We start from the raw sequence: 55,090 nt of genomic DNA on the forward strand, positions 1-55,090 counted from the left end.
GGATGAGCGTGTGCGTGCCGAAGAGCTGGAACAGTGGCGAGAGACTACGCTTTCCACGCACTTCCCCGACGCACAACTGCCCGCCGGGATGGACGGGCTGAAAAGGCGCAAATGAGCTGCCGGCGAAACGACCAGGAGAAGATGGGATGAAAGTGATTCTGTTCGGTGCCAGCGGCATGCTGGGGCAAGGTGTGCTGCGCGAAGCCTTGCGCGCCGATGACGTGTCGCAGGTGCTGGTAGTGGGGCGCACAGCGCTGCAGCAGGACGATCCGAAACTGCGCCAGTTGGTGCGCGCCGACCTGTTCGACTACAGCGGGCTCGAGGCGGACCTCAGTGGCTATGATGCCTGCCTGTTCTGCCTGGGCGTTTCGGCCAGCGAGATCGACGAGGCAGGTTACGTTCGCATCAACCATGACCTGCCACTGGCCGCCGCCAAGGTGCTGTCGCGGCTCAATCCGCAGATGGTGTTTGTCTACGTGTCCGGGGCGGGTACCGACAGCAGCGAGCAAGGCAGGGTGATGTGGGCACGGGTCAAAGGGCGCACCGAGAACGCGTTGCAGCGCCTGCCGTTCCGCGGCGTGTACCTGCTGCGGCCCGCAGCGATCCAGCCGATGCACGGCGAGCAGTCCAAGACCCGTAGTTATCGGCTGTTCTATCGCTGGCTGGGCTGGACCCTGCCGCTGTTGCGCAAGCTGTTCCCGCACCTGGTGCTGACCACCGAACAAATCGGGCGAGCCATGCTCGCCACGGTCCGCCGGGGTGCGCCTCGGCCGGTGCTGGAGGTGCGCGACATCGCCGAGCTAGGCCGTTGAGGTCACGGCTGTGAGGGCGCCAGGGCTGCGGTCTGCGAGGCGGCCAGGGCTTGGGCCTGGAATTCAGGGCGTACCCAATCGGCGAGCGGGAAGGCCTGGCGGATCAGGCGCAGGCGCTGGGCCACCGCGATGTCTGCTTGTAGGGTATCGAGAAACGGTGCGTCCAGGCGCGGCGAGTAGTGGTCGGCAAAATCTTCGTCGCCCAGGTCACGCTCCAGCAGCGCAGGCGGGTAGCCCGACCACTCGGAAGCCTTGACCAGGTAGGGCGCCTTGTTGTGTACATCGGCCAGCCACTCGTAGCCTTTCTGGTGGGCCTTGAGCAGGCGTACCACCACCTCGGGGTAGCGATCGATGAAGGCTTTTCTGCCAACCACCACTTCGTGGGTGGCGCCGACGTTGTTCAGGTCATGGGTCGTCAGTGCAACCTTGGCCAGCCCTCGTTGGTCGAGCGTGAGCAGGTTGTTGGCGCCCCACACCGCGTCGACCAGGCCCGCAACCAACGCCGCGGTGGAGGCGCTGGTGTCCATGCTGGTGATTTTCAGGTCGCGCTCGGACAACCCCTGGGCATCCAGGGCGCGGATCAGCGAGAGGTGGTAGGTGGTACCACGGAACACCGCCAGCTTTTTGCCTTTCAGATCGGCCAGGCTGTGGATCCCGGAGTTTGCCGTCACGCCCAGGTACGCCTTGCTGTTACGCCGGCTGGCGCTGATCAACTGAGTGTCCAGGCCATTGGCGCGGCCGACGATGGCCGGTAGGTCGCCATAGTAGGCGAAGTCCACCTGCTGGTTGGCCAGGGCCTCGTTGATGGCCGGGCCTGCGCCGCGCACATAGACCCATTCGATCTTGATGCCGTCCTTGGCGAATTCCTGCTCGAAGCGTTTCTGGTCGACCAGGATATCCACCATGCCACCGCTGTAGCGCTTGGCTGTGGTGCTGGTGTCGGGTACGGCGATACGGATTGCGCTGGGTAGCTCCTGAGCGGCGTGAGCGCCGCAGACCAAGCCGCAAAGTGCTGCCAGGCCAATGAGCCATTGGTTGAGACGTTTCATGTCAGATGCCCTTGATAAATTGGTAGCTTTCGTCGAGTGCGGCGGTCGAGCGCCGCCCCTTGCCCCAACCGAGCGCCTCGCGATACCCGCCGAGCAGGCCGCGTTCGGACAGTTGTCGTTCATCCACCTGGGCCTGTTCTTCGGCCAGCGGTGAAACGAACAGCGCATCCTCCGGGCAATAGACCTCGCACATGAAGCAGGTTTGGCAGTCGGCCTGCCGAGCGATCACCGGCGGTTGGCCCGGCACTGCCTTGAACACGTCGGTGGGGCAGACCAGTACGCAGATATCGCAGCCAGTGCAGCGCTCGGCACTTATCAATTCGATCATGCGGCTTTCTCCGGTAGCAGGCTGAGGTCGACGGGGCCGAGGCTTTCGCGTGTTGTCCAGAGTTCGTCGAGGCCGCCGCTGATCAAGCGGTGGCGCTGATTCGGGTCGAGGGCAGGGTGGTCTTCGCGCCGGTGCATGCCGCGCGTCTCGGTGCGGGCCAGCGCGCTGCGGTACATCCAGCGCGAGGTGGCCAGCATGGCGGCGGCCTCACGGGCCCGTAGCAATTGCTCCGGGTTGGCTGGCGCTGCCTGGCGTACCTGTTGCCACAGCGGGTCGAGGTGTGCCAACGAGTCTTCCAGCAGGCCGCCCTGGCGGAACCAGTTGCGCTCGTACGGGAACACTTGCGCCTGCACCGCGCGGATGACGGCCTCTGGGTCGAAAGCATGATTGCCCTTGCCCTGCAGGCCGACCGTGCCGGCCTGGATCAGGCGGCGTGACGTGTGGCCACGCTGGTCGCGGGCGAACTCGGCGGCACCGCCCCCGGCCCACAGCCCGGACGACAAGGCCCAGGCGGCATTGCGGCTGCCACCACCGGTAAAGGCACCGCAGATGAGCTCGCGGGTGGCCGCATCGCCTGCCGCATACAGCCCCGGTACCGAGGTGGCGCATTGGCTGTCGCAGATGCGTAGGCCGCCGGTGCCGCGCACCGTGCCTTCCAGACGCAGGGTGACCGGGAACATCTGGGTGAAAGGGTCCAGCCCCATGCGTTCAAAGGGCAGGAAGAAATTCGGTTGCGCCGACAGCATCCATTGCCGGGTGCGCGCATCGGCACGGTCCAGGCGGGCGAACACCGGCTCGCTCATCAAGGTCCTGGCGATCACGCCGCGCCCCCTGGCCGAGCCTGCACCCTCTATCGGGCGGCCATCGGCGTAGTAGAAGCTGGCCCAGGAGTACAGTGCGGACTTGGTCACCGAGGTGAACGCCGGGCCCAGGCCATACGCATTGGAAAATTCCATCCCGGAAAATGTCGCCCCCGCCTCGGCAGCCATCAGGTGGCCGTCGCCGGTCAGCACATTGCACCCTAGCGCCTTACTGAGGAAGGCCACCCCACCCGTCGCCAGCACCACCGCGCCTGCACGCACGCTCCAGCGCTGCTGCTTCTGCCGGCTGATGCCGGTGGCACCGCAGACCTGGCCATGCTCATCGACCAACAGCTCCAGGGCCGGGCTGTGATCAAGAATACGCCCACCGGCCTGCTTGACGCGTTTGCGCATCAGGCGCATGTACTCCGGCCCCTGCAGGGACACCCAGCGTTGCTGGCCCTGCTCGTCGACCGGGAACGGGTAGCCCCATTCGGCGAGCTGCTCAAGATTGCGCCAGGTCTGCTCCAGCACCCGATCCATCCATTGCGGCTCAGCCAGTTCGCCACCCATGGCGTAGCGGCTGGCCTTGGCTGTCTTACGCCCAGCCGCATCTGGCGCCACGCACCACACGGCGGTACCCGACGGCGCCGTGGCACCTGACGCACCGCAATAGCCCTTGTCCACCAGGATGACCTTGGCACCTTTTGCGGCGGCCCCAATGGCCGCCCATGCACCGGCCGGACCGCCCCCGATAACCAGCACGTCGGTGCTGTACTCGCGGTCGGTTCCTGAAGCTTCTTCTCTAGCATTGGTCATGGTTGCTGTCCTGCTGCGCCCGAACTCGCGGTGTCCTGGTGCGTGGTCGTTGGGTGGTTGGATGCATGGGATGCATGGGGCGAACCGGGGCGGTTCACGACGCTCATCCCCGGCGCATCCTTGAGCGCAATTCGGCACAACAGGTGCTTACCGGACGTGTGCACAGTGGTGGCCATGAATTGCGCCTCTTTATATTTCCAAAAAGAATAAAAATATAATTATTTGATGATTTTAGTTCTTTAAGACTAAGATTACCCACCCCGATATACAATTGCTTTTGGCAAAAGAGGTCATGCGTGAAATGCATTACGAGTTAAGAAACCTCCGGCACTTCGTCGCATTGATCAATCACCGCAGTTTTTCCCTTGCAGCAGAGGCGGTGAGCTTGTCGCAACCGGCCTTCAGCCGCAGCATCCAGGCCCTGGAACACCAGGCCGGATGCAAGCTGGTAGAGCGCGAGCAGAAAGGGCTGCCGCCAACACCCCAAGGGCAGTTGGTGCTGTCCTATGCGCTGGACATTCTGGGCAAGGCCCACGAGCTGAGTGAAAAGATCAGCCGCATCAACAGCGCCGACCGCGACATGCTGTATTTCGGCACCAGCCCGGCCCCAGCGGCGGGGTTGGTGCCCCGTACGGTGGCGCGGTTTCTTGAGGTTCAGCCACAGGTCAATGCCAACTTCGTGGTGGATACCCGGGAGAACCTGACCAAGCGGCTGATGGCCGAAGAGATCGAGTTCTTTATCGCCAGCTCGCAGAGTTTCGAGCTCGACCCCAATTACCGCATTCGCCAACTGCAGCCGCGCACCTGGTGCTTCTTCTGCCGCAGTGATCACCCTCTGGCCGCGCAGGAGAGCGTTACCCGCGAGCAGTTGTTCGCCTACCCGATGGTGTGTTCCTTTGGTGTCCGAAACCTGGTGCTGCAGTACTCCGGACGCAGGGACTACCTACCGGCGGTGGAGTGCGAAAACGGTCGGCCGTTGCTGGATATCGTCATGCAGTCCAATGCCATTGGCTGTTCTTCGCAACTGCAGGTGAGCCAGTGGGAGGGTGGCAAGGCACTTGGATTGCACCAACTCAGGCCGGCTGACATTTCGCCAGACCTTGAAGCCTTTCAGATCCGTGATGGGGTGGTGAGCCTGCGCCGCCATGCGCTTTCACCGCAGGCCGAGGCGTTCATCGAGTTGCTCCAGGCGATGGATCATGAACCTTCGCTGGTCGGGCGTGGGGTCGATACTATCGGTATCTGAACGGCGCACTGCGCAGGCGCCTGGGCCAGAAACGCGAAAGCCTCCGGTCATGGAGGCTTTCGTCAGTGCTTCACGCAGCGGGTCAGACGTTGAAGCGGAAGTGCATCACATCGCCGTCCTTGACGATGTAGTCTTTGCCTTCCAGGCGCCATTTGCCGGCTTCCTTGGCGCCGCCCTCACCCTTGAACTGGATGAAGTCGTCATAGGCCACCACTTCGGCGCGGATGAAGCCTTTTTCGAAGTCGGTATGGATCACCCCAGCGGCTTGCGGCGCGGTGGCGCCGACGCGGACGGTCCAGGCACGTACTTCCTGCACGCCGGCAGTGAAGTAGGTCTGCAGGTTGAGCAGTTCGTAACCGGCGCGGATCACGCGGTTCAAACCAGGTTCTTCAAGGCCCAGGGCCTCGAGGAACATGTCCTTTTCTTCGCCGTCGTCAAGTTCGGCGATTTCGGCTTCGATCTTGTTGCACACCGGCACCACCACCGCGCCTTCTTCCTCGGCGATGGCCTTGACCACGTCCAGGTGCGGGTTATTGTCGAAACCGTCTTCAGCGACGTTGGCAATGTACATCACCGGCTTGCTGGTCAGCAGGTGGAAGCCACGGATGACGGCCTTTTCGTCGTCCGCCATGTTCTTCATCAGGCTGCGTGCCGGCTTGCCTTCGGTGAAGTGCGGGATCAGCTTTTCCAGGATGGCCTTTTGCGCCAGGGCTTCCTTGTCGCCGCCCTTGGCGTTGCGGGTGACCTTCTGCAGTTGCTTCTCGCAGCTGTCGAGGTCGGCGAAGATCAGCTCGAGGTCGATGATCTCGATGTCGCGCTTGGGGTCGACGCTGTTGGAAACGTGAATCACGTTCTCGTCTTCGAAGCAGCGCACCACGTGGGCAATGGCGTCGGTCTCGCGGATGTTGGCGAGGAACTTGTTGCCCAGGCCTTCACCTTTCGAGGCACCGGCGACCAGGCCGGCGATGTCGACGAACTCCATGGTGGTCGGCAGGATGCGGTTAGGCTTGACGATCTCCGCCAGCGCAGCAAGGCGCGCGTCGGGCATCGGCACGATGCCGCTGTTCGGCTCGATGGTGCAGAAGGGGAAGTTCTCCGCCGCGATGCCAGACTTGGTCAGGGCGTTGAACAGGGTGGACTTGCCGACGTTGGGCAGGCCGACGATGCCGCAATTGAAACCCATGGGTATTCCCCTCTCTAGGAAATCAGGCCTTCTGGCTGTGCAGCTCGCGCATCGCTTTGGCGAAGTCGCCGGCAAGCACGTCCGGCAGCACGCCGAGGGCAAAATCGATGCTGGCGTCGAGCTTCTCCTGCTCGGCGCGCGGCGCGCGGCCCAGGACGAAGTTGGAAACCAGTTTGGCGTCACCCGGGTGGCCAATGCCAAGCCGCAGGCGGTGGAAATCGTTTTGGTTGCCGAGCTGCGCGATGATGTCGCGCAGGCCGTTGTGCCCACCATGGCCGCCACCACGTTTTAGCTTGGCGACGCCTGGGGGCAGGTCGAGTTCGTCATGCGCCACCAGGATTGCTTCCGGCTTGATCCGGAAGAAATTGGCCAAGGCCGCCACGGACTGGCCGCTACGGTTCATGTAGGTGGTGGGGATCAGCAGGCGAACATCGTTGCCCTGATAGCTGAATTTAGCCGTCAGGCCGAAATACTTGCGGTCAGCGGTCAGGGAGACGCGCTGGGCGCTGGCGATGCGTTCAACGAAAAGAGCCCCTGCGTTATGCCGGGTCTGTTCGTATTCGGGGCCGGGGTTACCCAGGCCGACGATCAACTGGATGGCGGTCACGTCAGGGGCTCTTCCTTGGAGTTGGTGGGTTACGGTGCGCGCGGCACTGTAACCCGATCAACACCGGCGCGCGAGTGGATTACTCGGCAGCGCCTTCTTCAGCAGCTTCGGCGGAAACGCGCGGAGCGTGAACGTTGGCAACCGCTTTGTCATCACCGTGGGCCAGAGCGACGAACTCTACGCCTTTCGGAGCTTTCAGGTCCGACAGGTGGATGATGGTGCCGATCTCAGCCTTGCCCAGGTCAACTTCGATGAACTCTGGCAGGTCTTTGGCTTCGCAGGAAACTTCGATCTCGGATTCAACGTGGGAGATCTCGCCGCCTTTCTTGACCGGGGCTTCTTCATTGATGAAGTGAACCGGTACTTTGGCGGTCAGCTTCTGGCCAGCAACAACGCGAACGAAGTCGGCGTGCATGATGAAGCCTTTGGCTGGGTGGCGCTGCAGGGCCTTGACCACGACGTCTTGCTTGGTGCCGTCGACGTTCAGTTGCAGAACGTGGCTGAAGGCAGCCTCGTCTTCGAACAGCTTGGTGATTTCCTTGGCCAGGATGGTCAGGGACTCGGCGTCCCTGTTACCACCGTAGACAACGGCTGGGATGTGGGCGGAGTGACGCAGGCGGCGGCTCGCACCTTTCCCCAGGTCAGTACGCGCTTGGGCGTTCAGAGTGAAGTCAGTCATTTTGTTTCTCCAAAATAGCCCCCCGAGGCGTTTGCGACCAGCGCCAACGGGGATGGCAAAAAAGCCCCGCCCCAACCAATGTTGGGGCGGGGCGCTTTTCGTCAACGCGTGTTCCGCTTAGCGGAACATCGCGCTGATCGATTCTTCGTTGCTGATGCGGCGCACCGCTTCAGCGACAACCGGTGCGATATCCAGCTGACGGATACGGTCACAGGCTTGAGCAGCGGCGGACAGCGGAACGGTGTTGGTCACCACCAGCTCGTCCAGTACCGACTTCTCGATGTTCTCGATCGCGCGGCCCGACAGAACAGGGTGCGTGCAGTAGGCGTAAACCTTGGCAGCGCCGTGTTCCTTCAGGGCTTTGGCCGCATGGCACAGGGTGCCGGCGGTATCGACCATGTCGTCTACCAGGATGCAAGTGCGCCCTTCGACGTCGCCGATGATGTGCATGACCTCGGAGTGGTTAGCCTTTTCACGGCGTTTGTCGATGATACCCAGGTCGACACCCAGGGACTTGGCGACGGCACGTGCGCGCACGACACCACCGATGTCCGGGGAGACGATCATCAGGTTCTCGAAACGCTGGTCTTCGATATCGTCGACCAGTACGGGCGAGCCGTAGATGTTGTCGACCGGGATATCGAAGAAACCCTGGATCTGGTCAGCGTGCAGGTCGACGGTGAGTACACGGTCGATACCTACGACAGTGAGCATGTCAGCGACGACTTTGGCGCTGATGGCTACACGTGCCGAACGCGGACGGCGGTCCTGGCGGGCGTATCCGAAGTAAGGAATCACGGCGGTGATTCGGGATGCTGAGGAGCGGCGGAAGGCGTCGGCCATCACTACCAGTTCCATCAGGTTATCGTTGGTCGGGGCACAGGTCGGCTGAATAATGAAGACGTCTTTACCGCGGACATTTTCATTGATCTCAGTACTGATCTCGCCGTCGGAGAACTTACCGACAGAGACGTCACCGAGAGGGATATGCAGCTGACGTACGACACGCCGAGCCAGATCGGGGTTAGCGTTCCCCGTAAAGACCATCATCTTGGACACGCGCAGTACCTGGAGGCTGAGGGTATACCTGGATGAGTATAAGGAAAATGGCAGGGGCGGCTGGATTCGAACCAACGCATGGCAGGATCAAAACCTGCTGCCTTACCGCTTGGCGACGCCCCTGTATCTGTTGCTGCGAGCGCTAGGCACTCGACTTCTTGACCAGACTTTGCAGCTTGCGATGCAACATCGAAACATTGCTTCCTTTCGCCACAAACCCTGTTTGGGTCGCTGAAAGAAGGGCCAGAACTTTATCAGCTTCGGCTTTGCTTGGGAAGGCCCCAAACACACAACTTCCAGTTCCGGTTAGCCGAGCTTCGGTGAATTTACCCAGTGAATTCAATGCGTTTCGAACTTCTGGATAACGTTGCTCAACTACCCGTTGGCAGTCATTTCGACTGTTTCCCTCGGGAACGGGGCGCATCTTAAGGGGGAGGGAATCACGTGTCAACTGCGGATGTGAAAAAATTTCTACTGTGCTGACAGACACTTGCGGCACCAGCACGACATACCACGGCTCGATCGGGTCAACCGGGGTCAGTTGCTCGCCCACACCTTGGGCGAACGCTGCATGGCCGCGGACGAACACCGGCACATCGGCGCCCAGGGTCAGGCCCAAGGCGGCCAGGCGATCTTCGTCCCAGCTCAGCTCCCACAAGTGCGCCAGCGCCAGCAGCGTAGTCGCCGCATCCGAACTGCCGCCACCGATACCGCCACCCATGGGCAGCACCTTGTTCAGCCAGATGTCAGCGCCCAGTGGTGTACCGGCCTGTTCCTGAAGTTTGCGCGCAGCCCGCACGATCAGGTTGCTGTCGTGGGGCACGGCGTCGATCTCGGTGTGCAGGCGGATCACCCCGTCTTCACGCCGGGCGAAGGTGAGCTCGTCACCGTGGTCGAGGAACTGGAACACGGTCTCCAGCTCATGGTATCCGTCCGGGCGGCGGCCGATGATGTGCAACCACAGGTTGAGCTTGGCCGGGGCGGGCAGGGTGAGCGTTTGCATCGATCAGTGCCCCAGCTGGCGTGGCTGCCAGTCCTTGACGACCAGGGTCACATCGAGGTCCTTGCCGTGCAGCTTCAGGCGCTCGGGCAACCAGTAACCGTTCTGTTCGGTGTAGCTCAGGTACTGTACCTGCCAGCCATCCTGGTCGAGGCTTGCCAGGCGGCTGTCGCCATCGAGCGTCAGCTTGCTTTTGCTGTCAGGGGCGGGCAGGCCACGCACCCACCAGACCAGGTGCGAGACGGGCAACTGCCAGCCCAGCTGCTCTTGCAGCAGCGCCTCGGGGCTGCTGGCCTCGTAGCGGCCCTGGTTGGCTACCTCCAATACCACTCCGCCAGGGCGGCCGGTCAGGCGTGCAGCGCCGCGACCCAGGGGCCCGGCCAGGCGGATGTCGAAGTAGTCCTGGCGCTGCAGCCAGAACAGTGTGCCGCTGCCGGAGTCACGTGGGGCGCGAATACCGACTTTGCCGTTGATCTGCCAGCCATCGAGGCTGCTCAGCTGTTCTTTATGGGCACGCCACTGCTGTGGGTCGCCGTGGCCCTGCAGGGCTTCGCGGCTACCGAAACCGGCGCAGCCGGCCAGCAGGGCAATGAGGGTGAAGGTGATGCAATGGCGCAAGAACATGGCGTTAAAGGGTCTCGGATCCGGTCAGGCGCAAGACGGTCTTGCGCAGGATAGGGCTGTCGGGCTGGGTCTCGAAGGCTTTGGCCCAGACCTGGCGGGCTTCACGACGCTTGCCGTTGGCCCACAGGACCTCGCCCAGGTGGGCGGCCACCTCATGGTCGGGGAAGCGCTCCAGCGCCTGGCGCAGGTAGCGTTCGGCTTCGTCGAGGTTGCCCTGGCGATAGGCCACCCAGCCGAGGCTGTCGAGGATGGCGGGGTCGTCCGGGGTCAGTTGGTGGGCCTTGTCGATCAGTGCCTTGGCTTCGGCATAGCGGGTGGTGCGGTCGGCCAGGGTGTAGCCCAGGGCGTTGAGGGCCATGGCGTTTTCCGGCTCGCGGGCGATGATCGCGCGCAGGTCTTTTTCCATCTGCGCCAGGTCGTCACGCTTCTCGGCCAGCATGGCGCGGGTGTAAAGCAGGTTGAGGTCGTCCGGGTAGCGCTGGATGGCCTGCTGCAGCACCTGGTTGGCCTGGGCGTCCTTGTTGTTGTTGCTGTAGCTTTCCGATTCGATCAGGTACAGCTGAATGGCGATATCTGGCTGCGCCTCGCGGGCCTCGGCGAGCTGGCGCGACGCTTCGGTGCCGCGGCCGTTGGCGATCAGGATGTCAGCTTGGCGCAGTTGTGCCGGCAGGTAATCCGGGCCGGGGCCGACCAAGGCGTATTCGCGCAGGGCGCCTGCGGGGTCGTGGCGCTCCTCGGCGATGCGGCCCAGGTTCAGGTGCGCGGCATCGACATTGCTGTCGCGGTCAATCAGCTCGCGCAGGTAGCTTTCGGCTTCGTCCCAGTCCTTGTTCTCCAGGCACACCAGGGCCAGGGAGTAGCGCAGTTCGTCGTCATCGGGGTACTGCTGGACGAGGCTGATGAATTCGCCTTTGGCGTCGGCGATGCGGTCCTGTTCGACCAGGGTGCGCGCGTAGGTCAGGCGCAGGCGCTTGTCGTCCGGGTTGTCGCGGATGGCGCCGCGCAGCAGTGGCAAGGCTTCCGGGCCGCGGTCCAGGGCCTGCAGCAGGCGTGCGCGCAGCAGGATCGGGGCGATCTCGCCATTTTGCGCAGGGTGCTCTTCCAGCAGGTTCAGGGCTTCTTCGGCCTTGCCGTCCTGGTTCAGCAGCAGGGCTTTGCCAAACACCAGCTGGCTGTTGTCCGGGTATTTGACCAGCAGGCGGTCGAAGCTTTGCATCAGGCCGTCGCGGGTGCTCTGGTCGGTCTCGGCAGCCGACAGGGCGAGGAAGTCGAAGTGAGTGTCTCCCTGGCCTTGCAGGACTTTCTCCATATAGGCCATGGAGTCGTCATAACGGCCAGCACGCGCCAGCTGGATGGCGGCAGCGCGCTGGGCGTCGAGGTTCTGCGGGTCGTTGCGGGCCCAGATCAGTGCGGTATCCAGGGCCGGCTCGTCCGCGCCCAGGTACTCGGCGATGCGGTAGGCACGCTCGGAAACAGCAGGGTCCTGGGTCTTCTCGGCCTGGTCGGCGTAGTTGGCCAGGGCGATGTCGAAACGGTTGCGCTGGCCGGCCAGCTCGGCCACCAGCAGGCTGTAGAGCGTGTCCTGTTTGAACGACCCATACACCACGGGCTTTTCGGCCTCACTTTTGCCGGCTTCGGCAACGGGAGACTCGGCCTTTTGCGGGGCCAGGCTCTGGCAGCCCTGGAGCAGGGCGAAGGCAAGCAGCAATGCGTAGGGTCTGTTCATATAAGGAGGCTTAAAAGGACTTACCGGCGGTCGGAGCATGATGACACAAGCGCGGGGGCAAACCCACCTGCGAAGGTCGTGGTGTACAGCGTGGGTGTTGCTAGGTGGGACAGTGGGGTGAAGTAGAGGTTCGCAAGCGTGTGCAGCAGTAGGGATCCGCATTTTTGGGCGTTCGGTCCCGTTGGAGGGTGGAGGGTGGAGGGCCCCGATTGGCCTCCCCTGGCATCCAGCACGTGTTCACCGGAATGTCAGGGAGCATTTGAAGCGGGCGATTGAAAAAAATCGCTGCGTCGGCGTGGAGGATTGTTCAGTTCGAGTGGAATGGCCTGATAGCCCCCTTTGGTGGTTGAGTTAGTTTACTGACTCACCTACAGAAGCCTCACGGAATACGCCTTGATGAATCATCTTCTGACTTCATGAGGCGTCTCCCGAAATACTAGAACTCAAGGAGATCGCCATGACAGTTCTTTCGAAATCGCTTGAAGATTTACTGACCAGCATTTATGCCGACGATAAGGTTTCCATGAAAGAATTCCTGACCCTGCAGGCGGATGCAGACAACCGCTGGGAAAGGGTGATTGCTGAGCTAGGGCCGAATACGACGCTACTGGCATTCCAGAAGGCGATGGATGTTGCAATGCACATGCTGCACTTGAGTGTCGAACATGTCAAAAGGCAAGAACTCACTGATCTTGGCGAAGCAGTAGTGAAAGATGCGGTGACTGCCCAGGTTGAATATGTAAGAGCAGGGTGCGCGCTGAGCCTGAGGGCTTTGAAAGTTGGCCCCAACTCCATTTGATCTGATAGCTATGCCTGTCTAGCAGGGGCAGGCGTGGCGCGTGAGTGCTCCGCGCTCACGTCTCACTCTAGAACTATCAGTGATAGAAGCGATAGTGTCATGGTATACCAGAAAACAGGAGCAGGCGTCTGGATATCTCGGGCATGCATTGGATGTCAATGGGGTCTGCCAAGTTGCGGCGTATGTGCATTGTGGTGCCAGCCCTGGCGTCGATTTTGCCAATGGCGGCTTGGCGGATTCTCGAGATTCAAATGAGATATCGGCACGCGTGAGTTAACAGTAATGCTAGAAATAAGGCGAGGTTGAAGATGACAAGTCTGCATAGTCGTTTTTTCATTCGTTCGGGTAGCCGATCAACCTCATCAATTTTTATCAGGCCCCTGCGTGCATACGCCTCTGGGAAAACTAACATCAGAGACAGCGCCCCAAACCGAATGATTTTGCCAGTCAGGCCAAATTCAGAATATAGCTTTCTATTGTCATTGATGATTTTGCAGCTGGGTAGCAGGGACTCTATATATTCGGTGTCGCGATGTGATAAATAAAATGTTAGAGGTAGAGAGATAAAAATCGCTGTAAAAATAATGCCATAGGCTGCGCCTAAAGCAAGTTGAATTGTGGTCACTTTATCACTCGCTCATACAAAATTTCGCCCAGATATTCTCCTCCTTCATTTCCGAGCTCCCCGCCTACGATTCCTCCCAAGGCTCCGCCCCCTACCCCACACGCGATCGCTCCAGGCCCGCCTGATGCTATTCCTAAGACCACGCTACAGGCTGCCATTCCAATGAGATTTCCACCGATTGAGCCAATTAGGCCTCCTCCCACGCTACCTGCAAGTGAACCACTCTCAACGATGGTAGCTCTTTTGCATTCTTCATCTCTCCCTTCTGCGCATGCTTTTTTGATTGATAAGCTTGTGCTTGCGACCTCCAACGCAATGCCGATATAGGCGCCTTTCTTGATCAGGTTCGCTGCTTTGCCAACCCCTGCAACCTTATCGGCATACCCTGCAATTTCCCCAGATGTTAAGGTTTTATTCGCAGGCGGGAGTGCTTGGCCCGGTCAGTGATTGGCAAGGCTAGGCGTCGAATTGAGAGGGAGCAATACCTAAGGCTTTGTTTCAGAAACGGGCTACAGACTTGTGGAATAAATCGTTTTGAATGTATCGAAAGTTGTCTTGGCACGCCTTGTTCTGTAAGAAATATACCCTGACCCGGCACGGACTTTGTGGCAGCCGGCTTGCCGGCGATCACCGGCGAAGCCGGCGCCACGACCGCGGTGTCAGCATCGCCGGCAAGCCGGCTCCCACAGGGCGCCTGGTGTGCTTGCCGGCTTTGTTACCAGCGCGAAAGCAGGTCGGGCGAGCAGGTGCTATCAGCTCAATAGCGAACGGTGGTTGTCCTGAAACCTGCGAAAGAGGACAATTATCGGCTTCCCGTCACAACCAGCGACCTTGCATGGCCTTTCTTGCACTTGGTATCAACCATAAGACTGCCTCGGTAGACGTACGCGAGCGCGTGGCGTTTACCCCCGAGCAGCTGGTCGACGCCCTGCAGCAGCTCTGCCGACTGACCGCCAGCCGCGAAGCGGCGATCCTGTCGACCTGCAACCGTAGCGAGCTCTATATAGAGCAGGATCAGCTGTCGGCCGACGCCGTTCTGCAGTGGCTGGCCGATTATCACCGCCTGAACGTGGATGAACTGCGCGCCAGCGCCTATATCCATGAAGAGCACGACGCGGTGAGGCACATGATGCGGGTGGCCTCCGGCCTGGACTCGCTCGTGCTCGGCGAACCGCAGATCCTCGGCCAGATGAAGTCGGCCTATGCTGTCGCGCGCGAGGCCGGTACCGTCGGCCCGCTGCTCGGGCGCCTGTTCCAGGCCACCTTCAGTGCAGCCAAGCAGGTGCGCACCGACACTGCAATCGGCGAAAACCCTGTGTCGGTGGCGTTTGCCGCGGTGAGCCTGGCGCGGCAGATCTTCAGCGACCTGGGACGCAGCCAGGCGTTGCTGATCGGCGCCGGTGAAACCATCACCCTGGTGGCCCGTCACCTGCATGAGCAGGGTGTGCGCCGTATCGTCGTGGCCAACCGTACCCTGGAACGGGCCAGCCTTCTTGCCGAGCAGTTCGGTGCCCATGCCGTGTTGCTGGCTGACATCCCCCAGGAACTGGCCAACAGCGACATCGTCATCAGCTCCACCGCCAGCCAGTTGCCGATCCTCGGCAAGGGTGCGGTGGAAAGCGCGCTGAAGCAGCGCCGCCACAAGCCGATCTTCATGGTCGACATTGCCGTACCGCGTGACATCGAGACGGAGGTCGGTGAACTCGACGACGTCTACCTGTACACCGTCGACGACCTGCACGAAGTGGTCGCAGAAAACCTCAAGAGCCGCCAAGGGGCGGCTCAGGCAGCTGAAGAGCTGGTTTCGGTGGGTGCTGAGGACTTCATGGTGCGCCTGCGCGAGCTGGGCGCCGTGGACGTACTGCGTGCCTACCGCCAGCAAAGCGAGCGCCTGCGCGACGAAGAATTGCAAAAAGCCCAGCGCCTGCTGGCCAACGGCGGCAACCCCGAGGAAGTATTGGCCCAACTGGCCCGGGGGCTGACCAACAAACTGCTGCATGCGCCTAGCGTGCAACTGAAAAAGCTCTCGGCCGAGGGCCGCCTCGATGCGCTGGCCATGGCCCAGGAACTCTTTGCCCTCAATGAGGGCTCCACGGACAAATCCCTGCAATGAAAGCGTCGCTGCTGAACAAACTGGACACGCTCCAGGACCGCTTCGAGGAACTCACCGCACTGCTGGGTGATGCCGAAGTCATTTCCGACCAGACCCGCTTTCGCGCTTACTCGCGCGAATATGCCGAAGTGGAGCCGGTGATCGCCGCCTATCAGGCGTGGCGCAAGGTGCAGGACGACCTCGAAGGCGCCCAGGCACTGCTCAAGGATGCTGACCCCGACATGCGCGAAATGGCCGTGGATGAGGTGCGTGAAGCCAAGGAGCAGCTGGCAGGCCTGGAGTCGCAGTTGCAGCGCATGCTGCTGCCCAAGGACCCCAACGACGGGCGCAACGTGTTCCTCGAAATCCGTGCCGGCACCGGGGGGGACGAAGCGGCAATCTTCTCTGGCGACCTGTTCCGCATGTATTCGCGTTACGCCGAGCGGCGTGGCTGGCGCCTGGAGATTCTCTCTGAGAACGAAGGCGAGCACGGCGGCTACAAAGAGATCATCGCGCGTGTCGAGGGCGACAGCGTGTACGGCAAGCTCAAGTTCGAATCAGGCGCGCACCGCGTGCAGCGGGTGCCGGAAACCGAGTCGCAGGGCCGGATCCACACCTCGGCGTGCACGGTGGCGGTGTTGCCTGAGCCCGATGAGCAGGTCGCCATCGAGATCAACCCGGCCGACTTGCGCGTGGATACCTACCGCGCCTCCGGTGCCGGTGGTCAGCACGTCAACAAGACCGACTCCGCTATCCGCATCACCCACTTGCCTACCGGGATCGTGGTCGAGTGCCAGGAAGAGCGTTCTCAGCATAAGAACCGCGCCCGCGCCATGTCCTGGCTGTCGGCCAAGCTCAACGACATGCAGACCAGCGCTGCGCAGAACGCCATCGCCAGCGAGCGCAAGCTGCTGGTGGGTTCGGGGGACCGCTCCGAGCGCATCCGTACCTACAACTACCCACAGGGACGGGTGACCGATCACCGTATCAACCTGACCTTGTATTCCCTCGACGACATCCTGGCCGGTGGCGTGGACGCCGTGATCGAACCGTTGCTGGCCGAATACCAGGCCGATCAATTGGCTGCTCTGGGGGACTGATGACCATTATTGCCAGCCTGCTGCGCAATGCGCAGCTGCCCGATTCGCCCTCGGAGCGCCTGGACGCCGAGTTACTGCTGGCTGCCGCCATTGGCAAGTCGCGCAGCTTCCTGCACACCTGGCCAGAGCGGATCGTCAGCAGCGAAGATGCCGAGACCTATGCCGGCTACCTGCAGCGTCGCCGGGCCGGCGAGCCGGTGGCCTACATTCTTGGGCAGCAGGGCTTCTGGAAGCTCGACCTGGAGGTCGCCCCGCATACACTGATCCCGCGGCCGGATACCGAGCTGCTGGTCGAGACTGCCCTGGCGTTGCAACCGGCTTCGCCGGCCAAGGTGCTCGACCTGGGCACCGGTACGGGTGCCATCGCCCTGGCCCTGGCCAGCGACTGCCCCGCCTGGCAGGTCACGGCGGTGGATCGGGTCGAGGAGGCAGTAGCGCTGGCCGAACGTAATCGCCAGCGCCTGGGCCTGGGCAATGTCCAGGTGCTGGCCAGCCATTGGTTCAGCAACCTGGCTGGCCAGCAATTTGACCTGATTCTCAGCAACCCGCCTTACATCGCCGCCGAAGACCCGCACCTGGTCGCCGGGGATGTGCGCTTCGAGCCCTGCAGCGCGCTGGTCGCCGGCGCCGATGGCCTGGATGACCTGCGGGCGATCGTCAGCCAGGCCCCGACGTACCTGTTGCCAGGTGGGTGGTTGTTGCTCGAACATGGCTACGACCAGGCTGTGGCAGTGCGCGCGCTGTTGGCTGCGCAAGGCTTCATCGAGATAGCCAGCCGCAGGGACCTGGGGGGTCATGAACGTATTTCCCTGGGGCGCATGCCATGTTGAGCGATCAGGAACTGTTGCGTTACAGCCGTCAGATTCTGCTGGCCCAGGTGGATATCGACGGCCAACTGCGTCTGAAGCGGAGCAAGGCGTTGATCGTCGGCCTGGGGGGGCTCGGCTCGCCCGTGGCGTTGTACCTTGCCGCTGCTGGCGTTGGGGAGCTGCACCTGGCCGACTTCGACACTGTCGACCTGACCAATCTCCAGCGCCAGGTCATTCATGACAGCAGCAATGTCGGGATGAGCAAGGTGGACTCGGCGCTGCAACGCCTGCAGGCGATCAACCCCGAGGTCACCCTGGTCGCTCATCACCAGGCACTGGACGAAGATTCCCTGGCTGCGGCAGTGGCAGCGGTCGACCTGGTGCTGGACTGCTCCGACAACTTTGCTACCCGTGAGGCCGTCAACGCTGCCTGCTTCGCCGTTGGCAAACCGCTGGTCAGTGGTGCTGCGATCCGCCTCGAAGGGCAGTTGTCTGTGTTCGACCCTCGGCGCGACTACAGCCCTTGCTACCACTGCCTGTATGGCCATGGCAGCGAGGATGAGCTGACCTGCAGTGAAGCGGGGGTGATCGGCCCGCTGGTCGGGTTGGTCGGCAGCCTGCAGGCACTGGAGGCCATGAAGCTGCTCGCCGGCTTCGGTGAGCCGCTGGTAGGCCGCCTGCTGCTGATCGACGCCTTGGGCACGCGCCTGCGTGAGCTGCGGGTCAAGCGTGATCCTGCCTGCAGTGTATGCGGCAAGCGCGATGGCTGAGCGCTCGGCCCCCGTCGGCGTGATGGACTCCGGGGTCGGCGGCTTGTCGGTCCTGGCCGAAATCCAGAGCCTTTTGCCCCACGAATCGCTGCTTTACGTGGCCGATTGTGGCCATGTGCCCTACGGCGAAAAAAGCCCGGATTATATCCGCCAGCGTTGCCGGCGAATTGCCGAGTTTTTCCAGGCACAGGGGGCCAAGGCGATGGTTCTGGCCTGTAACACGGCTACCGTGGCGGCCGTTGCCGATCTGCGCGAGCTTTACCCCGACTGGCCACTGGTAGGCATGGAGCCGGCGGTAAAACCCGCTGCTGCAGCCACCCGTTCCGGCGTGGTGGGCGTGCTGGCAACCACCGGCACATTGCAGAGCGCCAAGTTCGCGGCGTTGCTCGACCGCTTCGCCAACGATGTGCGGGTGGTCACCCAGCCTTGCCCCGGGTTGGTCGAACTGATCGAGACCGGTGACCTGGGCAGCCCGCAGTTGCGCCAGTTATTGCTCGGCTATGTGCAGCCGCTGCTGGCGGCCGGTTGTGACACATTGATATTGGGTTGTACCCACTATCCCTTCCTGCGGCCCCTGCTGGCCGAGATGGTGCCCGCCGATGTGGCCATCATCGATACCGGCGCTGCGGTGGCGCGGCAACTGCAGCGGCTGCTCGACGCACGTGGCCTACTGGCCGAAGGGCCGCCACGCGAAGCCGCGTTCTGGAGCAGCGCCGATCCGCAATCATTGAGCGCCATCCTGCCTGTGCTGTGGCATCGGTCGCACGGTGTTCAACGTTTTACAATGTAGACTCGGCCCTGCAGAGCAGGTTGCGGCTATTGGCGAGACAACGGCCACAAGCTGCTCGGGTCCAACGTCTCAAGCACCAGTTCAGGTTCACGTAACGGCAACCGTTGCAGCAGTTCTTCTGCCGCGTTCTGCGGCGTCCAGGGATCGGGCAGGGCTTGCGCCGAGGTCACCGGTGTCTTCAGGGATTGCGGTGCAACCACTGTCAAATCGATCCCCATCCCCTTCAACGGCTCGCGCTGTTCGCGCAACCACTGGGGGGTGTTGTTCCAGCCTGCGGTCGTTTGTGTGGGCGCATACAACTGCAAAGCCGAGTAACGGCTGAAAATCGCCATCACCTGCGGCATGTCCCCCCTGGCCAACAACGGCAGGGCGCTGGCCAGGCAATATTCACCCGCCACCCGATTCGTGCTGATGATTTTCTCGAAGAGATCGTTGTGCGCCACGGCGCCTTCCAGGTAATCGCTGGTGCCAGCATTGATGATCAGGCTGTCCAGTGACTTCCAGGCACGTGAGATCTCCCCGCTGGCGCGGGCTGCCTGATGCTCATGATGCAACTGCCAAGGCAGGCGCAGGAGCCTGTCGCCATGGTGTGTCGCCAATTCATCCAACGCTTGGCTGTCTTTCCCACTGGCGGCAACCCGGTGTCCTTGCTCAAGCAACTGCTCCACCAAGGCCAGGCCCAATCCATTGCTGGCCCCTGTAACCCAGAAACTACGCGAGTTGGTCAAGATGCTGCCCTCTGAATCACCGGCGCGGCAGGTTCTTGAATGCGTCCAGTGCGCGCTGGCGACTACTTCCGAGATCGACAATCGGACGGTGGTAGCAAGTATTAGCAAAAAGATCAGCAGACTTCACCGGTTGATGAATGTTTTTTTCATCCAGGTCCTTAAGTTCCGGTAGCCAGTGGCGGATAAAGGCCCCCTCTGGGTCAAAGCGCTGTGACTGCGAAATCGGGTTGAAAATGCGGAAGTAGGGCACCGCGTCGGTACCTGTGGAGGCGCTCCACTGCCAACCGCCATTGTTGGCCGCCAAGTCGCCGTCGATCAGGTGGTGCATGAAATGGCGCTCGCCCTCGCGCCAGTCGATCAGCAGGTTCTTGCTGAGGAACATAGCGACGATCATCCGCAGGCGGTTGTGCATCCAGCCGGTTTGCAGCAACTGACGCATGGCCGCATCGATGATCGGGAACCCAGTGCGCCCTTGTTTCCAGGCCAGGAGGTCTTCTGGCGCATCACGCCAGGGCAGGGCTTCGGTGTGGCTACGGAAAGCGCGATGGCGCGACACCTGTGGATAACCGGTGAGGATGTGCTTGTAGAACTCGCGCCAAAGCAGTTCGTTGATCCATGTCTGAATACCGCTGCTGCCGCTGTCGAACTCGCCGCGGTTGCTGGCCAGGGCGGCATGCAGGCATTGGCGCGGCGAGATAACACCGGCGGCCAGGTACGCCGACAGCTGGCTGGTGCCGGGTTGGGCTGGCAGATCGCGCAGGTGCTGGTAATCCTCGATGGTTTCGTCGACAAAGCGCGTGAGCCGTGCTTGGGCTTCGCCTTCACCCGCTGGCCAGTGGGCGACGAGCGAGGCGGTGGGTTTATCGAAGCCCTCCACCTGCGCGGGTACCGGGTCGCTGGGAATGCCCAGCGGTGCCTGGCATTTCACCCGCGGGGCAAGGGCTGGCAAGCTGCGGTGCAAGTGTTCAAGGCAAACCTTCTTGAATTGGCTGAACACTTGGAAGTAATCGCCGCTGCGCGTGAGGACAGTGCCGGGGCGAAACAGCAATTGGTCGAGGTAGTTATGGACCTGGATGCCCGATGCCGCCAACCGCTTGCGGGTGGCTTGGTCACGGTCGTTCTCGTTGATGCCGTATTCATCATTCCAGTGCACGGCTTCGACCTGGTGCTGGCGGCAAACCTCAAGCAGCGCGGATGCCGCTTCATCCCAGGTGTCGATCCTGCGGATCAGCAGTGGGATGTTGAGCTTGCCCAGTGACTGGCGCAGGTCGTGCAGGTTGCGTAGCCAGAAGTCGACCTTGCAGGCGGCATCGTCGTGCGCGTGCCACTGGCCTGGGCTGGCCAGCCATAATGCCAATGTGGGGCCCCGTTCGCAGGCAGCACTCAGGGCGGTGTTGTCGTCTATGCGCAGGTCGCTGCGTAGCCAGATCAGTTGCATGGTGTACTCATTCAGCAGGCCGGCGGTCATTGCCTTGCAGCGCGCGCAATGCCGCCTGCGGTGTATCGAACAGGTAAAGCTCAGGCAGGTTCATTGTCTGCAACTGGGCTTGGTGCAGCGCGACAGTGGCGCCGCCCAGCAGCTTTACCCCAGGGACCCCTTGCAGGGTACGCAGCAGGGCCTTGGCATCGATGCGCGGACCTAGCTGCAAGAGCAACGCGCGGGGCTGTAGCGCGATAACGGCACGTTGCAGTTGCGCGCCACTGACCGGCTGTTCAAGCACTTCGACCGGGATGCCGTTGCTGCTCAGTAGCCAGGCACACAGCCACAGGCCCAGGTCGAAGGCATGCTCTGCATCCACTGCCAGCAGCACGGCTGGCCCATGCAGCAGTTGGTTGTCGTGATAGACCCGCGCGCCCAGCTTGCTGCGTAGCCAGGTATGGAAAAAAACCTGCTCGAGCTGGGCATTGAAATAGTTGCGCCAGCGTTGGTTCAGGCTGTCCATCAGCGGTAGCAACAGTTGTTCGCACAAGGTGACGGCGGGGTACAACGCCATGGCCTGGTTGAGTTGCTGGTCGAGGGCACGTTGGGAGAGGTTGGCGATGGCCTCGATCAGTTGCTGCTGACGGGTTTGCCAGTCGCCTTGTGGCGCTACGGCTGAGGGCTTCTCGAGCAGTTCGCGTACCTGGCCCACTGACGCGCCGCGTGCCAGCCAGGCGAGAATGGCGTCGACCCGGTCGACCTGGTCTTGGCCATACAGGCGATGGCCTTTGGCGGTGCGTTGCGGTTTGAGCAGGCCATATCGCCGCTCCCAGGCCCGCAATGTCACCGGGTTCACTCCGGTACGCCGGGCCAGTTCGCCAATCGGCATCAGCATGTCAGACGGCATTGCGTAGCCCCAGGCTGTCGGGGTGAGGTTGCAGGTAGGCCTGCTGCAACAGGTAGGGGTCAGGGTGTTTGCGCAGATAGTGCTTGAGCAGGGTCAGCGGCACCACCAAGGGCACCACGCCTTGCTGGTACTGATCGATGATGTGCTGGAGTTCGGCCTTGTCCTGCGGGGTCATTGCCCCTTTGAAATAACCACTGAGGTGCTGCAGCACATTGCCATGGGTCCCTCGGCTGGCGCAGCGACGCAGGGCCTGCATCAGCTGGCTGAAGTAACGTGGCCCGATCTCCTGGGGGTCGTCGTCCCTGCTCATGCTCCCAAGCAGACGGCCCAGCTGGCGATAAGCCTGGGGGTTGTTGGCCATCAACAGGTATTTGTAGCGGGAGTGGAAGCGCACCAAGGCACCGCGGCTCAGGCCTTGGGCCAGCAGGTGCTGCCAATCGGCGTAGGCGTAGACACGGCTGATGAAGTTCTCGCGCAGCACCGGATCGTGCAGGCGGCCTTCTTCCTCCACGGGCAGGTCCGGGCGACAGGCGCAGAAGGCGGCAGCATAGGCACCTGTGCCGCCTTGAGGGGCGGGGTAGCCATTGTCCTGGTAGACCTTGACCCGCTCCAGGCCACAAGAGGGCGATTTCTGCATGAAGATGTAGCCGCAGATATCGTCGAGCTCGGCGGCCATTTGCTCGCCGTAGGTGCGCAACGGGCCGGTGAGGTCGTTGCCGGGATCGCGGGTGCCGACCACCGAAGGGTGCTCGGGGTCGCCGACCAGCCGGATCGGATCACGCGGTACACCCAGGCCAATCGCCACCTCGGGGCAGACCGGCAGCCAGTCGAAATGCGCTTCCAGCTGTGTACGGCAGAGGTCGGACGCCTTGTGCCCGCCGTTGTAGCGCACACTGTGGCCCGTCAGGCAGGCGCTGATGGCGATGCGAGGCTTACGTTCGGTGGATGGCTCGTGCATGGCTGTCTCCGAAAAACTTGTACATGAATATAAGCTTGTACAAGTTTATTCCAGCACAGCCAGGCCGTTCTGCAAACCCGTATTTTGCAGGATTTGGCATTACAGCTTATTCGAGGTGCTCCAGAAGCCGCCGTGCCGCCTCCTGGCCGCTGAGCCAGGCGCCCTCTACGCGGCCGGACAGGCACCAGTCGCCACAGGCATACAGGCCTTGGTCGGCATCGGCCAGCGCGCCCCATTCGTGGCTCCCCGCCGGCCGTGCGTACAGCCAGCGGTGCGCCAGGGCGAAGGAGGGGGCTGGCACCACGCAGCCAACCAGCTCGGCGAATTCGCCCCAGAGCTGTTCGATGACTTCTTCCTTGGCCAGGTCGAGGTGTTGTTTGCTCCAGTGGGATGTGGCATGCAGCACCCAGGTGTCGAGATGCTCGTCACGGCCTGGTTTGCTGCGATTGCGCGCCAGCCAGTCGAGTGGGTTGTCCTGCACGAAGCAGCCTTGCATGGGGGTGTCGAGGGGGGACTGGAAGGCCAGGGCAACGGCCCAGGTCGGTTCCATCACCACGCCGGCTGCCACGGCGGCGAGCTTGGGCGTGGCAGCCAGCAAAGGTGTGGCCTGGGGCGCGGGGACGGCAATCACCACGCGGCTGAACGGGCCATGGCTGCAGCCTTCGGTATCTTGCAGGTGCCAGTACTGCTTGCCCCGGAATACTTCAGCGATACGGCAGCCGAAGTTCACCGTCACGTCCTTGAGCAGGCCGCGGGTGATGGCGCTCATGCGCGGCACGCCCACCCAGCGCGTCTGTTCGTCAGGGGAGGGTGTGAGTTCGCCGTCACGGTAGTTGTACAGTTGCGGTTTCCACTGCGCGGCCCAGCCGGCAGCGACCCACTGTTGTACCTGTTCGACGAAACGCCGGTCGCGGGCAGTGAAGTACTGGGCGCCAAGGTCGAGCGCACCGGCCTCGCTGCGCTTGCTGGCCATACGCCCGCCACTGCCGTGGCCTTTGTCGAACAAGTGAACGGATTGCCCGGCCTTCTGCAGGGCCTGGGCGGCGGAAAGGCCGGCGATACCGGCACCGATGATGGCAATAGGTACTGTCATGATGGCCTCTTCAAACCTTGCTGTACGCAGACTACGCTGTCAGGCAAACCTGTACAATGCACAATGTTTGTATAAGGTTATTCCGCTTTAAAGAGCAGGTTGGCCTATGTTTATCCGAGAGCGTTTGGTTAAAAAAGTGCCTTGATCTTAAAAATAGACCATGGCCGCACTCTGCGAGGACACAGCCATGCATATATTGCTGACAGGCGGTACCGGCTTGATCGGCCAGCACTTGTGCCAGTTCTGGCGCGGCCAGGGCCATCGTCTTACCGTGTGGAGCCGGCGCCCCGAACAGGTGCCGCGGCTCTGTGGCACCGGCGTGCGGGGTATTGCACGCCTGGAAGACTTGGCAGCCGATGAGCCCGTGGACGCGGTAATCAACCTGGCCGGTGCGCCCATTGCCGATCGGCCGTGGACGGGGGCGCGACGTAACCTGTTATGGGCCAGCCGCATCACCCTCACCGAGCAGTTGCTGGCCTGGCTGGGCAGCCGCGAGCAGCGCCCTGAGGTGCTGATTTCGGGGTCGGCGGTGGGGTGGTACGGCGACGGTGGTGAACGCGAGCTGACCGAAGCCTCGCCACCGGTGCGGGAAGACTTTGCCAGCCAGTTGTGTATCGCCTGGGAAGAAACTGCCCTGCGTGCACAGAGCCTCGGTATCCGGGTGGTCCTGGTGCGCACCGGGCTGGTGCTGGCCAGCGATGGTGGCTTTTTGTCGCGCCTGCGTCTGCCTTTTAAAATGGGGCTGGGAGGGCCGTTGGGCAATGGACGACAGTGGATGCCCTGGGTCCATATAGAGGACCAGGTCGCCCTGATTGATTTTCTCTTGCAGCGCAAGGACGCCAGCGGTCCTTATAATGCCTGCGCGCCAGAGCCTGTACGCAACCGTGCATTCGCCAAGGCCCTGGGCCGGGCCATGCATCGTCCGGCCTTCATGCCCATGCCCGGGCTGCTGCTCAAGGCCGGGCTCGGTGAGCTTTCCACCTTGCTGCTCGGTGGCCAGCGGGCCCGCCCCGTTCGCTTGCTGGCAGCGGGTTTCACTTTCCGTTTCAACGATCTGCAATCGGCCCTGGACAACCTGTCCAGCCGCCTCTGACATAGGACGCTGCATGACCGATCACGCCTTGCTGTTGGTAAACCTGGGTTCCCCGGCTTCCACCTCGGTGGCCGATGTGCGCCGCTATCTCAACCAGTTCCTGATGGACCCTTACGTGATTGACCTGCCTTGGCCGGTGCGGCGGCTGCTGGTGTCGCTGATTCTGATCAAGCGCCCGGAGCAGTCGGCCCATGCCTACGCCTCGATCTGGTGGGACGAAGGTTCGCCGTTGGTGGTGCTGACCCGGCGCCTGCAAGCCGCGATGGTCGAACACTGGCCCCACGGCCCGGTGGAGGTTGCCATGCGTTATGGCGAGCCGGCGCTGCCGCAGGTGCTGGCGCGCCTGGCCGCCCAGGGCGTACGTAACGTTACCCTGGCACCGCTTTATCCACAGTTCGCCGACAGTACGGTGACAACGGTCGTGACGTTGGCCAAGCAGACCATCGCCGAACAGCAGTTGCCGCTGCAGTTGCGCGTGCTGCAACCGTTCTACGATGACCCGCAGTACATCCAGGCCCTCGCTGCCAGCGCCAGGCCCTACCTGCAGCAGGATTACGATCACCTGCTATTGAGCTTCCATGGCTTGCCGGAGCGGCATCTGAAAAAGCTCGACCCCACGGGCAAGCATGACTTCCAGGCGGCCGATTGCTGCAAGGACGCCAGCGCCGAGATGCGCGCGGTGTGCTACCGCGGGCAGTGCCTGGCCACCGCCAAGGCCTTTGCGACGGCGATGGGCATCCCCGACGGCAAATGGTCGGTGTCATTCCAGTCGCGGCTGGGGCGGGCCAAGTGGATCGAACCTTATACCGAGACGCGTCTGGATGAACTGGCCAAGGCGGGGGTCAAGAAGCTCCTGGTAATGTGCCCGGCATTCGTGGCCGATTGCATCGAGACGCTTGAAGAGATTGGCGACCGCGGCAAGGAGCAGTTCATCGAGGCGGGAGGGGAGGAACTGGTGCTGGTGCCGTGCCTGAACGATCACCCGGAGTGGGTGCGGGTGTTGGCCGGGATGTGTGAACAGGTGTGATGTCCAGGGCTGACCAGCCGGCTTCCACAGTGTCTATGGGAGCCGGCCGGCGGGCGACAGGGCCAGTGCAGCCCTGGCAAAACTGAAGGTCAGGAGATCAAGGCAACTGATCATCCAGCTTCTTGTGTTTCCAGCCATCATTGCCCGGCAGGATCAGGTTCAGGGCGATGGCCACAATGGCGCACAGGGCAATGCCCTTCAGGCCCCAATCGTCTGGCCCGTCACCGCTGCCTACCAAGACCCCGCCGATGCCGAACACCAGGGTGACCGAAACGATCACCAGGTTGCGCGCCTCGCTCAGGTCGATCTTGTGGCGGATCATGGTGTTCATGCCCACTGCCGCGATCGAGCCGAACAGCAGGCAGAGTATGCCGCCCATCACGGGCACCGGGATGCTTTGCAGCAACGCGCCGAACTTGCCGATGAAGGCCAGGGTAATGGCAAAGCCTGCCGCCCAGGTCATGATCTTCGGGTTGTAGTTCTTGGTCAGCATCACCGCGCCAGTGACTTCGGCATAGGTGGTGTTGGGCGGGCCGCCGAACAGGCCGGCGGCGGTGGTCGCCAGGCCGTCACCCAGCAGGGTGCGGTGCAGGCCCGGCTTTTTCAGGTAGTCGCGGCCGGTCACACTGCCTACCGCAATCACCCCGCCGATGTGCTCGATCGCCGGTGCCAGGGCAACCGGCACGATGAACAGGATGGCCTGCCAGTTGAATGCCGGTGCGGTGAAATTGGGCACCTCGAGCCACGGGGCGGCGGCGATCTTGGCGGTGTCGACCACACCAAAGGCAAACGACAGGGCAAAGCCGACCAGCACACCGGCAATGATCGGCACCAGGCGGAAAATGCCTTTGCCGAACACGGCGACAATCAGTGTGGTCAGCAGCGCCGGCATGGAAATCAGCATGGCGGTCTGGTATGGCAGCAGTACGCTGCCGTCGCCGGCTTTGCCCATCGCCATGTTGGCGGCGATCGGCGCCATGGCCAGGCCGATGGAGATGATCACCGGCCCAATCACCACCGGGGGCAGCATGCGGTCGATGAAACCAGTGCCCTTGATCTTCACCATCAGGCCCATGAAGGTGTACACGAAGCCTGCGGCCATCACCCCGCCCATGGTCTCGGCCAGGCCGAACTGGCCCTTGGCGAGAATGATCGGGGTGATGAAGGCAAAGCTCGATGCCAGGAATACGGGCACCTGACGGCCTGTGACCAGCTGGAACAGCAGGGTGCCGATGCCGGCGGTGAACAGGGCGACGTTCGGGTCGAGGCCGGTAATCAGCGGCATCAGCACCAGCGCGCCGAATGCCACGAAGAGCATCTGCGCGCCCGAGACGACCTGGCGCCAGAGCGGGTCGTTGAAGCCGTCCTGCATGTCAGGCGTCCTTCTGCTTGGTGCCGAAAATCTTGTCACCGGCGTCGCCCAGGCCGGGGACGATGTAGCCATGTTCGTTCAGGCGCTGGTCGATCGAGGCGGTGTAGATCTGTACATCCGGGTGGGCTTTTTCCACCACCTCGATACCTTCGGGTGCGGCGACCAGCACCATGGCGCGGATTTCCTTGCAGCCCGCTTTCTTCAGCAGTTCGATGGTGGCTACCATCGAGCCGCCGGTCGCCAGCATCGGGTCGATGATCAGCGCCAGGCGCTGGTTGATGTCCGGCGCGAGCTTTTCCAGGTAGGTGTGGGCTTCGAAAGTTTCCTCGTTGCGCGCGACACCCACGGCGCTGACCTTGGCGCCCGGGATAAGGCTGAGTACACCATCGAGCATGCCGATGCCGGCGCGCAGGATCGGCACCACGGTAATCTTCTTGCCGGCGATTTTTTCAACCTGCACCTTGCCACACCAGCCGTCGATCTCGTAGGTTTCGAGTGGGAGGTCCTTGGTGGCTTCATAGGTCAGGAGCGCGCCGACTTCCTGGGCGAGTTCGCGAAAATTCTTGGTGCTGATGTCGGCACGGCGCATCAGACCGAGCTTGTGGCGGATCAGCGGGTGGCGGATCTCACGAGTGGGCATAGGGGGCTCCGAAAGGCGGGCAAAAAAACCGCGCTAGATTAATCTATTCAGCCTTTGCTGTCGTGTAGTCCTTTTGCACGTTAGTCCATAAATGCTTGATCTGTGACGAGCGGATGCGTACCTTTGCCCGCTTTTCCAAATCGCCCCCCGGAGAGCGCCATGTCCGCCGATCTCGAGCACATCCGTCAAGTCATGCGCGAGGCAGACTGCCTGTACAACGAAGCCGAAGTGGAAGCGGCAATCGCCAAGGTCGGTGAACAGATCTGCAAAGACCTGCACGACAAGAACCCGGTCGTGTTCTGTGTAATGAACGGCGGCCTGATCTTCGCCGGCAAGCTGCTGACTCACCTGCAGTTCCCGCTGGAAGCCTCTTACCTGCATGCCACCCGGTACCGTAACCAGACCAGTGGTGGTGAGCTGTTCTGGAAGGCCAAGCCGGAGGTTTCGTTCATAGACCGCGACGTGCTGGTCGTGGACGATATCCTCGACGAAGGCCATACCCTCAGCGCCATCATCGAGTTCTGCAAGCACGCCGGTGCTCGCTCGGTGCACAGCGCCGTGCTGATCGACAAGGACCACGACCGCAAGGCCAGCCCTGATCTGAAGGCTAGCTATGTTGGCCTGTCCTGCGTCGATCGCTATATCTTTGGCTATGGCATGGACTATAAAGGTTACTGGCGAAACGCTAACGGTATATTCGCAGTAAAGGGGATGTGACATGCGCCAGCCTGCGTTCATCGACCAATCGCTGTTCGCCGGGCTGGTACAGAAAGCGGCCGATGCGCCCCGTGGTCGCTACCACTACAGCTTCCATGAAACCCTGGAGCCCTGCCACCGCCTGGCGGTTGGCATGCAGCCCTGCACCTATGTTGCACCGCATCGGCACCTGAGCGACGACAAGGCCGAGACCCTGTTGGCGCTCAAGGGGCGCTTGGGGATTCTGCTATTCGACGAGCACGGCGAGGTGATCGGCAAGCGTGTGCTGCAGGCCGGCGGAGACTGCATTGGCGTGGACATCCCGCCCAGGGTCTACCACAGCCTGGTCGTGCTGGAAGCCGACAGTATTCTGTTCGACTGCAAGGCGGGCCCCTATACGCCGCTGGGCGAGGGTGAGCATGCCCCTTGGGCACCACGCGAAGGCGAAGACGGGGTGGCGACCTATCACGCGTGGATGATCGCGCAGTTCGAGTGACAACGGCCATGGAGTAGCGTGCTAGAGTGCCCCCTCATGCCAAGGAGCCTCACATGCGTGCGATTGTTCCCCTGCTGCTGGCGGTAAGCCTGCCCCTGGCCGCTGCTCCCCTGCACAGCCAGTTTCTCCCGCCCGATGACCTGTCGTTGCGCCAGGAAGCGCCGACGGCTCAGCAGTTGCTGCAGGTAACCGATTATTCGGTGGTCGTGGGCGCCCAGCGCCAGTCCGACCAGCAACCCATCCCGATTACCGCCTCTTTGCAGATGCGCCTCAAAGGCAAGCCGCTGAGCAAGGGGGCGACCATCAGCCAAGTGCTGCTCACCTTCGACGGTGAAGCCGGCAAAAGCCTGAAAAAACCGGTGTACGACGACAAGACCCGTACACTGAGCCTCAACTACCCGGTGAGCGACTATCGCGTGGTCATGGACCTGCTGCGCAACGAGACGGTATATGTGCAGTTCCTGACGTATGCCAATGGCCATGTCTGGGCCGACCTGCACACCGGTACCGTACGTACGCGTTGAGGCGTGCGGCCTGCGGGGGGTAAACTGCCGGCCTTCGAAATTCCGTGATGGTCCAGTTGGAGCCGGCAATGCGCAAAGACAAGAAGCAGGTGATTGGTGACGAAATCAGCGACGACTACATCAAGTCGTTCCTACAGTTTGAACCGGCCGATGGCGTGACCTCGCCGTCGCTGCACAAGTTGGTCAAGGCCTACCGTGGCTTGCGCATCGACGACTTCGAGCGTTTTATCGGCTTCTTCGTCGAGGCGGGTTACGACCTTGATGGCAAGGACGAGCACGGCAAGACCTTCGTCGAGCAGATTGCAGACCAGCGCAATGCGTCTGAGTACATCGAGATCATCGCGCAAGCCCGCGGCTGATACGTTGGCCTGTGCTGGCCACAGCGCAGGCACAAAAAAACGCCCCGAGGGGCGTTTTTTCGTTTCAGCTGGCTCAGGCGTAATGCTTGGCCGGGCTGTCTTCCACCAGTTCCAGCGCCACGTCGTTGTCGGCGCTGATCTTGTTGTACAAGGCGGCGTCGGTGGCCAGGGTCTTCTCGCGAGCCGGGAAGATCTCCTTGAGCTTGGCAGCCCAGGCACCTTTGGCCTGCTCGGGGAAGCAGCGTTCGATCAACTCGAGCATGATCGACACTGTGACCGAAGCACCCGGCGAAGCGCCGAGCAGCGCGGCCAGGCTGCCGTCCTGGGCCGAAACCAGCTCGGTACCGAACTGCAGGATACCGCCTTTTTTCGGGTCTTTCTTGATGATCTGTACGCGCTGGCCGGCCACTTCCAGGCGCCAATCTTCGGCTTTGGCCTGCGGATAGAAGCGGCGCAACGATTCCAGGCGTTGTTCCATCGACTGCATCACTTCGCTGACCAGGTACTTGGTCAGGTCCATGTTGTCGCGGGCCACGGCCAGCATCGGGCCGATGTTGCCCATGCGTACCGATAGCGGCAGGTCCATGAACGAGCCGTGCTTGAGGAACTTGGTAGTAAAGCCTGCGTATGGGCCGAACAGCAGCGATTTCTTACCGTCCACCACGCGGGTGTCCAAGTGCGGCACCGACATCGGCGGCGCACCGACGGCGGCCTGGCTGTAGACCTTGGCCTGGTGCTGCTTGACGATTTCCGGGTTGTCGCAACGCAGCCACTGGCCGCTTACCGGGAAGCCGCCAAAGCCTTTGCTCTCCGGGATACCGGACAGTTGCAGCAACGGCAGGGCCGCGCCGCCGGCGCCGAGGAACACGAAGCGGGCGTCGACTTCACGGCTGCCGCCGCTGTTGACGTCCTTGATGCTGACCGTCCAGCCGGCACCGTTACGGCGCAAACCGACGACTTTCTTGCTGTACTTGACCTGCGCGTTCGGCGTGTCGCCCAGCAGCTTGAGCAGCTTGTTGGTCAGGGCGCCGAAGTTGACGTCGGTGCCTTTCATCACGCGGGTGGCGGCGATGTGCTGGTCGGCCGGGCGGCCTGGCATCATCAGCGGCATCCAGTCCTTCATCACGGCCTTGTCTTCGGTGTATTCCATCTCGGCGAAGGCGTGGTGCTGCTTGAGCAGCTCGAAGCGCTTCTTGAGGAAGGACACACCCTTGTCACCTTCGACATAGCTCAGGTGCGGGACCGGGTTGATGAAGGCACGGGCCGAGCCGAAGTTGCCTTTCTTGCTCAGGTAGGCCCAGAACTGGCGCGAAACCTCGAACTGGGTGTTGATGTGCACGGCCTTTTTGATGTCGATGCTGCCATCGGCGGCCTGGGGCGTGTAGTTCAGCTCGCACAGCCCGGCATGGCCGGTACCTGCGTTGTTCCAGGGGTTGGAGCTTTCCGCGGCCCCGGAGTCCATCGCCTCGACGACCTCCAGTTTGAGGGTCGGGTCGAGCTCCTTGAGCAGTACGGCCAGGGTGGCACTCATGATGCCCGCGCCTACCAGTACTACATCAACCGATTCGTTCTGCGCCATTTAACGCGTCTCCACAATCTACAGCTACCTAATTGACAGCACAGGACCCCAGGGGTGCCAGGATCGCCATGTCCGACTCTTCGCAGTTCTTGCAACTTCCGCGGACACCGCCAATCAGTCTTCGGGTTCGGGTATTGAACGCTGTTTGCCACAGGTGCGGCAATTCGACTTATGGTCAAGGTGTCGTGCGTGCGCTATGGAGCAGCCTCAGATGCTCATTGGAAATGAGCGTTTAAGCCGCCTGTTCAGGGCTGTTCGGGACACATCTGCCGCTTTTGCACATGCCAGACTGTTCATTTGCTCGCCACACTCTCGTGAAGTTGTGAAAAACCGTTTTTTCACGCTCTTTTGGAGACGTGAACCTCAAAAGGGGACTGCGCGATGGCAACCCACAGGTTCATGCAGTGCGAAGGGCCGGAAAAGCAGGCACGACAGCCGATGCAAGACCTGAGTGGAAGGCTCTCTGTGGGCTGGGCGTTGGAGGTGCCGGGGTCAAACGGCAAATTGCGGGGCCCGATCAGGAGACGTCCTTATAATCGGGGGAAGATTATAACGATGTCGCGGGCAGAAAGGTCGTTATTCGTGCATTTTATTGCGGCGTTTGTCAGGCTGGCACGGTGCATTGCTGCCAGTGATGGCTTGCGCGGGCGCAAATCCGGGCTTCGTCGGGCAGTTCCCGACCCAGCCAGGCAGGCTGGATTTCGCTGACCTGCAGCCAGCCGCCGCCGCTTGGCGCGTGGCTGCACGCTTTGAACGCCAGGCATTTGCCTTCGGCATCCAGGCGGGCGTAGCAGCGGTGGCGCGGGCGTTGAAAGAGCAGGGTCCAGAGCGAGGCCATGGCGGGGAGTCCTGTGCGTTGGGGCTTGGCGTAAGCATATCTGCAGGGCCATGAAACCATTGTGACAACCCTCGCTGGCGGCAACCTTCACGCCGCAGGGAAACAGGCAGCTGCACGGGACGCTTTTTTCTTGCCGTGTGTGGCTTGCCGCTTATCGCCTGCCGCTAGGTATACTGTCGACCTTTGCCGCATTTTCTGGAGAAACGCGCATGTTGCAACGTCTGTTGTTCGGTTTGCTTGCCGTGGCCAGCCTCAGCCTGGTTGGTTGTGCCCACAGCCCGCAACAACTCAGCCCGCAGCCCAAACTCAACGCCCAGCTTGCGCCAGTCGGCCATGGCCAGCCGGTGGTGGTCAAGGTGGTCGACGGCCGGCCTTCGCAGTCCTTGGGCACTCGCGGTGGCATGTACCCTGAAACCAGCACCATCAGTGTCAACGGCAATGACATCGTGCCCAAGTTGCAGGCCCAGGCCGAAGCGGCGGTGCGCCTGCTGGGCTTCACCCCTACGGCTAACGCCTACAATGCGCCACAGCTGACCGTGACCCTGGCCGAGCTGAAGTACCAATCGCCCAAGGACAACCTGTATGTGACCGAGGCCACGATCGGCGCGACCTTCCGTGCCGATGTGTCCAACGCCAACCGCCGCTACAGCGGCCGTTATGGGGCTTCGCTGGACCAGCGCTTTGGCATGGCGCCAAACCAGGAAACCAACACCAAGCTGGTGGGCGATGTGCTGAGCGACGCCCTGACTCGCCTGTTCAAGGACCCGACCATCGGGCAGGTGCTGAGCGAGTAAACGTCTCCCGAGGTAAAAAGAACCCGCCGCCTGCGTGCCAGGCCGCGGGTTCTTGTTTATCTGTCCTCAGGCCGCTTCGATATGGAAATTCAGCACACTCACGCCGGTGAGCACATCCACCTCAGGTAAATGCTCATGCACATGGCCGCCCAAGGCGCAATAAACCAGCCACTGACGGTCCTGGACATTGATCGCAAAGCCATCGATCAATGCCTGTTGCTCGTCGCTCTGGGTGACGAGATAGAGGCGGTCCTGGTTTTCGGCATGCAGCATCAACACGCTCCGGGTCGGGAAAGGGCCGTCAGGGTGGCCTGTTCTGATGACGAGCATGTGACAGATGAAATTTAGTGACACTTTGTCGCCCCGCCCAGGCGCCGGAGTGGGACTTCGGTAGAATGCCGGCCTGTCGTTCCAACCGAGGTTGCGTGATGTCCTTGCAAGTGCTTTGGGGGTTGCTGGCCACCCACCCGACCAAGCTGATCAATCTGCTGGCGCTGCTGATGACCTGCCCGGGCGGGTTGCTGCTGCACAGTGCGCGGCGTCGCGAAGCGATCACCCGCGAGCGCCTGGCGGTGGATGAGGGTGTGGTCGATGCATTCGGCCAGCGAGTGCCGCGTTACTACTACATCCTCGGCTTTTCCTGCCTGGCCATGGCGCTGCTGCTGTCCTGGCTCAGTACCTGGATCTGATCTGCGGGGCTGCCAGGCAACCCCGCCCGGTCAGGCTACCGGTGCTTGCTGCCTGACCTGGTACTGATTGCGCACCGGCGTTGCATACTGCAGCACCAGGTACGGCCGCTGCGCTTCAGGGCAGGCATCCAGGCGGCGCTGCCATTCTTCCCTGGCCTTGGCCAGCTCTTCGGGTGGGAACACCTGCTCTGCGCTCGGCACCTGCAGTGCCTCGTCTTTCTCGCCCCACATGGCATACGCCAGGTAGTGCACCGGGAACAACCGGTAGCCACCCAGAATCTGCCGATCGATCTCCACCGCCAACTGCTTGGTGTCTTCGTAGAACTCAGTCACCGGTGGGGCGAAGTTGATGTGCACGCGGCCCTTGTAGCCGGTGATGCCCTTGGCGATGCTGTTGTCGTCTTCCCCAGGCGCCTTCTTGTAGGTGCCGGTGGTGGCGCGGATGTACAGCTCGCGCGCCTTGGCCTGGTCACAAGGGTCATACTCGTAGCTGATCGAGACGGGGATCAGGTTCAGGCTCTGGATCACCGCGCCGAACGGCTCGTCCTTGCGGCTCATGTGGAACATCTTGAGGATCGCCGAGTCGGTGCGGTCGTCCCCATCCTTGGCGCGGCCTTCGGCCTGGGCAATCCAGATCGAGGTACCATCGTTGCGGATCGAATGGTTGATGTACGCCGAAAGCAACTGGTAGGCGGCCAGCTTCTCGCGACGACCGCTGAGCGATCGGTGGACGATGAAACTCTTGTTCAGGCGCATCATGTCGCTGACGAACGGCTTTTGCAGCAGGTTGTCGCCAATGGCGATACGCGGCGTTGGCAGGCCGGCGTGGTACACCGCATAGTTGACGAAGGCCGGGTCCATGACGATGTCACGGTGGTTGGCCAGGAACAGGTAGGCAGTGCCCGACTTGAGCTGCTCGACACCGGAATAGGTGACGCCGTCGGTGGCTCGCTCGATGGTCTGGTCGACGTAGTACTCGACCTTGTCCTGCAGGGTGGAGACGCCGGTGACGCCGGCGAATTCCTTGCGCAGGCGGCGGGCGATCAGCGGCTTGAGCAGCCAGCCGAAGGCGCCCGCGGCGCGGGGGAAGCGGAAGTGGGTGAGGATATCGAGGAATGCCGGGTCGCTGAGCAGGCGTGCCAGAACGGCAGGGACCTCAGCATCGTCGTACGGTCGGATGGCATCGAATTCGCCCATCATGCTCTCTTGTTGGAAACGGCTAGGGTAATAAGGTAGGGGCAGGCTCCGAAAAACGGCTCGGACGCACACAGGCCCTGTAAACAGACCGGCAATTATACGCATAAGTCACCGCGGAGGCCGCGATGCTGGAAACCGACTTCTATGATTGCCCCTATTGCGGCGAACGGGTGGAAACCACTGTGGATATCTCCGCTGGCGACCAGATCTACACTGAAGACTGTCAGGTGTGTTGCCAGCCTGTGGTGTTTATCCTGCAGGTGCACGGTGACGAATGGATGCTTGAAGTCAGACGCGAGGACGATGCCTGAATGCGGCGGATCTACGAACCGGAAAACCTGATGGAGGCGCAAATGTTGGTCGGCATGCTGGCCAGTGAAGGGATCGAGGTGCATCTGGTGGGCGGTGATCTGGTAGGCGGTGTCGGTGAACTGCCGTTGCAGGGGTTGCTTGGCCTCGCCGTGCCCGATGAGCAGGCCAGTTACGCACGGCAACTGATCGATGCGTACAATGGTGCTCAGCCGCTTGCCGGCGACGAACCGGATAGTTACCCCGGTACCTTGATCTGCTAGGTTTTGAATCGCCCATGTGTGGACGCTACGCCCTGTTTCGCTGGCCCCAGGCCCTTGCCAGCCTGCCGGGCTTCCCTGCCGGCCAGCCGGCGCAATGGAACATATCACCGGGCGCCTCGGTGCTCATCCAGCGCCAGGTTGATGGCCAGATGCAACTGGCCAAGGCCCGCTGGGGGCTGACGCCGGCCTGGCTCACTGACCTTTCCCGCACCCCTGCCCACGCCCGTGCCGAAACGCTGGCCGAGCAACCGATGTTCCGCGAAGCGTTGCGCCAGCGGCGTTGCCTGATGCCGGCCAACGGCTTCTACGAATGGCGCGGCACCGTGCGCAAGCGGCCGTACTGGCTGACGCCGGGGGAAGGCTCGGCGCTGTATTTTGCAGCTGTATGGGAGGCCTATCCTGTGCAAGACCAAGTCTGGTTGAGCTGCGCAGTGGTCACCCAGGCGGCAATGAACCAGCGCCGGCCGCTGATACTCGACGAGGCGGGGCAGGCGGCCTGGCTTGACCCGGATACGCCGGTTACCCGCTTGCACGAGTTGCTGGCCAGCCCGCCGGCAACGGTGCGGGAACGGGCCTTGGCCAATTTCGTCAATGATCCGAAACTGGATGCACCAGAATGTTTGACGCCGTTATGACCCTAGTTGGCATATACATACAACTAATAGTGCCTAGCATTTTTGCCAGTTGACGCTCCATGGAGCTGCCCTTACGGTAAAACTCACGTACCAGGGCAGCTTTTAAAGGGGTGCACGATGAATAATGATTTTATGTCGGATGAGGAAAATTCACGCGCCGCGATTTCCTCCGCGCTCACACATTTTAGAATCTTACCTTTTGCGGAGTCTGATGCCAGGCAGTATGTGCGTTGGTTTCACTATGCCGACTTTCAGCCCACAGGCATATTGATTGAGCCAGGGGGTGTAGTCGATTATCACCTAACATTACCTCCCGAGCTGTCAGTCAAGGCTCAATTCTTGGTCGGTACTCCCGGTTTCAATGCCGGTGGTGTCGATACAGAAGTCCCTCGGATCTACGAAGTAGACAACCCCGACGACTCGGTCACTGATTCTGAAGGCGGAGTATTATGGCTGCGGGTTGTTTCTGATACGCCGGGCGCGGATTCATTGTCTGCTACGTTTAAGGTCTCACGCTTGCATCTTGCTCATCGAATCGCAGTATTCATACAGGGCGAAACGTCCGCTGAGCAGTGGCCTTCGATTCTCTGCGGTGCACAGTTGAAGCGTCCACGAGCGCCAGTGCAGCTTATTGGCGAGAAGGTTGTGATAACCGCCTGGTGGATTACCGCCATGCGATATATGGATCACGATCCCTCGGCAGTGTTGGATGAATACAAAGATATTTTACGCATTGAAAACGAAATGGCCGCGATTGGCGACGGGGCTGAGCAGCATCCGCCAAGCCCGCTGCGAATATTGGTTTCGGAAAAGGAGGGCGGTAGCCCTAATGCCTCTCACTTTCGCATCAGCCTGCCGGATTATGGCAGCTCGTTATTGACCCCGGAGGGTGTGCGCGGCGACTGGGGCGTCTGGCATGAGTTGGGTCACATGCAGCACCAAATTTCATGGAGCGCAAATGCGTTGACTGAGAACTCCGTCAATATATTTTCTCTTGCGGTGCAGCGCGCGCAAAAAAAATACTCAAGGGTGGTGCCTTACGACCGTGAAGCGCATGCCTTTTTAAACAGTTCCGATCCGAATAAAAAGTTTGAAGACAATGACGAGTTTGTCCGCCTCATCATGTGGGAGCAACTACGGGCAGCTTACGGGGACGCGTTCTTTCATCGGCTCCATCGTGAAAGCCGTAGTCATGGCAACCCTGAACCTGGCCAGGGTGATGCTCAATACCGTCATTACTTCATGGTCACCAGCGCATGGGCTGCGCAGCACGATCTCACAACATTCTTCATTCGATGGGGTTGGCATCCAACCACGCGCACACTCGATGCGATCCGAGATTTGAGGCTGCCTATTCCTGAGCCGGACCCCTCCACCCTCCACGTGAAGGCCGAAACGCAGATCGACGCAGTTGAGCCGCATTCAGATGGTATCGAAATAAGGGGAGTTGCGCGCCCCGGGAGCCGCCTTAAAACCACCAATGATCCTGATATGGGTTGGTATGACCCAGAAGGCGGGATTACCTACGCCAGTGCCTCAGGCGATTTTCTAGTGGTCACCCGAAGGCTGGTCGATGGCAACGCAGTGGTCAAATCCTATGACCCACAAACGGGAGAGGCGCTGGGCGAGTCGAACCATGTGCCAGCGAACTTGCAGGGCGCGGCCGCCCAGTTCTCTTGCTGTACGGAACATGCAACCGGTGCCGATCATTGAGTTCCGGTCATAGTCGGTGACTGCGGCTATTGCCAGTCATCACGCCGGTGAACGGCCGGCGTGCGGCTGTACGCGACGAGTTGCTTGCATGGAATCGGATGTGGGCGAAGGTGTACACGGATGTGAAGAATCTTACTTACGGCTATAGCGGGCACTGGCGACTCGGCCTAGGATACGGCGCATGTAAAAAGGGAGTGTTTTCATGCGTAAGTCTTTTGTCGTCAGCCTGTTGAGTGCCGGCATCCTGCTGGCTGGTTGCCAGGCAGTGAATACCACCAGCGGCGGTGCTGTCGGCGTTGAGCGCAAGCAGTACATGTTCAGCATGCTCTCGACCGCTGAGGTCAACCAGATGTATGCCCAGTCGTATCAGCAAACCCTCGGCGAGGCTTCGAGCAAGGGCGCGCTGGACAAGTCCAGCGCCGATGCCAAGCGCGTTCAGGTTATCGCCGACCGGCTGATCGCCCAGGCGCCGAAGTTCCGCCCGGATGCTGCCCAGTGGCAATGGGAAGTCAACGTGATCAAGAGCGATGAGCTCAATGCCAACTGCGGGCCAGGCGGCAAGATCATCGTCTACACCGGGCTGATCGATCAGCTCAAGCTGACCGATGCCGAGATTGCCGCGGTGGTGGGTCACGAGATCGCCCACGCCCTGCGTGAGCACAGCCGCGAAGCCATGTCCAAGGCCTACGGTGTGGAAATGGCCCGCCAGGGTGCGGGTGCGCTGTTTGGTCTTGGCCAGAACAGCATCGCGCTGGCCGACCAGGTGGTGAACTACGCCATGACCCTGCCCAACAGCCGCGCCAACGAGAACGAAGCTGACCTGATCGGCCTGGAACTGTCGGCGCGTGCCGGTTACGACCCGAATGCCGCGATCACCTTGTGGAACAAGATGAGCAAGGCGTCGGAGGGCGCACCGCCTGAGTTCATGAGTACCCACCCGGCCTCCGAGAGCCGCATCGCTTCGCTGCAGGCGGCCATCCCGAAGGTGATGCCGTTGTACGAAGCGGCGCGCAAGTAACACGCAGCAGGGCCCAGGTTTCAAGCTGCAAGTAAGGCCGGTACACCTGGTACAGGCTTGGCCTGCAGCTTGCAGCCGCAGTTGTTACCCCACCCAGCCACTGGTCTTCATCGCCGAGTACACGGCCACGACCGCCAGTACGAAGAACGCGGCCGCTGCCAATCGACGAATCAGCGTCAAAGGCAGTTTCTCTGCTGCAAAGTTACCCGCCAGTACCACGGGCACGTTGGCAATCAGCATGCCCAGGGTGGTACCGATGATCACCATGATCAGGTGTGGGTACTGGGCTGCCAGCATCACCGTGGCGACCTGGGTCTTGTCACCAATCTCGGCCAGGAAGAACGCGATCAGCGTGGTGAGGAACGGCCCGAAGCGGCGTGCCGGGTTTTCGTCGTCATCCATCTTGTCCGGCACCAGGGTCCACAAGGCTGTGGCGGTAAAGCTCGCGGCGAGCACCCAGTGCAACATTGTCTCGGTAAAGAATCCGCTGACCCAGGCCCCCACGGCACCGGCCGCGGCATGGTTGGCCAGGGTAGCGGCGATGATGCCGGCGATGATCGGCCAAGGCTTGCGGAAGCGGGCGGCGAGAATGAGCGCGAGCAGTTGCGTCTTGTCGCCAATTTCGGCGAGGGCGACGATCGCGGTGGGGACGAGCAGAGATTCCAGCATCAGGTTTCCTACGGGGGCGGGTCGACACGGCTATGACACGTACAGCCTTCCCGCCCCGGGTAAGGTGTGCGTGTCATAGGTCTTGTCAAACCCTGGATCCGTCTGCGCGGATCGTGGGTCGCACGCGCCATGGCCTGTGGGCCAAGTGTGTTGACGCGTGCCGGGCGAGCAGGGTGCTCGCGGGAGACTACTCCCCTAGGACGGAGCGGATTCTGCCTAGCCGAAACGCTTTCGGCAAGCCCTGTTTTTAACCGCGTGTTGCCCGGTAGATGCGAAAGCCGTCAGCTTCGGCGCACGTCTGGCAGTTGCCCAGGGCACCTTCGATCAATGGCTGGTAGCGCAGGAAGCTGTTGGCAACCAAGCGCATTTCGCCACCTTTTCGAAGGTGTTGGCCTGATTTTCTCAGCAAGTTTTCTGACGCCTGATAATTGGTGTGTACGCCGGTATGGAATGGCGGGTTGCTCAGAATCAGGCTCAGGTCGGTCGGCGCTGCATCGATGCCGTCGCCACTGATAACTTCGCCTTCCAGGCCATTGGCGGCCAAGGTCAAGCGGCTGGCGGCCACGGCAAAGGCGTCCACATCGAGCATTGTGACCCGGTTTTGGGGGTAACGCCGCTTGACCGTGGCACCCAGCACGCCCGCGCCACAGCCAAAGTCCAGCACATGGCCCGACGGCAGGTCGTCCAGATGCTTGAGTAGCAGCGCGGTGCCGCGGTCGAGCCGGCCGTGGCTGAACACGCCGGGGAGGCTGACGACCTGCAACGGGCCGTCTTCCAGTTCGAGGGCAAAGCGCTCGGCCAGGCTCTCCAGGGGCTTGGCTTGAGGGGCATGGTCAACGGTCACTTGCCATAGCTGGCAATGCCGGGCGCTGTCCAGCTTGCGTGGCTTACCGAACGCTTGCAGCTGCTTGGCTGCCCCCTCGATGCCGCCACGTTTCTCGCCCACCAGGTACAGCTCGCGGCCGCCCAGGCGTGATGCCAGGGCGTTGAGCAGGTAGGCCGCCAGTTCGCGGGATTTGGGCAGGAACAACACGGCCCGCTCGAAAGCCACCGGCGGCACCTCGACGGCGTAATGGCTACGCCCGGGGTAGCGGCCGTCGAGCATGGCCTGGTCACCGGCATGCCAGGTCCAGCCATGGGCCTTGGGCAGTTGGCCGAGCAGGTCGTCGGCGGGGGCGCCGGCGATCAGCAGCGGCCCCTGGAACAGGTCCGCCTGGCGGAGCAACACTTCACTGCGCGGGTCCATGGACGACGCCTCCTGAAAAAAGTGGCGCAGTGTAGCAGAGGCCGGCTTTGCGCTCAGCTGACCACGCGGCGGGGCTGGCCGGCGAAGAAGGCCTGGGCGTTTTCACTGAGCTGGCCGACGATGCGTTGGCGGGACTCCACCGCGCCCCAGGCGCTGTGAGGGGTAATCAACAGGCGCGGGATGCCTTGTTCCAGCAGCGGGTTGCCATTGACTGGCGGCTCCACGCTCAGTACGTCGGTGGCGGCGCCACCCAGATGGCCGTTGCGCAGGGCGTTGGCCAGGGCCTGTTCATCGATCAGGCCGCCGCGGGCAGTATTGACCACCAGTGCGCCCGGCTTGAGCAGCGCCAGTTCGCGGGCACCGAGCATGTGCCGGGTGTGTTCGTTGAGCGGGCAGTGCAGGGTGAGGGCGTCCACCTGCGGCAGCAATTCATCCAGCGGCAGCCGATCGTCGCGCGCTGGGCGCCCGGGTATCTGCCCGCTCAGCACGCGCATGCCGAAGGCTTCGGCCAGCCGTGCGACGGCGCCGCCCAGTTCACCATGGCCCAGCAGGCCAAGGGTCTTGCCCTCCAGTTCGACGATCGGGAAATCCAGCAGGCAGAACTGGCTGGCCTTGGCCCATTGGCCATCGGCTACGGCCTGGTTGTAGTCACACAAGCGTGTGGCCAGCGCGAGCAGCAGGGCGAGTGTGTGCTGGGCGACCGAGGGTGTGCCGTAGCCTTGGCAATTGCACACGGTGATGCCCTGGGCGCGGGCGGCTGCCAGGTCGACGTTGTTGGTACCGGTGGCGGCGACCAGGATCAGCCTGAGCTGCGGATTGGCGGCCAGGGTGGCCGCGTCGAGCATGACCTTGTTGCTGATCACCGCGACAGCGCCCTGCAAGCGCTCGGCCACTTGTTCCGGGCGGGTGGCGGGAAACAGCTCGAGTTCATCGAAGAGGTTACGCAGGGGAGAAAGGTCAAGGTCCCCCAGATCAAGGGACTGATGATCGAGAAACACGGCGCGACGCGGGCTGGGCATCTGGAAAGGCTCCGGTGGCTAGGGCAGGGATTGATCCATCCACCGAACAATGCCACTCATACCTGCGCCAGCCAAATCATTCCTTCGGCTGATTTGACCGTCACCCTGGCGAACTACAGTAGATCCAGATTTGTTCGGCTCGCTTTCACGAAAAGGGATACCCATGTTGCAGACCCGCATCATCAAGCCCGCCGAGGGCGCCTACAGCTTCCCGCTGCTGATCAAACGCCTGCTGATGTCTGGCAGCCGTTACGAGAAGACCCGCGAAATCGTTTACCGCGATCAGCTGCGGCTGACGTACCCCCAGCTCAACGAGCGCATCGCCCGCTTGGCCAACGTATTGACCGCCGCCGGGGTCAAGGCGGGGGACACCGTGGCGGTCATGGACTGGGACAGCCATCGCTATCTGGAGTGCATGTTCGCCATTCCGATGATCGGCGCGGTGGTGCATACCATCAATGTGCGCCTGTCACCCGAGCAGATCCTCTACACCATGAACCACGCCGACGACCGCTTCGTGCTGGTCAATAGTGACTTCGTCGGCCTCTACCAGGCCATTGCCGGGCAACTGACGACGGTCGACAAGACCCTGCTGCTGACCGACGGCCCGGACAAGACCGCCGAGCTGCCGAACCTGGTCGGCGAATACGAGCAACTGCTCGCCGCTGCCAGCCCTCATTATGATTTCCCGGATTTCGACGAGAACTCGGTCGCCACCACCTTTTACACCACTGGCACCACCGGCAACCCTAAGGGGGTGTACTTCACCCACCGGCAACTCGTGCTGCATACCCTGGCCGAGGCCTCGGTAACAGGCAGTATCGACAGCGTGCGCCTGCTTGGCAGCAACGATGTGTACATGCCCATCACTCCGATGTTCCACGTGCACGCCTGGGGCATACCCTACGCGGCTACCATGCTGGGCATGAAACAGGTCTACCCCGGGCGCTACGAGCCTGACATGCTGATCAAGCTCTGGCGCGAAGAGAAGGTCACCTTCTCGCACTGCGTGCCGACCATTTTGCAGATGCTGCTCAATTGCCCGGGCTCACAGGGCCAGGATTTCGGTGGCTGGAAGATCATCATCGGCGGCAGCGCACTCAACCGCTCGCTTTATCAGGCTGCGCTGGCCCGCGGCATCCAGCTGACCGCAGCCTACGGCATGTCTGAAACCTGCCCGCTGATTGCTGCGGCGCACCTGAACGATGAGCTGCAGGCCGGTAGTGAGGATGAGCGCGTCACCTACCGGATCAAGGCGGGGGTACCGGTACCGCTGGTGGAGGCGGCCATCGTCGATGGGCAGGGCAATTTCCTTCCGGCTGACGGCGAAACCCAGGGTGAGCTGGTACTGCGTGCGCCCTGGCTGAGCATGGGGTATTTCAAGGAACCACAGAAGAGCGAAGAGCTGTGGCAGGGCGGATGGCTGCACACCGGGGACGTCGCCACGCTCGATGGCATGGGTTACATCGATATCCGTGATCGCATCAAGGACGTGATCAAGACCGGCGGCGAGTGGATTTCCTCGCTCGACCTTGAGGACCTCATCAGCCGTCACCCTGCTGTGCGCGAAGTGGCGGTGGTAGGCGTGGCCGACCCGCAATGGGGAGAGCGCCCCTTCGCCTTGCTGGTGGTGCGCGAGGGCCAGGCAATCGACGCGAAGCTGCTCAAGGAGCACCTCAAGCCTTATGTCGAGGAAGGGCACATCAACAAGTGGGCCATTCCCAGCCAGATCGCCATTGTTACAGAAATTCCCAAGACCAGTGTGGGCAAGCTCGACAAGAAGCGCATCCGCCAGGACATCGTCCAGTGGCAGGCCAGTAACAGTGCTTTCCTTTCAACGCTCTAAGTGCGGTGCGGGTCGTGCACGTCAGAACACGACCCGCATGCCAGAGCGGTTCGTGCCTTGCCAAACGGGAAATATGCGCCATGCTTGAGCACTGCCGATACGCAGCCTGGGATACACAGGGCGAATTGGCGGCTGGTGTGCAAATCACACTTTAGAGGGATCAAGCACCCTAGTCTGCTGGCTATAGTCGGGGCCAGGGGATTTTCAGGAATGGGGGAGGGCGATACGTGCAACACGTGTCGCCGCGGGTGCAAGCCCGCATACCGGTCGCTCGGGGCCGTTCTTGAAAGGACTCACTGCCATAACAAAAAAGTACATGGAGTAGCGTCGATGACATCTGCAAACACGTTCTGGCGCCGGGCCAAGTTGCCCTTGGCCGTCAGCCTTGCTTCCACGCTCGCAAGTCCTGCTTTTGCGGTCAGTTTCAACATCGGGGAAATCGAAGGCCAGTTCGATTCGTCGCTCTCAGTCGGGGCCAGCTGGTCGACTGCCAACCCTAACAAGAACCTGATCGGGGTCAACAATGGCGGCAAGGGGCTGTCGCAGACCTCCGACGATGGCCACCTGAACTTCAAGAAAGGCGAAACCTTCTCGAAGATATTCAAGGGCATCCATGACCTGGAGCTCAAGTACGGCGACACCGGCGTGTTCGTGCGTGGCAAGTACTGGTACGACTTCGAACTGAAGGACGAGGGCCGCGAGTTCAAGGACATCAGCGATTCCGGTCGCAAGGAAGGCGCCAAGTCTTCCGGCGCGCAGTTGCTCGACGCGTTCGTCTACCACAACTATTCGATCGGCGATCAGCCAGGCTCGGTGCGCTTCGGTAAGCAGGTGGTGAGCTGGGGTGAGAGTACCTTCATCGGCGGGGGCATCAACTCGATCAACCCGATCGACGTGGCCGCCTTCCGCCGCCCGGGTGCCGAGATCAAGGAAGGCCTGATCCCGGTCAACATGTTCTACATCTCGCAGAGCCTGACCGACAACCTCTCGGCCGAGGCGTTCTACCAGATCGAGTGGGACCAGACCGTCGTCGACAACTGCGGTACCTTCTTCTCCCAGCCTGACATCATCGCCGATGGTTGCAGCAACAACCTGCGCGTGCTCAACAGCAGCCGCACAGTGCCCGGCGCGGCGCAGCAGTTCCTCGCCACCCGTGGCGTGGATATCAACGAAGAAGGCGTGATGGTGGCCCGTGGCGCCGACCGGGACGCCCGCGACAGCGGCCAGTTCGGTGTGGCCATGCGCTACATGTTCGAGCCGCTCGATACCGAGTTCGGCGCCTACTTCATGAACTACCACAGCCGGGCGCCGATTTTCAGCGCCACCGGTGCCTCACCGTCGGTCTTCGCCGGCTTGAGCGCGCTGCCGGCGCAATTGCGCACGCTGGCGCCGCTGATCGTGGCGGGCAACTCCAAGTACTTCGTCGAGTACCCCGAGGACATCCGCCTGTATGGCCTGAGCTTCTCTACCACACTGCCCACTGGCACCGCCTGGAGCGGTGAGATCAGCTACCGGCCGAATGCACCAGTGCAGTTGAACACCACCGACATTCTGTTTGCCGGTGTACGTCCGATTGGCGGCGCACTGGCCAACGCCTCGCTGCTCAGCGGCACCCCGGGTGAAGACCTGCACGGTTACCGCCGCAAGGAAATCACCCAGTTCCAGACCACCCTGACGCATTTCTTCGACCAGGTGATGGGCGCCAGCCGCATGACGGTGGTCGGCGAACTGGGCGTTACCCACGTCGGTGGTCTGGAGAGTGCGCATGATGTCCGCTATGGCCGCGACCCGGTGTTCGGCCCCGGCCCGCTGCCGGCAACCGGTGGCGCCGATACCTGCCAGGCGCTGAACGCCAGCACCATCGCTGGCGCCGGCCCCGGCGCCTCGACCACCAACCTCAACCGCAAGTGCGAAAACGACGGCTACACCACCAGTACCTCCTGGGGTTATCGCGCCCGGGTCATCTGGGACTACAACGACGTGTTTGCCGGGGTCAACCTCAAGCCCAACGTGGCCTGGTCGCATGACGTGTCCGGTTACTCGCCAGGCCCTGGCGGCAACTTCGAGGAAGGCCGCAAGGCAATCAGCCTGGGCCTGGACGCCGAGTACCAGAACACCTACACCGCCAGCCTGTCGTACACCAACTTCTTCGACGGCAAGTACAGCACCGTGGATGATCGCGACTTTGTCGCCCTCAGCTTCGGCGTGAACTTCTAAGCACACAGATCCAGGACGACACGACATGAACAAGACCAGAAGTCTGCTGCAAGCCGGTGTGCTGGGCCTGTCCCTGCTGGCGACCAGCGTCATGGCTGCGGTTTCCGCCGACGAAGCGGCAAAGCTGGGCAGCACCCTGACGCCCATGGGCGCAGAAAAGGCCGGTAACGCCGATGGCTCCATCGGCCCATGGCAACCGCTGGCCAAGACCGCCGGCAGTGTAGATGCCAAGGGTTTCCTTTCCGACCCATACGGCAGCGACAAACCGTTGTTCACCATCACGGCGCAGAACGTCGAGCAGTACAAGGACAAGCTCTCGCCGGGCCAGGTGGCGATGTTCAAGCGCTACCCGGACACCTTCAAGATCCCGGTGTACAAGACCCACCGGGGTGCCACGGTGCCTGACGAGGTGTTCGCCGCCATCAAGAAAAATGCTACCGCTACCACGCTGGTCGAAGGCGGCAACGGCCTCAACAACTTCCTGACGGCCGTGCCGTTCCCGATCCCCAAAAGCGGCCTTGAAGTGATCTGGAACCACATAACCCGTTACCGCGGCGGCAGCGTGACCCGTCTGGTGACCCAGGCCACACCGCAGCAGAATGGCTCGTACAGCCTGGTGTATTTCCAGGACCAGTTCGTCTTCCGCGATCGGATGAAGGACTACGACGCTAACAACCCGGGCAACATCCTCTTCTACTTCAAGCAGGAAGTGACCGCGCCAGCGCGCTTGGCCGGTACCGTACTGCTGGTGCACGAGACGCTCGACCAGGTGAAGGAACCGCGCAAGGCGTGGATCTACAATGCCGGCCAGCGCCGCGTGCGCCAGGCGCCGCAGGTGTCGTATGACGGCCCCGGCACTGCGGCCGATGGCCTGCGGACTTCGGACAACCTGGACATGTACAACGGTGCGCCAGACCGTTACGACTGGAAGCTCGAAGGCAAGAAGGAGATGTACATTGCTTCCAACGCCTACAAGCTGGACGATCCGAAGCTCAAGTACGCCGATATCCTGAAGGCAGGGCACATCAATCAGGACCTGACCCGTTACGAGCTGCGCCGGGTGTGGCATGTGGTCGCCACGCTCAAGCCGGGCCAGCGGCACATCTACGCCAAGCGTGACTTCTACATCGACGAGGACACCTGGCAGGCTGCGGTGATCGACCAGTATGACGGCCGTGGCCAGCTGTGGCGCGTTTCCGAGGCGCATGCCCAGGACTACTACAACGTGCAGGTGCCGTGGTACACGCTGGAGGCTATCTACGACCTGCAATCGGGCCGTTACCTGGCCCTTGGCATGAAAAACGAAGAGAAAAAAGCCTACGACTTCGGTTTCAGCGCCAGCAAGGCTGACTTCCAGCCAGCGGCCCTGCGCCAATCGGGCATTCGTTAAGCGCTGTTCGCAACGCCTTGTCATCTCCCAGAACGCCCCGGCTTGCCGGGGCGTTTCTGTTCCGGCCCTGCCCAGGCCAATAAGGCCGGTGAATGCTTCGCCAAAGCCCCGTAGCAGCGCCTGTCTGTCAGCGATGTTGCTTTTTGTTGTAGTCTTTTTCGGGCCAATGGCGCCCATCATCTTCAAATGTGCGGCGTTACCCGCTAGTCTCGCAACAATCCGTACCGCCGTAGTCTTCCAATTAGAACGAGCCGGCCATGACAGATTTGTCCCGTACGCATGGATTCGCCAGCCAGGCCCTCGGCCTGCTGGACGGGCGTTTCTTCCGGCCACCGCTACCGGATGGCCACGTGCCGCGTGCGCGCTTGTGCCAGCGCCTGCAAGCCGGCCTCGCGGGGCGCCTGCTGCTAGTGAATGCCCCGGCGGGTTTCGGCAAGAGCTCCCTGGCTATCGAGTTTTCCGAGTCGCTGCCCGAGCATTGGCGCAGCCTCTGGCTGGGCCTCAGCCAGCGCGATGCCGACCCCGGTCGCTTTCTGGAGCGCCTGCTCGAAGGCCTGCAGCAATATTGCCCAGCCTTGGGTGGCCAGGCCATGGGCCTGCTGAAAATGCGCCAGCGCCATCAGCCGTTTGCCTATGAGGAATGGCTCGATGGCCTGCTCGATGAGCTGGCCCTGTACCTGCAGGCCGATACGCCTTTGCTGCTGGTGCTGGACGACTATCACCTGGCTCAGGGGCCGGTGCTCGATCGCTGCCTGCAGTTTTTCCTCAATCACCTGCCAAGCGGCCTAGTGCTGCTGATTACCAGCCGCCAGCGGCCGGGCTGGCACCTGGCGCGGCTGCGCCTGTCACGGCAATTGGTCGAGCTCAACGAACAGGATCTGCGCCTGACGCCCGATGAAGCGCTGGCAGTGCTCGGCCGCCAGCCTACAGGGCTGCGTGGCCAAGCGCTGGATAACCTGATCCAGCGCAGCGACGGTTGGGTGGCCGGGTTGCGCTTCTGGCAGCTGGCGGCCAGCGAGTCCGGCGATGAGCATACCTTGCCGCAGGCCTTGCATGGCGGTGAAGGCCTGATTCGCGATTACCTGCTCGAAGAGGTCATCGATATCCTCCCCGCAGAGGTACAGTCGTTCTTGTTCGAGACCGCGTGCCAGGAGCGTTTCTGCGCCGCATTGTGCGATGCGCTGCGTGAACGCACCGACAGCGCTGCCACGCTCAGCTACCTTCAGTCCCATCAAGTGTTTCTGGTGCCGCTGGACGAGCACGGCCACTGGTACCGCTACCACCATTTGTTCTCCGACCTATTGCGCAGCCGCCAGTCCAGCGTGCCGCAGGCACACCTGCACCTGCGCGCCTGCCGCTGGTTCCAGGCCCAGGGGTTGCTCGACGAAGCGGTAGAGCAGGCGCTGCGTGCTGGCCACCTCGATGTTGCCGCAGACCTGGTGCAGAGCCTGTCCGAAGAGCAACTGCTGGCGGAGCAGAACGTCGGCATGCTGCTGCGCTGGAAGATGGACCTGCCCGACAGCCTGCTGATCAGCACCCCACGCCTGATCGTGCTGTACAGCTGGGCACTGGGCCTGGCCTGCCAACTGGATGCGGCGCAGGAGCTGGCCAGCTACCTCAGCCGCTTCCTGCCTGCCCCCTCGGCAACGGCGCAAAAGTCCATGCTGGCGCAATGGCTCGCGCTGAGCGGGGTGATCGCCCGTGGCCGTGGCGATCGTGAGCGCACCTTGGCCTACTGCGAAGAGGCCCTGCAGAGCCTGCCAGGCAAGCGTTATGGTCAGCGCCTGGTGTGCCTGTCGACGTTGTCCAACCTGGCGATTGCCGATGCGGACTTCTGGCGAGCTCGCGGCTGGAACCGTGAGGCGTTGGAGCTGGCTCAGCGGGTGGGCAACCCCTTGTTCGAGGCCTTGGCTCACTACGATCGTGCCCGCGTGCTGCATGCCCGGGGCGAGGCGCTGCGTGCACTGAGCGAGGTGCGCCAGGGCCTGCAGCGGCTGCAGGGGCTTTCGGCGCAGCGCCTGTATGCCGTGCGTGCGCGGCTGACCCTGTACGAGGGCTACCTGCTGGTGGCACGTCTGCAACCTGCGCAAGGGCGCGCCCGCCTGCGGGCCGGGCTGGGTGAGGCACGTGCCTGTCGTGACATCAGTGTGCTGATCGGCCACTGCGTAATCGCTTCGCTCGATGGCCGTGAGGGCCATTATGCCGAAGCCTTCGCCGAGCTTGCCGAGGCGGAGCGGTTGATGCACATCTGGGATGTGCCGCCGGTGTTCTACCTGGCCATGATCACGCTGGTGAAGTGCGAGTTGTGGCTGAGCCAGGGGCGAATCGACCTGGCCGAGTCCTGGTTGCTACGCCTGGGCCAGACATACGGCGGCGAACAGCCAGCGGCGGCACCCGAGTTCCACCCGTTGCTGCCGCTGCATATCGAATTGCAGCAAGCCTTGCTCGAGCGCATTCAGGGCCGCACTGATGAGGCCGCCAGGCGTCTGCACGGCCTGGTCGAGCAGGGTCAGGCCAGCGGCGGCATGATGTTGGCCCTCAACGCCCTGTGCCAATGGATTGCCTTGGCGCTTGAGCAGGGGAAGGAGGCGCACGCCGCCGAGCTTCTGCCGGCGGCCATGGCGGCGGCGCAAGGTGGCGTGTTGCAGCCTTTTCAGCGCCTGGTCGAACTGCATCCCTTGTGGCTGCGGGAGCAGTTGCTTGCGCGTGTTGCCTGCAAGGTTCAGGTGGAGTTGCTGGCCCGTCTACCCGCCTTGGCCGTACCCGGTGGCAGCACCGGTGAGGCTTTGAGTGGCCGTGAGCTGGCCGTGCTCGAATTGATCGCTCAGGGTTGTTCGAACCAGCAGATCAGTGAGCGGCTGTTCATATCACTGCACACCGTCAAGACCCACGCCAGCCATATCAACAGCAAACTGGGGGTGGAGCGGCGTACCCAGGCCGTGGCGCGCGCCAAGTCGCTGGGCTTGCTGGCCTGATCGTAGCCACGGGCGTGATGGCTCGCTAAAATGATGGCTCAAAGCCATTATTGCGCGTTGCGCTCATCTTTCCAGACCGGTGGCCGATACAAGGGTCGGCGGTACGCATCGCCACGCACACTCCTCCCCATCATCCAAGACAGGTTGTGTTGATGCTGCAGTACGGGCAAAAGAGCTTTCTGATCGTCGACGACTTCACCGATTTCCGCACGTCGACGCGTTCCATGCTGCGCGAACTGGGCGTTCGTGACGTGGACACTGCCGACAGCGGTGAACAGGCCCTGCGCATGTGCGGGCAGAAGCGCTATGACTACATACTCCAGGACTTCCACCTTGGTGACGGCAAGAAAAACGGCCAGCAGGTGCTCGAGGACCTGATCCTCGACAAGCTGATCAGCCACGAGTGTGTCTTCATCATGGTGACTGCCGAGAGCAGCCAGGCCATCGTGCTCAGCGCCCTCGAACACGAGCCTGATGCGTACCTGACCAAGCCGTTCAACCGCGTCGGCCTGGCCCAGCGGCTGGAGAAACTGACGCAGCGCAAAACCTTGCTCAAGCCGATACTCCAGGCGCTGGACCGTGGCCGTCCTGCTGAAGTACTGGCCGCTTGCGCCGAGCTGTGCAAGAAAGACCCGCGTTTCGCACCGCTGTGCCTGCGCTACCGCGCCGATGCTCTGCGCGATCTCAACCGTTTCGATGAGTTGGAGAAGTTCCTCAAGGCCATCCTCGCCAGCCGCCCGCAACCATGGGTGTACTCGGCACTGGGCAGCCTGATGCACAAGCGCGGCCAGAATGCCCAGGCCCAGGGTGTCTACGAACAGGCGCTCAAGGCGTTCCCGATCATGCCCGGCCTGTACGATGGCATGGCCAACGTGCTGGTGGCCCAGGGTGAAACCAAGCGTGCGCAGCACATGCTCGAGGAGGCCGTGCGCCTTTCGCCTCTGGCCGTGCGCCGTCAGGCCGCACTGGGCAAGCTGGCGCTGGACAACGAAGATTTCGAGAGCGCGTCCAAGGCGTTTCGCCACGCGGTGAACCAGGGTCAGAGCTCGCGCTACAAAGATGCCGAGAGCAACCTCGGGCTGGTGCAGGCATTGATGAACAAGAACGCAGGCTTCGGCCTGGATGCGCGCACCCGCGTCGAAATCAACACCGTGCTCAGTGAGGTAGCCAAGGACAACGTCGAGGACCAGGGCCTGCAAGTGCGTGCGCGCCTGATGAAGGCCGCCAGCCTGCAGCAGGCAGGCGATGCGGAAACGGCGGCCAAACTGACCGAGCAGGCCATGCAGCGGCTGGACAAGATGGACCAGTTCTTCTCGGTCGAGGCCGCCCTGACAGTGGCCAAGCAACTGCAGGCGCTTGGCCAGGAAGCCGCTGGCAGTACCATCCTCAAGGGCTGCGTTGAAACCTACGGTGACGATCCCAGCGTGATGCAAAGCGTGGCCAGGCTGACTGACGACCCCGGTGTGCTCGGTGCCGTCACCGAGGCGGTCGACCTCAACCGTCAGGGAGTACGCAGCTACCAGGCCGGGCAGCTCAACGAGGCCTTGCAGATGTTCCGCAAGGCCTTGTCATTGCAGCCCAAGAACATCAGTATTGCCCTGAACACGGCCCAGGCGCTGCTGCGCATCGGTGGCGAAACCACGCCGCCGGCGATCTTGCAGGAGTGCCGCAACTGCCTGACCAGCGTGGCTGGAATACCTGCCAGCGACAGCCGCTATGACCGCTATCGCAAATTGCACATCAAGGTTTTCGGCGCATGAGCCAGGACAATCAGGGGCTGGATTTTTCCACGGTGATCGCCTCCACCGTGCACGACCTGAAAAACTCGCTGTCTGCGCTCATCCAGTCCCACGACCAGTGGCTGGCGCGCCTGCCCGAGGCGCTGCGTGGCGGCACCGAGCAAGGGGTGATCGAACACGAGTTCCGCCACCTCAACGGCATGCTGGTGCAGTTGCTGGGGTTGTACAAGCTGGGTGTCAACCAGTTGCCGGTGTGCCCGGACTACCATGAGCTGGACGATTTCATCGAAGCCCAGCTGGCTGCCCACCAGCAAGTGCTGGAGCATAACGACATCCTCGCCACCTGGCGGATCGACGGTGACAACCCATTGGGCTTTTTCGATCGTGAGCTGGTGGCGTCGGTGATTGCCAATGTGGTCACCAATGCCACCCGGTATGCCGGGCACGCGCTGCTGATCAGCATCGAGGAAGAAAACGAGCAGTTGGTGATCAGCGTCAACGATGACGGCCCTGGCTACCCAGCGCGAATGCTTGAGCGGCAGCAGGATTACGTTCAGGGCATCGATGCGCAAAGCGGCAGCACCGGGCTTGGCCTGTACTTCGCGGCGCGGATTGCGGCATTGCATGAGCGTAACGGTGTACGCGGGCGGATCGAGATTGCCAATGGCGGGACGCTTGGGGGTGGGTTGTTCAGGTTGTATCTACCCTGATTTTGCGGGGCTTGCGGCTCCAGCTGCGCTGGGACTGGATAATTGCCTCCCTGACATTGGCAGCGATAACATCCGGGCAGTCGTCAGGAGTTTCCCATGAGCGCTGCCCCAACCACCTTAATTCGTGAAACCTTCCCGGTAGGCCCTTTGCAGTGTAACTGCACCCTGATTGGCGACCCGCTGACCAGAAAAGCCATCGTCGTCGATCCCGGCGGCGACCCGGACAAGATCCTCGCCCGCCTGCAGGCCCACGGCCTGACACTGGTGAGCATCATCCACACCCACGCCCACTTCGATCACTTCCTCGCTTCGGGCCAGCTCAAGGCGCTCACCGGCGCCACGCTGCACCTGCACAAGGACGACCAGCCGCTGTGGGACAACCTGCAGATGCAGTGCCAGATGTTCGGGGTGCCCTACACGCCGGTACCGCCGCCTGACCGCTGGCTGGGCGACGACGAAGAGCTGGCCTGCGGCTGTGGTGTGGCGTTGCACACACCCGGGCACACGCCGGGGTCGATGAGTTTCTGGTTCGCTGACGCCAAACTGCTGATTGCCGGGGATACCCTGTTCCGCCGTGGTATCGGCCGTACCGATTTGTGGGGCGGCGATCAGCGGGCTATCGTTCGTTCGATCAAGGAGCGGCTGTACCGCCTGGATGAAGAGGCCATCGTGGTCACCGGCCATGGCCCGGATACCCGCCTGGGTGACGAGATGCGCGAGAACCCGTTCGTACGGGCCTGAGCCCGCATGAACAGTGTTTCATGGAATTATTTCGCCCACCTGCAATCCAAGCCTGGCATCGTTCCGTATGCGATCTGCCGCACATATGAATTTTTTGTAGGAGCTTGTCCATGTTCACCATGCGTCGTCTGATTATCGTCGCAACCGCCGCAGCCCTGATGACCGGCTGCGCCGGGCAGAACCCTTATGACAGCCAAGGCCAGGCGCAGGGCGATTCTACGGGGATGAGCAAGACCGCCAAGTACGGCGGCCTGGGCGCGTTGGCCGGTGCCATCGCCGGTGCCGCCATCGATCACAACCACCGTGGCAAAGGCGCGTTGATTGGCGCCGCCGCAGTGGGTGCCGCCGCCGCCGGTTACGGCTACTACGCCGACAAACAGGAAGCCGAGCTGCGCGCGCAGATGGCCAATACAGGCGTCGAGGTACAGCGCCAGGGTGACCAGATCAAGTTGATCATGCCGGGCAACATCACCTTCGCCACCGACTCGGCGAATATTGCACCGAGCTTCTATGCGCCACTGAACAACCTGGCCAGCTCGTTCAAACAGTTCAACCAGAACACCATTGAAGTGGTCGGTTTCACCGACAGCACCGGCAGCCGCCAGCACAACATGGACCTGTCGCAGCGCCGCGCGCAATCGGTCGGTACCTACCTGACGTCCCAAGGTGTGGACGCTTCGCGTGTGTCGATTCGCGGCATGGGCCCGGACCAGCCGATTGCGAGCAACGCCGATGCCAATGGCCGTGCGCAGAATCGTCGAGTCGAGGTCAACCTGAAGCCCATCCCGGGCCAGCAGTATGACCAGCAGGGTCAGGTTCAGCAGTACCCCTGATTGGCCTGCGGGGCTGCCAATGCAGCCCCGCAGCCTTTAACGCACGACGCTGGCCTGAATCGCGGTCAGGGCGATGGTATGAACGATATCGTCCACCTGTGCCCCCCGCGGCAAGTCGTTCACCGGCTTGCGCAGCCCCTGGAGCATCGGGCCCAGGCTGACCCCGTCGGTACTGCGCTGCACTGCCTTGTGGGTGGTGTTACCGGTATTGAGGTCGGGGAACACGAACACAGTGGCACGCCCGGCCACCGCGCTGTCCGGGGCCAGCTGGCGGGCAATGTCCGGGTTGGCGGCGGCGTCGTACTGCAGCGGGCCATCGATCAACAGGCCCGTTTGCGTTTCCTGGGCCAGGCGCGTCGCTTCGCGCACCTTCTCCACTTCCTCATCGCTCGCCGAATCGCTTGAATAGCTGATCATTGCCACCCGTGGCGCAATGCCGA

56 protein-coding genes, 1 tRNA gene and 1 riboswitch (2 of these 58 cut by a window edge) are annotated in these 55,090 nt (G+C 62.1%); of the genes, 30 read left to right on the plus strand and 27 right to left on the minus strand.

Translation table 11 applies throughout. From position 1 onward, the window contains the following. On the plus strand, positions 1-115 hold the 3' end of the coding sequence (locus APH34_RS08310) for an SDR family NAD(P)-dependent oxidoreductase (protein ID WP_054900695.1). It extends 761 nt beyond the left edge of the window; only the last 115 of its 876 coding nucleotides appear in the window; the start codon falls outside the window, past its left edge; it ends in the stop codon at positions 113-115. Positions 116-146: 31 nt separating this feature from the next. Beyond that, positions 147-812 (plus strand): NAD(P)H-binding protein, encoded by a 666-nt coding sequence (locus APH34_RS08315; protein WP_054900696.1) that lies wholly within the window; start codon positions 147-149, stop codon positions 810-812. A 2-nt stretch (positions 813-814) separates the two neighbouring features. On the opposite strand, the gene APH34_RS08320 is transcribed toward APH34_RS08315, so the two are convergent. Genes APH34_RS08320 through APH34_RS08330 form a run of 3 tightly spaced genes read right to left on the minus strand, consistent with a single transcriptional unit; the run spans position 815 to position 3,808 of the window. Next, the gene (locus APH34_RS08320; protein ID WP_054900697.1) at positions 815-1,861 is read right to left on the minus strand and encodes an ABC transporter substrate-binding protein; all 1,047 of its coding nucleotides are present in this window, start codon (positions 1,859-1,861) and stop codon (positions 815-817) included. Between the two features lies 1 nt (position 1,862). Then, positions 1,863-2,189 carry a ferredoxin family protein gene (locus APH34_RS08325; RefSeq protein ID WP_054900698.1) on the minus strand — a complete coding sequence of 109 codons (327 nt, stop codon included), beginning with the start codon at positions 2,187-2,189 and terminating at the stop codon, positions 1,863-1,865. Continuing rightward, positions 2,186-3,808, minus strand: a complete 1,623-nt coding sequence (locus APH34_RS08330) for an FAD-dependent oxidoreductase (protein WP_054900699.1) — start codon at positions 3,806-3,808, stop codon at positions 2,186-2,188. Before APH34_RS08330 ends, APH34_RS08325 begins: the two co-directional genes overlap by 4 nt. Positions 3,809-4,100: 292 nt before the next feature. On the opposite strand from APH34_RS08330, the gene APH34_RS08335 reads away from it, so the two are divergent. After that, entirely contained in the window at positions 4,101-5,054 is a 954-nt protein-coding gene (locus APH34_RS08335) for a LysR family transcriptional regulator (RefSeq protein WP_054900700.1), read from the plus strand. Between the two features lie 82 nt (positions 5,055-5,136). Here the strand turns inward: APH34_RS08335 and ychF are convergent, their stop codons facing one another. The 8 genes from ychF to APH34_RS08375 form a co-directional block, all read right to left on the minus strand. Continuing rightward, positions 5,137-6,237: a redox-regulated ATPase YchF gene (gene ychF, locus APH34_RS08340; protein WP_008099042.1), complete on the minus strand. Its 1,101-nt coding sequence runs from the start codon at positions 6,235-6,237 to the stop codon at positions 5,137-5,139. A 22-nt stretch (positions 6,238-6,259) separates the two neighbouring features. Continuing rightward, a complete protein-coding gene (gene pth / locus APH34_RS08345) occupies positions 6,260-6,844 on the minus strand; it encodes an aminoacyl-tRNA hydrolase (protein ID WP_054900701.1) in 585 nt (194 codons plus the stop codon). Between the two features lie 79 nt (positions 6,845-6,923). Continuing rightward, entirely contained in the window at positions 6,924-7,523 is a 600-nt protein-coding gene (locus APH34_RS08350; protein ID WP_054900702.1) for a 50S ribosomal protein L25/general stress protein Ctc, read from the minus strand. 117 nt (positions 7,524-7,640) lie between these two features. Next, a complete protein-coding gene (locus tag APH34_RS08355; RefSeq protein WP_003247410.1) occupies positions 7,641-8,582 on the minus strand; it encodes a ribose-phosphate pyrophosphokinase in 942 nt (313 codons plus the stop codon). 48 nt (positions 8,583-8,630) lie between these two features. Next, positions 8,631-8,705, minus strand: a tRNA-Gln gene (locus APH34_RS08360). A gap of 19 nt (positions 8,706-8,724) precedes the next feature. Beyond that, positions 8,725-9,585: a 4-(cytidine 5'-diphospho)-2-C-methyl-D-erythritol kinase gene (gene ispE / locus APH34_RS08365; RefSeq protein WP_054900703.1), complete on the minus strand. Its 861-nt coding sequence runs from the start codon at positions 9,583-9,585 to the stop codon at positions 8,725-8,727. Positions 9,586-9,588: 3 nt separating this feature from the next. Then, on the minus strand, positions 9,589-10,206 hold the full coding sequence (gene lolB / locus APH34_RS08370; RefSeq protein WP_054900704.1) for a lipoprotein insertase outer membrane protein LolB: 618 nt from the start codon (positions 10,204-10,206) through the stop codon (positions 9,589-9,591). Between the two features lie 4 nt (positions 10,207-10,210). Beyond that, the gene (locus APH34_RS08375) at positions 10,211-11,932 is read right to left on the minus strand and encodes a tetratricopeptide repeat protein (RefSeq protein WP_054900705.1); all 1,722 of its coding nucleotides are present in this window, start codon (positions 11,930-11,932) and stop codon (positions 10,211-10,213) included. A gap of 457 nt (positions 11,933-12,389) precedes the next feature. On the opposite strand from APH34_RS08375, the gene APH34_RS08380 reads away from it, so the two are divergent. Next, positions 12,390-12,731, plus strand: coding sequence for a hypothetical protein (locus APH34_RS08380; protein WP_054900706.1), 342 nt, complete (start codon positions 12,390-12,392; stop codon positions 12,729-12,731). A gap of 247 nt (positions 12,732-12,978) precedes the next feature. Here APH34_RS08380 and APH34_RS29210 read toward each other — a convergent pair whose 3' ends face one another. Beyond that, the gene (locus APH34_RS29210; RefSeq protein WP_156358070.1) at positions 12,979-13,356 is read right to left on the minus strand and encodes a hypothetical protein; all 378 of its coding nucleotides are present in this window, start codon (positions 13,354-13,356) and stop codon (positions 12,979-12,981) included. An 835-nt stretch (positions 13,357-14,191) separates the two neighbouring features. Here APH34_RS29210 and hemA point away from each other — a divergent pair. From hemA to murI, 5 genes are read left to right on the plus strand one after another with little or no spacing between them, the layout of a single operon-like run. Beyond that, positions 14,192-15,469, plus strand: a complete 1,278-nt coding sequence (hemA, locus tag APH34_RS08385; protein ID WP_054900707.1) for a glutamyl-tRNA reductase — start codon at positions 14,192-14,194, stop codon at positions 15,467-15,469. Beyond that, positions 15,466-16,548: a peptide chain release factor 1 gene (gene prfA / locus APH34_RS08390; protein ID WP_054900708.1), complete on the plus strand. Its 1,083-nt coding sequence runs from the start codon at positions 15,466-15,468 to the stop codon at positions 16,546-16,548. The genes hemA and prfA overlap by 4 nt, the downstream gene beginning before the upstream one ends. Next, entirely contained in the window at positions 16,548-17,378 is an 831-nt protein-coding gene (prmC, locus tag APH34_RS08395; protein ID WP_054900709.1) for a peptide chain release factor N(5)-glutamine methyltransferase, read from the plus strand. Before prfA ends, prmC begins: the two co-directional genes overlap by 1 nt. After that, positions 17,372-18,127: a molybdopterin-synthase adenylyltransferase MoeB gene (locus APH34_RS08400; protein ID WP_054900710.1), complete on the plus strand. Its 756-nt coding sequence runs from the start codon at positions 17,372-17,374 to the stop codon at positions 18,125-18,127. The genes prmC and APH34_RS08400 overlap by 7 nt, the downstream gene beginning before the upstream one ends. Continuing rightward, positions 18,120-18,917 carry a glutamate racemase gene (gene murI / locus APH34_RS08405; protein WP_054900711.1) on the plus strand — a complete coding sequence of 266 codons (798 nt, stop codon included), beginning with the start codon at positions 18,120-18,122 and terminating at the stop codon, positions 18,915-18,917. The genes APH34_RS08400 and murI overlap by 8 nt, the downstream gene beginning before the upstream one ends. Positions 18,918-18,943: 26 nt before the next feature. Here the strand turns inward: murI and APH34_RS08410 are convergent, their stop codons facing one another. From APH34_RS08410 to APH34_RS08430, 5 genes are all read right to left on the minus strand, one after another. Continuing rightward, a complete protein-coding gene (locus APH34_RS08410) occupies positions 18,944-19,645 on the minus strand; it encodes an SDR family oxidoreductase (RefSeq protein ID WP_054900712.1) in 702 nt (233 codons plus the stop codon). A gap of 16 nt (positions 19,646-19,661) precedes the next feature. After that, positions 19,662-21,083 carry a deoxyribodipyrimidine photo-lyase gene (gene phrB / locus APH34_RS08415; protein WP_054900785.1) on the minus strand — a complete coding sequence of 474 codons (1,422 nt, stop codon included), beginning with the start codon at positions 21,081-21,083 and terminating at the stop codon, positions 19,662-19,664. A 7-nt stretch (positions 21,084-21,090) separates the two neighbouring features. Then, on the minus strand, positions 21,091-21,972 hold the full coding sequence (locus tag APH34_RS08420) for a MerR family transcriptional regulator (RefSeq protein ID WP_054900713.1): 882 nt from the start codon (positions 21,970-21,972) through the stop codon (positions 21,091-21,093). Beyond that, on the minus strand, positions 21,962-22,930 hold the full coding sequence (locus tag APH34_RS08425; protein WP_054900714.1) for a DUF523 and DUF1722 domain-containing protein: 969 nt from the start codon (positions 22,928-22,930) through the stop codon (positions 21,962-21,964). Before APH34_RS08425 ends, APH34_RS08420 begins: the two co-directional genes overlap by 11 nt. A gap of 106 nt (positions 22,931-23,036) precedes the next feature. After that, the gene (locus tag APH34_RS08430) at positions 23,037-24,023 is read right to left on the minus strand and encodes an NAD(P)/FAD-dependent oxidoreductase (protein ID WP_054900715.1); all 987 of its coding nucleotides are present in this window, start codon (positions 24,021-24,023) and stop codon (positions 23,037-23,039) included. Positions 24,024-24,210: 187 nt separating this feature from the next. On the opposite strand from APH34_RS08430, the gene APH34_RS08435 reads away from it, so the two are divergent. After that, positions 24,211-25,116 carry a TIGR01777 family oxidoreductase gene (locus APH34_RS08435; protein ID WP_054900716.1) on the plus strand — a complete coding sequence of 302 codons (906 nt, stop codon included), beginning with the start codon at positions 24,211-24,213 and terminating at the stop codon, positions 25,114-25,116. A 13-nt stretch (positions 25,117-25,129) separates the two neighbouring features. After that, positions 25,130-26,143 (plus strand): ferrochelatase, encoded by a 1,014-nt coding sequence (hemH, locus tag APH34_RS08440; RefSeq protein WP_054900717.1) that lies wholly within the window; start codon positions 25,130-25,132, stop codon positions 26,141-26,143. 97 nt (positions 26,144-26,240) lie between these two features. Here hemH and APH34_RS08445 read toward each other — a convergent pair whose 3' ends face one another. Both APH34_RS08445 and upp read right to left on the minus strand, forming a co-directional pair. Then, the gene (locus APH34_RS08445; RefSeq protein ID WP_054900718.1) at positions 26,241-27,515 is read right to left on the minus strand and encodes a uracil-xanthine permease family protein; all 1,275 of its coding nucleotides are present in this window, start codon (positions 27,513-27,515) and stop codon (positions 26,241-26,243) included. 1 nt (position 27,516) lies between these two features. After that, positions 27,517-28,155 (minus strand): uracil phosphoribosyltransferase, encoded by a 639-nt coding sequence (upp, locus tag APH34_RS08450; RefSeq protein ID WP_054900719.1) that lies wholly within the window; start codon positions 28,153-28,155, stop codon positions 27,517-27,519. Between the two features lie 159 nt (positions 28,156-28,314). On the opposite strand from upp, the gene APH34_RS08455 reads away from it, so the two are divergent. The 4 genes from APH34_RS08455 to APH34_RS08470 all read left to right on the plus strand — a co-directional run bounded on the left by APH34_RS08455 (position 28,315) and on the right by APH34_RS08470 (position 30,230). Then, on the plus strand, positions 28,315-28,872 hold the full coding sequence (locus APH34_RS08455) for a hypoxanthine-guanine phosphoribosyltransferase (RefSeq protein ID WP_054900720.1): 558 nt from the start codon (positions 28,315-28,317) through the stop codon (positions 28,870-28,872). 1 nt (position 28,873) lies between these two features. Next, positions 28,874-29,347: a WbuC family cupin fold metalloprotein gene (locus APH34_RS08460; RefSeq protein ID WP_054900721.1), complete on the plus strand. Its 474-nt coding sequence runs from the start codon at positions 28,874-28,876 to the stop codon at positions 29,345-29,347. A gap of 53 nt (positions 29,348-29,400) precedes the next feature. Further along, positions 29,401-29,871 (plus strand): hypothetical protein, encoded by a 471-nt coding sequence (locus APH34_RS08465; protein ID WP_054900722.1) that lies wholly within the window; start codon positions 29,401-29,403, stop codon positions 29,869-29,871. Positions 29,872-29,939: 68 nt separating this feature from the next. After that, positions 29,940-30,230: a PA4642 family protein gene (locus APH34_RS08470; protein WP_054900723.1), complete on the plus strand. Its 291-nt coding sequence runs from the start codon at positions 29,940-29,942 to the stop codon at positions 30,228-30,230. 73 nt (positions 30,231-30,303) lie between these two features. On the opposite strand, the gene mqo is transcribed toward APH34_RS08470, so the two are convergent. Both mqo and APH34_RS08480 read right to left on the minus strand, forming a co-directional pair. Beyond that, the gene (mqo, locus tag APH34_RS08475) at positions 30,304-31,809 is read right to left on the minus strand and encodes a malate dehydrogenase (quinone) (protein ID WP_054900724.1); all 1,506 of its coding nucleotides are present in this window, start codon (positions 31,807-31,809) and stop codon (positions 30,304-30,306) included. 604 nt (positions 31,810-32,413) lie between these two features. Then, positions 32,414-32,647 (minus strand): hypothetical protein, encoded by a 234-nt coding sequence (locus APH34_RS08480; RefSeq protein ID WP_054900725.1) that lies wholly within the window; start codon positions 32,645-32,647, stop codon positions 32,414-32,416. 209 nt (positions 32,648-32,856) lie between these two features. Here APH34_RS08480 and APH34_RS08485 point away from each other — a divergent pair, with 209 nt between their 5' ends. Continuing rightward, positions 32,857-33,441, plus strand: coding sequence for a YajG family lipoprotein (locus tag APH34_RS08485; RefSeq protein ID WP_054900726.1), 585 nt, complete (start codon positions 32,857-32,859; stop codon positions 33,439-33,441). A gap of 66 nt (positions 33,442-33,507) precedes the next feature. On the opposite strand, the gene APH34_RS08490 is transcribed toward APH34_RS08485, so the two are convergent. Beyond that, positions 33,508-33,714 carry a hypothetical protein gene (locus tag APH34_RS08490; RefSeq protein WP_054900727.1) on the minus strand — a complete coding sequence of 69 codons (207 nt, stop codon included), beginning with the start codon at positions 33,712-33,714 and terminating at the stop codon, positions 33,508-33,510. Between the two features lie 155 nt (positions 33,715-33,869). Between APH34_RS08490 and APH34_RS08495 the strand changes: the two genes are divergently transcribed. Next, positions 33,870-34,130 carry a hypothetical protein gene (locus tag APH34_RS08495; RefSeq protein ID WP_054900728.1) on the plus strand — a complete coding sequence of 87 codons (261 nt, stop codon included), beginning with the start codon at positions 33,870-33,872 and terminating at the stop codon, positions 34,128-34,130. 30 nt (positions 34,131-34,160) lie between these two features. On the opposite strand, the gene APH34_RS08500 is transcribed toward APH34_RS08495, so the two are convergent. After that, a complete protein-coding gene (locus tag APH34_RS08500; RefSeq protein ID WP_054900729.1) occupies positions 34,161-35,330 on the minus strand; it encodes a 1-acyl-sn-glycerol-3-phosphate acyltransferase in 1,170 nt (389 codons plus the stop codon). 122 nt (positions 35,331-35,452) lie between these two features. On the opposite strand from APH34_RS08500, the gene APH34_RS08505 reads away from it, so the two are divergent. The 5 genes from APH34_RS08505 (at position 35,453) to APH34_RS08525 (ending at position 39,265) form a co-directional block, all read left to right on the plus strand. Next, positions 35,453-35,638, plus strand: coding sequence for a CPXCG motif-containing cysteine-rich protein (locus APH34_RS08505; protein ID WP_054900730.1), 186 nt, complete (start codon positions 35,453-35,455; stop codon positions 35,636-35,638). Next, on the plus strand, positions 35,639-35,899 hold the full coding sequence (locus APH34_RS08510; RefSeq protein ID WP_054900731.1) for a putative signal transducing protein: 261 nt from the start codon (positions 35,639-35,641) through the stop codon (positions 35,897-35,899). Positions 35,900-35,913: 14 nt separating this feature from the next. Next, positions 35,914-36,534 (plus strand): SOS response-associated peptidase, encoded by a 621-nt coding sequence (locus APH34_RS08515; protein ID WP_054900732.1) that lies wholly within the window; start codon positions 35,914-35,916, stop codon positions 36,532-36,534. A 117-nt stretch (positions 36,535-36,651) separates the two neighbouring features. Continuing rightward, positions 36,652-38,247 (plus strand): M60 family metallopeptidase, encoded by a 1,596-nt coding sequence (locus tag APH34_RS08520; protein WP_054900733.1) that lies wholly within the window; start codon positions 36,652-36,654, stop codon positions 38,245-38,247. A 202-nt stretch (positions 38,248-38,449) separates the two neighbouring features. Beyond that, complete coding sequence (locus APH34_RS08525) at positions 38,450-39,265, plus strand: M48 family metallopeptidase (RefSeq protein ID WP_054900734.1); 816 nt, start codon at positions 38,450-38,452, stop codon at positions 39,263-39,265. A gap of 84 nt (positions 39,266-39,349) precedes the next feature. On the opposite strand, the gene APH34_RS08530 is transcribed toward APH34_RS08525, so the two are convergent. The 3 genes from APH34_RS08530 to APH34_RS08540 form a co-directional block, all read right to left on the minus strand. Further along, the gene (locus APH34_RS08530) at positions 39,350-39,931 is read right to left on the minus strand and encodes a TMEM165/GDT1 family protein (RefSeq protein ID WP_177337017.1); all 582 of its coding nucleotides are present in this window, start codon (positions 39,929-39,931) and stop codon (positions 39,350-39,352) included. A 91-nt stretch (positions 39,932-40,022) separates the two neighbouring features. Then, positions 40,023-40,142, minus strand: a riboswitch (yybP-ykoY riboswitch). 39 nt (positions 40,143-40,181) lie between these two features. Continuing rightward, positions 40,182-41,180, minus strand: coding sequence for a class I SAM-dependent methyltransferase (locus tag APH34_RS08535; protein WP_054900736.1), 999 nt, complete (start codon positions 41,178-41,180; stop codon positions 40,182-40,184). 53 nt (positions 41,181-41,233) lie between these two features. Then, on the minus strand, positions 41,234-42,199 hold the full coding sequence (locus tag APH34_RS08540; protein WP_054900737.1) for a 2-hydroxyacid dehydrogenase: 966 nt from the start codon (positions 42,197-42,199) through the stop codon (positions 41,234-41,236). Positions 42,200-42,362: 163 nt separating this feature from the next. Here APH34_RS08540 and APH34_RS08545 point away from each other — a divergent pair, with 163 nt between their 5' ends. The 8 genes from APH34_RS08545 to APH34_RS08580 all read left to right on the plus strand — a co-directional run bounded on the left by APH34_RS08545 (position 42,363) and on the right by APH34_RS08580 (position 54,650). Further along, a complete protein-coding gene (locus tag APH34_RS08545) occupies positions 42,363-44,045 on the plus strand; it encodes a fatty acid--CoA ligase (protein ID WP_054900738.1) in 1,683 nt (560 codons plus the stop codon). A gap of 330 nt (positions 44,046-44,375) precedes the next feature. Beyond that, positions 44,376-46,262, plus strand: a complete 1,887-nt coding sequence (locus APH34_RS08550) for a DUF1302 domain-containing protein (RefSeq protein ID WP_054900739.1) — start codon at positions 44,376-44,378, stop codon at positions 46,260-46,262. Positions 46,263-46,287: 25 nt separating this feature from the next. After that, on the plus strand, positions 46,288-47,652 hold the full coding sequence (locus APH34_RS08555) for a DUF1329 domain-containing protein (RefSeq protein WP_054900740.1): 1,365 nt from the start codon (positions 46,288-46,290) through the stop codon (positions 47,650-47,652). A gap of 257 nt (positions 47,653-47,909) precedes the next feature. After that, positions 47,910-50,627 carry a LuxR C-terminal-related transcriptional regulator gene (locus APH34_RS08560; protein WP_054900741.1) on the plus strand — a complete coding sequence of 906 codons (2,718 nt, stop codon included), beginning with the start codon at positions 47,910-47,912 and terminating at the stop codon, positions 50,625-50,627. A gap of 152 nt (positions 50,628-50,779) precedes the next feature. After that, positions 50,780-52,387, plus strand: coding sequence for a tetratricopeptide repeat-containing response regulator (locus APH34_RS08565; protein ID WP_054900742.1), 1,608 nt, complete (start codon positions 50,780-50,782; stop codon positions 52,385-52,387). After that, complete coding sequence (locus tag APH34_RS08570; RefSeq protein ID WP_054900743.1) at positions 52,384-53,076, plus strand: sensor histidine kinase KdpD; 693 nt, start codon at positions 52,384-52,386, stop codon at positions 53,074-53,076. The genes APH34_RS08565 and APH34_RS08570 overlap by 4 nt, the downstream gene beginning before the upstream one ends. Positions 53,077-53,172: 96 nt before the next feature. Then, a complete protein-coding gene (locus APH34_RS08575; protein WP_054900744.1) occupies positions 53,173-53,817 on the plus strand; it encodes an MBL fold metallo-hydrolase in 645 nt (214 codons plus the stop codon). A gap of 110 nt (positions 53,818-53,927) precedes the next feature. Further along, on the plus strand, positions 53,928-54,650 hold the full coding sequence (locus tag APH34_RS08580) for an OmpA family protein (protein WP_054900745.1): 723 nt from the start codon (positions 53,928-53,930) through the stop codon (positions 54,648-54,650). A gap of 36 nt (positions 54,651-54,686) precedes the next feature. On the opposite strand, the gene pta is transcribed toward APH34_RS08580, so the two are convergent. Further along, on the minus strand, positions 54,687-55,090 hold the 3' portion of the coding sequence (gene pta / locus APH34_RS08585) for a phosphate acetyltransferase (protein WP_054900746.1). The gene runs 1,684 nt beyond the window's last position; only the last 404 of its 2,088 coding nucleotides appear in the window; the start codon falls outside the window, past its right edge — the gene reads right to left on this strand; the stop codon is at positions 54,687-54,689.

The sequence above is a fragment of the Pseudomonas sp. NBRC 111131 genome (assembly GCF_001320525.1).
GTDB lineage: Bacteria > Pseudomonadota > Gammaproteobacteria > Pseudomonadales > Pseudomonadaceae > Aquipseudomonas > Aquipseudomonas ceruminis.

What these genes read in the sequence shown, in the direction of transcription:
- APH34_RS08315 (WP_054900696.1), top strand. Translation starts at nt 147, where the DNA reads ATGAAAGTGATTCTGTTCGGTGCCAGCGGCATGCTGGGGCAAGGTGTG.
- APH34_RS08320 (WP_054900697.1), bottom strand. Translation starts at nt 1,861, where the DNA reads ATGAAACGTCTCAACCAATGGCTCATTGGCCTGGCAGCACTTTGCGGC.
- APH34_RS08325 (WP_054900698.1), bottom strand. Translation starts at nt 2,189, where the DNA reads ATGATCGAATTGATAAGTGCCGAGCGCTGCACTGGCTGCGATATCTGC.
- APH34_RS08330 (WP_054900699.1), bottom strand. Translation starts at nt 3,808, where the DNA reads ATGACCAATGCTAGAGAAGAAGCTTCAGGAACCGACCGCGAGTACAGC.
- APH34_RS08335 (WP_054900700.1), top strand. Translation starts at nt 4,101, where the DNA reads ATGCGTGAAATGCATTACGAGTTAAGAAACCTCCGGCACTTCGTCGCA.
- ychF (WP_008099042.1), bottom strand. Translation starts at nt 6,237, where the DNA reads ATGGGTTTCAATTGCGGCATCGTCGGCCTGCCCAACGTCGGCAAGTCC.
- APH34_RS08350 (WP_054900702.1), bottom strand. Translation starts at nt 7,523, where the DNA reads ATGACTGACTTCACTCTGAACGCCCAAGCGCGTACTGACCTGGGGAAA.
- ispE (WP_054900703.1), bottom strand. Translation starts at nt 9,585, where the DNA reads ATGCAAACGCTCACCCTGCCCGCCCCGGCCAAGCTCAACCTGTGGTTG.
- lolB (WP_054900704.1), bottom strand. Translation starts at nt 10,206, where the DNA reads ATGTTCTTGCGCCATTGCATCACCTTCACCCTCATTGCCCTGCTGGCC.
- APH34_RS08375 (WP_054900705.1), bottom strand. Translation starts at nt 11,932, where the DNA reads ATGAACAGACCCTACGCATTGCTGCTTGCCTTCGCCCTGCTCCAGGGC.
- APH34_RS08380 (WP_054900706.1), top strand. Translation starts at nt 12,390, where the DNA reads ATGACAGTTCTTTCGAAATCGCTTGAAGATTTACTGACCAGCATTTAT.
- hemA (WP_054900707.1), top strand. Translation starts at nt 14,192, where the DNA reads ATGGCCTTTCTTGCACTTGGTATCAACCATAAGACTGCCTCGGTAGAC.
- prfA (WP_054900708.1), top strand. Translation starts at nt 15,466, where the DNA reads ATGAAAGCGTCGCTGCTGAACAAACTGGACACGCTCCAGGACCGCTTC.
- prmC (WP_054900709.1), top strand. Translation starts at nt 16,548, where the DNA reads ATGACCATTATTGCCAGCCTGCTGCGCAATGCGCAGCTGCCCGATTCG.
- APH34_RS08400 (WP_054900710.1), top strand. Translation starts at nt 17,372, where the DNA reads ATGTTGAGCGATCAGGAACTGTTGCGTTACAGCCGTCAGATTCTGCTG.
- murI (WP_054900711.1), top strand. Translation starts at nt 18,120, where the DNA reads ATGGCTGAGCGCTCGGCCCCCGTCGGCGTGATGGACTCCGGGGTCGGC.
- phrB (WP_054900785.1), bottom strand. Translation starts at nt 21,083, where the DNA reads ATGCAACTGATCTGGCTACGCAGCGACCTGCGCATAGACGACAACACC.
- APH34_RS08420 (WP_054900713.1), bottom strand. Translation starts at nt 21,972, where the DNA reads ATGCCGTCTGACATGCTGATGCCGATTGGCGAACTGGCCCGGCGTACC.
- APH34_RS08425 (WP_054900714.1), bottom strand. Translation starts at nt 22,930, where the DNA reads ATGCACGAGCCATCCACCGAACGTAAGCCTCGCATCGCCATCAGCGCC.
- APH34_RS08430 (WP_054900715.1), bottom strand. Translation starts at nt 24,023, where the DNA reads ATGACAGTACCTATTGCCATCATCGGTGCCGGTATCGCCGGCCTTTCC.
- APH34_RS08435 (WP_054900716.1), top strand. Translation starts at nt 24,211, where the DNA reads ATGCATATATTGCTGACAGGCGGTACCGGCTTGATCGGCCAGCACTTG.
- hemH (WP_054900717.1), top strand. Translation starts at nt 25,130, where the DNA reads ATGACCGATCACGCCTTGCTGTTGGTAAACCTGGGTTCCCCGGCTTCC.
- APH34_RS08445 (WP_054900718.1), bottom strand. Translation starts at nt 27,515, where the DNA reads ATGCAGGACGGCTTCAACGACCCGCTCTGGCGCCAGGTCGTCTCGGGC.
- upp (WP_054900719.1), bottom strand. Translation starts at nt 28,155, where the DNA reads ATGCCCACTCGTGAGATCCGCCACCCGCTGATCCGCCACAAGCTCGGT.
- APH34_RS08455 (WP_054900720.1), top strand. Translation starts at nt 28,315, where the DNA reads ATGTCCGCCGATCTCGAGCACATCCGTCAAGTCATGCGCGAGGCAGAC.
- APH34_RS08460 (WP_054900721.1), top strand. Translation starts at nt 28,874, where the DNA reads ATGCGCCAGCCTGCGTTCATCGACCAATCGCTGTTCGCCGGGCTGGTA.
- APH34_RS08465 (WP_054900722.1), top strand. Translation starts at nt 29,401, where the DNA reads ATGCGTGCGATTGTTCCCCTGCTGCTGGCGGTAAGCCTGCCCCTGGCC.
- APH34_RS08470 (WP_054900723.1), top strand. Translation starts at nt 29,940, where the DNA reads ATGCGCAAAGACAAGAAGCAGGTGATTGGTGACGAAATCAGCGACGAC.
- mqo (WP_054900724.1), bottom strand. Translation starts at nt 31,809, where the DNA reads ATGGCGCAGAACGAATCGGTTGATGTAGTACTGGTAGGCGCGGGCATC.
- APH34_RS08480 (WP_054900725.1), bottom strand. Translation starts at nt 32,647, where the DNA reads ATGGCCTCGCTCTGGACCCTGCTCTTTCAACGCCCGCGCCACCGCTGC.
- APH34_RS08485 (WP_054900726.1), top strand. Translation starts at nt 32,857, where the DNA reads ATGTTGCAACGTCTGTTGTTCGGTTTGCTTGCCGTGGCCAGCCTCAGC.
- APH34_RS08490 (WP_054900727.1), bottom strand. Translation starts at nt 33,714, where the DNA reads ATGCTGCATGCCGAAAACCAGGACCGCCTCTATCTCGTCACCCAGAGC.
- APH34_RS08495 (WP_054900728.1), top strand. Translation starts at nt 33,870, where the DNA reads ATGTCCTTGCAAGTGCTTTGGGGGTTGCTGGCCACCCACCCGACCAAG.
- APH34_RS08500 (WP_054900729.1), bottom strand. Translation starts at nt 35,330, where the DNA reads ATGATGGGCGAATTCGATGCCATCCGACCGTACGACGATGCTGAGGTC.
- APH34_RS08505 (WP_054900730.1), top strand. Translation starts at nt 35,453, where the DNA reads ATGCTGGAAACCGACTTCTATGATTGCCCCTATTGCGGCGAACGGGTG.
- APH34_RS08510 (WP_054900731.1), top strand. Translation starts at nt 35,639, where the DNA reads ATGCGGCGGATCTACGAACCGGAAAACCTGATGGAGGCGCAAATGTTG.
- APH34_RS08515 (WP_054900732.1), top strand. Translation starts at nt 35,914, where the DNA reads ATGTGTGGACGCTACGCCCTGTTTCGCTGGCCCCAGGCCCTTGCCAGC.
- APH34_RS08520 (WP_054900733.1), top strand. Translation starts at nt 36,652, where the DNA reads ATGAATAATGATTTTATGTCGGATGAGGAAAATTCACGCGCCGCGATT.
- APH34_RS08525 (WP_054900734.1), top strand. Translation starts at nt 38,450, where the DNA reads ATGCGTAAGTCTTTTGTCGTCAGCCTGTTGAGTGCCGGCATCCTGCTG.
- APH34_RS08535 (WP_054900736.1), bottom strand. Translation starts at nt 41,180, where the DNA reads ATGGACCCGCGCAGTGAAGTGTTGCTCCGCCAGGCGGACCTGTTCCAG.
- APH34_RS08540 (WP_054900737.1), bottom strand. Translation starts at nt 42,199, where the DNA reads ATGCCCAGCCCGCGTCGCGCCGTGTTTCTCGATCATCAGTCCCTTGAT.
- APH34_RS08545 (WP_054900738.1), top strand. Translation starts at nt 42,363, where the DNA reads ATGTTGCAGACCCGCATCATCAAGCCCGCCGAGGGCGCCTACAGCTTC.
- APH34_RS08550 (WP_054900739.1), top strand. Translation starts at nt 44,376, where the DNA reads ATGACATCTGCAAACACGTTCTGGCGCCGGGCCAAGTTGCCCTTGGCC.
- APH34_RS08555 (WP_054900740.1), top strand. Translation starts at nt 46,288, where the DNA reads ATGAACAAGACCAGAAGTCTGCTGCAAGCCGGTGTGCTGGGCCTGTCC.
- APH34_RS08560 (WP_054900741.1), top strand. Translation starts at nt 47,910, where the DNA reads ATGACAGATTTGTCCCGTACGCATGGATTCGCCAGCCAGGCCCTCGGC.
- APH34_RS08565 (WP_054900742.1), top strand. Translation starts at nt 50,780, where the DNA reads ATGCTGCAGTACGGGCAAAAGAGCTTTCTGATCGTCGACGACTTCACC.
- APH34_RS08570 (WP_054900743.1), top strand. Translation starts at nt 52,384, where the DNA reads ATGAGCCAGGACAATCAGGGGCTGGATTTTTCCACGGTGATCGCCTCC.
- APH34_RS08575 (WP_054900744.1), top strand. Translation starts at nt 53,173, where the DNA reads ATGAGCGCTGCCCCAACCACCTTAATTCGTGAAACCTTCCCGGTAGGC.
- APH34_RS08580 (WP_054900745.1), top strand. Translation starts at nt 53,928, where the DNA reads ATGTTCACCATGCGTCGTCTGATTATCGTCGCAACCGCCGCAGCCCTG.